Source organism: Brevundimonas sp. ZS04 (genome assembly GCF_001956865.1).
GTDB lineage: Bacteria > Pseudomonadota > Alphaproteobacteria > Caulobacterales > Caulobacteraceae > Brevundimonas > Brevundimonas diminuta.
Genome location: NZ_MTHE01000004.1, coordinates 53,050 through 107,830, shown reverse-complemented (window position 1 = coordinate 107,830; position 54,781 = coordinate 53,050). Strand labels below are relative to the sequence as shown.

Below are 54,781 nucleotides of genomic sequence, written 5' to 3'. Positions count from 1 at the left end.
ACACTATCCCCATGTCGGAAACGCCCTGCTGGGCGCCATCGCCCATGTGCTGGGCGAGGCCGCGACCGAAGAGATCATGACCGCCTGGGGCGAGGCCTACTGGTTCCTGGCCGACATCCTGATCACCCGCGAGGCGGCCATCTATGAAGACCTGGCGGCGGCTCACGGCGGCTGGAACGGCTGGCGCGCCTTCGAGGTGGTCGAGGTGCGTCCCGAAAGCTCGGTCATCACCTCCTTCGTGCTGAAGCCCAAGGACGGCGGCCCGGTGCTGCGTCACCGACCGGGCCAGTATCTGACCTTCTGGTTCGATGTTCCCGGCCATGCGCCGATCAAGCGCAACTACTCCATCTCCTGCGCGCCGAACGACGAGACCTATCGCATCTCGGTCAAGCGCGAGGACAAGGGTCTGGCCTCGGGCTGGCTGCACGACAACGCCCGCGTCGGCATGGTGCTGAAGGTCGGGGCTCCGGCGGGCGACTTCTTCCTGCCCGAAACGCCGCAGCGCCCGGTCGTCCTGCTGTCCGGCGGCGTCGGCCTGACGCCCATGGTGTCGATGCTGGAGACCCTGGTGGCGGAGAAGACGGACACCGAGGTCCACTATGTCCACGGCGCCTATGACGCAGGAGTCCACGCCATGGGGCCGCACATCCGCGCCCTGACGGCGGCCCATCCGCGCGCGCGCAGCACCGTCTTCTATGAGGCCCCCGCCAATGACGGCGACGGCCATGATCACGCGGGACGCATCACCGGCGCCTGGCTGAGCCAGCAAACGCCGATCCAGGAAGCCGACTACTATCTGTGCGGCCCGCGCCCCTTCCTGCGCGCCCTGGTGTCGGACCTGCGCGACGCCGGCGTCCCGGCTGACCGCATCCACTATGAGTTCTTCGGCCCGGCGGACGAAATCCTCGCCGCCTGAGAACTCACGTCGAATCTGGGCCGTCCACGAGGCGGCCCAGGCTTCGCTCACTCCTGCTCGGGCGTCGGCAGTCGGGCGGGGTCGACGCGGTGCGTCACCATGCGGCGATGCAGGTCGGTGATCACCCCGCTGCCCGTCTTGACGCACAGGCCCGGAAACACGGCGTGGACGAAGCAGGCCAGCGAGCCGACGAACATGGCCGCGCCGAACGAGGCGGCGACGCCCATGTGCTCCGTATAGCTCTCTCCGACCGAAGCCGGGTGATCGACGAACAGACGCTTGAGCATGAACCCTCCGCTACAGGCGACGGAGGATATTCCGATCCTCAGGGAGGATCATTTCTGCCCACACTCCAAAATCAATGAAAAGGGAGAATATTGTTCTCCCTTCAGGCCGATCAGAGCGGCAAGGCTGTCGTAAACTTGATCTGCTCCATGGCGAAGCTGGAGGAGACGTCATCGAGCGGGGCGATGGCGATCAACCGGCGATAGAAGCGGTCATAGGCGGCGATGTCCTTGACCAGCACCTTGAGCAGATAGTCGACCTCGCCGCTCATCCGATAGAATTCGACCACCTCGGGCAGGGCGGCGGCCTGTTTGAAGGTCTCCAGCCATTCGGCGTCGTGCCGCCGCGTCTTCACCGAGACGAAGACCACCAGCGGCAGGTCCAGCGCCTCGCGGTCCAGCAAGGCCACGCGCGCGGCAATGATCCCCGTATCCTGAAGCCGCTTCACCCGCTTCCAGCACGGCGTCTGCGTCAGGCCCACCCGCTCGGCCAGCTCGGCGATGGGCACGGTGGCGTCGTCCTGCAGTATGGCCAGCAGGCGACGGTCGATGGCGTCCAGTCCGCTCATGTCGCGGCCCTCCCCGGCCGTTCCAGGCGCCGCCTCAGGTCGTCAAGGCGCGGGGCAGTTTGAAGGTCACGGTCTCACGGGCGCCGTCGTCCTCGGTCACGGTCACGTCGAAGCGGGCGCGCAGGGCGTCGATCACCCCCTGCACCAACGGCTCGGGCGCCGAGGCCCCGGCGGTCAGGCCGACCGTCTCAACCCCGTCGAACCAGCTCCAGTCCAGATCGCCCGCGTCATCGACCAGGCGCGCGTCCCCGGCCCCGGCCTTCAGCGCCACATCCACCAGCCGTGCCGAGTTGGACGAGTTCTTGGACCCCACCACCAGCACCAGGCCGCAGCCCTCGCCCAGCCGCTTGACTGCCTCCTGACGGTTGGTGGTGGCGTAGCAGATGTCTTCCTTGTGCGGGTCGGGCAGCTCGGGGAAGCGCCGCTTCAGCGCCGCCAGAATCTCGGCCGTATCGTCCACCGATAGCGTCGTCTGGGTGGCGTAGGCCAGCGGCTGATCGCCGGGGCGCTGAAAGGCCTCCGCGTCCTCGACCGTCTCGACCAGGCTGATGGCCCCGGCGGGCAGCTGCCCCATGGTGCCGACGACCTCGGGGTGGCCCGCATGGCCGATCAGGATGACGTGGCGGCCCGCCGCGAAATTGCGCTCGGCCTCGACATGGACCTTGGACACCAGCGGGCAGGTGGCGTCCAGAAACAGCATCTCGCGCGACCGGGCCGTCGCGGGCACCGACTTGGGCACGCCGTGGGCCGAGAAAACGACCGGCCGGTCGTCCGGACACTCGTCCAGCTCCTTGACGAAGACGGCGCCCAGCCCCTTCAGCCGGTCGACGACGTGGCGGTTGTGAACGATCTCATGGCGCACATAGACGGGGGCGCCGTATTTCTCGATCGCGCGCTCGACGATCTGGATGGCCCGGTCCACCCCCGCGCAGAACCCCCGTGGCGTCGCCATGCGGACGGACAGGGGGCGGCGTTGAAACTGTGAGGACGAGACAGGCGCGTTCATGGTCCGGAACCTAGTCCTTCGCGCGCGCTCTCGCCACCTTCATCGCCGGGTGATGCGCGCGCCGTTTGCCGCGCCTCGCTTTAGCCGCTATCACCACCCAGCGTGGCCCGTTCGGGCGTCTGATCGGCCCCGCCTTCATCGACTGCCGGAAAGCTCCTGATGCGTCGCGTCCTGACCGCCCTCGCCGCCCTCTCCCTCACGGCCGCGCTGATCCCTCACGCCGCCGCGGCCCAGAGCGGTCGCCCCCAAGGCGGCCAGCAGGGCGGCCAGAAGGCCGAGCAGGCGCCGTCGCGTCCCATGCGCATCGCGCCGCTGAGCCGTCGCGCCAACGCCGGCCCGTGCCCCTATGTGAAGATTCTCTACGACGCGGCCCGCTTCGTCGAACTGTCCAACTATGAGCAGCCCACGACCAACGGCGTCGGCTTCACCGGCGAGATCGAAGGCGTCAGCTCCGACTGCGTCTATCGCGAGTCCGACCCGATCCGTCTGGACGTCAACCTGCTGTTCAGCCTGGGCAAGGGCCCGCAGGCCGAGGGCGACGCCCGCACCTATCGCTACTGGATCGCCGTGACCGAGCGGAACTCCGCCGTCCTGGCCAAGGAATATTTCGACCTGCCGGTGACCTTCGGCGGTGCCGACCGCACCCAGGCCGAGGCCAGCCAGACCATCGTCATCCCGCGCGCCGACGCCACCACCAGCGGCGGCAATTTCGAAGTCCTGATCGGCTTCGACGTCACGCCGCAGATGGCCGAGTTCAACCGATCCGGCAGCCGATTCCGTCCGACTGCGGGCCAACAGACCAACTAAGACATGACCGACCTCAAGACTTCTCTCAGCGAAGCGGTCGGGTCCGCCTTCGCCGCCGAAGGCGTGGACAAGGCCCTGGCCCGCGTCACCGCGTCCGACCGTCCCGACCTGGCCGACTTCCAGTCGAACGGCGCCCTGGCCGCCGCCAAGGCGCTGAAGGCCAATCCGCGCGAACTGGCCGCCAAGGTGGCCGAGCGTCTGGCCGCCGATCCGCGTCTCAGCTCGGTCGAGGTCGCGGGCCCCGGCTTCATCAACATGAAGCTGTCGAACGCGGCCCTGGCCCAGCGCGCGGCCGAGGTCGCGGCGGACAAGGAACTGGCCGGCGCCTCGCGCGTCGAACCGCGCAAGGTGGTCATCGACTACGGCGGTCCGAACGTGGCCAAGCCCATGCACGTCGGCCACCTGCGCAGCGCCATCATCGGCGAGAGCCTGAAGCGGCTGTTCCGCCTGCGCGGCGATGACGTCACCGGCGACGCCCACTTCGGCGACTGGGGCTTCCAGATGGGCCTGCTGATCACCGCCTGCGGCGACGAAGGGCTCGCGGACGCCTTCATGGTCGAGGGCGACGGTCCCTTCCCGGCCGAGACGCCCGTCACCTTGGCGGACCTCGACCGCCTCTATCCGCTGGCGGCGGGCAAGGCCAAGGAAGACCCCGCATTCCGCGACCGCGCCCGCAAGGCGACCGCCGAACTGCAGGGCGGCCGCCCCGGCTATCGCGCCCTGTGGTCGCACTTCGTCGCCGTCAGCCGCGAGGCGCTCAAGCGCGAGTATGACGACCTGTCGGTCGACTTCGACCTGTGGAACGGCGAAAGCGACGCCGATCCCCTGATGGATGAGATGATCGCCGACCTGAAAGCCAAGGGCCTGTTGGTCGAGGACGACGGCGCCCAGGTGGTCCACGTCGCCCGCGACGGCGAGACGCGCAAGAAGAAGCTGGCCGACGGCTCGGTGATCGAGGCGCCGTCGCCCCCGCCCCTGCTGGTCATCAGCTCGGAAGGGTCGGCCATGTACGGCACGACCGATCTGGCGACGATCCTGGACCGCAAGAAGTCGATCGACCCGGACCTGATCCTCTACGTCGTCGACGAGCGTCAGGCCGAGCATTTTGAACAGGTCTTCCGCGCCGCCTATCTGGCCGGATACGCGCCCGAGAAGTCGCTGGAGCACCTCGGCTTCGGCACCATGAACGGCGCCGACGGCAAGCCGTTCAAGACGCGCGCCGGCGGCGTGCTGAAGCTGCGCGACCTGATCGACATGGCGACCGAAAAGGCGCGCGAGCGTCTGCACGAGGCCAAGCTGGGCGACGATCTGCCCGCCGAGGAGTTCGAGGACATCGCCCACAAGGTGGCGGTGGCCGCGCTGAAATTCTCGGACCTGTCGAACAACCGCACGACCTCTTACGTCTTCGACCTCGACCGCTTCATGAGCTTCGAGGGCAAGACCGGCCCCTATCTGCTGTATCAGGCCGTGCGGGTGAAATCCCTGCTGCGCAAGGCGTCGGAACAGGGCGTGGCCCTGGCCCCCATCGTCATCGAGGAAGCCGCCGAGCGCGATCTGGCCCTGACGCTGGACGCCTTCGACGCGGCCACGGCCGACGCCTATGACAAGCGCTCGCCCAACCTGATCGCCGAGCACGCCTATCGGCTGGCGCAGAGCTTCTCGAAATTCTACGCCGCCTGCCCGATCCTGGTCGCGCCGGACGCCGCGACCAAGGGTTCGCGCCTGGCCCTGGCCGCCGCGACCCTGCACCAGCTGGAGACGGCGCTGCGCCTGCTGGGCATCGAGACGCCCGAGCGGATGTAATGTGTTAAGGGGTAGGCGACCGCCAAGGAGCCTCCCCCATGTCCCTCGACGCCTTCATCGCCGGCCTGCCCAAGGCCGAACTGCACCTGCACATCGAGGGCTCGCTCGAGCCCGAACTGATGTTCGAACTGGCGCAGCGCAACGGCGTCGCCATCCCCTACGACAGCGTCGAGGCCGTGCGCGCGGCCTATGACTTCTCGAACCTGCAGGACTTCCTCGACATCTATTACGCGGGCGCGGCCGTGCTGCTGACCCGTCAGGATTTCGAGGATCTGGCCTTCGCCTATTTCCAGCGCGCCGCCGCCGACAACGTCCGCCACGCCGAGATCTTCTTCGATCCCCAGACCCACACCGATCGGGGCGTGCCCTTCGCCGTCGTGGTCGAGGGCCTGATCGCGGGCATGGACCGCGCGAAGAGCGAGCTGGGCGTCACCAGCGGCCTGATCCTCAGCTTCCTGCGCCACCTCAGCGAGGACGAGGCTTTCGCCACCTTGGAAATGGCCAAGCCGTATCTGCATCACTTCATCGGCGTCGGACTGGATTCCTCCGAGGTCGGCCACCCGCCGTCGAAGTTCCAGCGCGTCTTCGCCGCCGCCCGCGAACTGGGCCTGAAGCTGTGCGCCCACGCCGGCGAGGAAGGTCCGCCCGAATACGTGCGCGAGGCGCTGGACCTGCTGCACATCGACCGCATGGACCACGGCAACCGCTCGATGGAGGACGAGGCCCTGATCGAACGGCTGGCGGCGTCGCAGATGACGCTGACGGTCTGCCCCCTGTCGAACCTGAAGCTGTGCGTGGTCAAGGATCTGAAGGACCACCCCGTGCCGGAGATGCTGCGCCGAGGCCTGCACGTCACCCTGAACTCGGACGACCCGTCCTATTTCGGCGGCTATGTGAACGCCAACTACAGCCAGTTGACTGAGGCGGTCGGCCTGACGCGTCAGCAGGTGGTGCAACTGGCGAAGAACAGCTTCGAGGGCAGCTTCCTCAACGACGCCGACAAGGCCGCGCGGATCGCCGAGGTGGACGCCTACGCGGCGGCGAACTGAAGCGCCCCACTTTCCCGCGCCGTCATCCGACATCCGACTCCCACGCGCACTATGTTCCTGATATGTTCACATCATGGAGCACCCCGGCCGACAGCCTGATGAAGACCCCGCCGGGCTGCGCTGGCTGTTCGTCGACCTGAACGCCTTCTTCGCCAGCGTCGAACAGCAGCAGAACCCCGACTGGCGCGGCAAGCCCGTCATCGTCCGCCCCGCGATCAGCGAATACTCCGGCGCCATCGCCGCCAGCTATGAGAGCAAGGCTTTCGGCGTCCGCACCGGCATGCAGGTGGCCGAGGCCCGCCGCCTGTGCCCCGACCTGATCGTCGCCGAGGCGCGGCCCGACCTTTACGTTCAGGTCCACAAGCAGATCATGCACGAGATCGACCAGCACGTGCCGGTGTGGAAGGTCGGCTCCATCGACGAATGTTCGTGCCAGTTGATCGGGCCGGAGCGGCAGGAAGCCAACGCCGTCGCCCTGGCCCGGCGCATTCAGGCGGGCATCCTGAAGAATGTCGGAGCGTGCCTGCGGTCCTCCATCGGACTGGCGCCCTCGCGGTTTCTGGCCAAGACGGCCTGCGGCATGAAGAAGCCCGCCGGGCTGACCATATTGCGCGCCCATGAACTGCCCGGCGCCATCCTGCACCTGCCGCTGTCGCAGTATCCGGGCGTCGGCTCGCGGATGCGCGAGCGGCTGGCGGCGGCGGGCGTCACGGACACGGCAGGCCTGTGGAACATGACCGCGAAGGAGGCGCGGGCGGTCTGGAACAGCATCGAGGGCGAACGCATCTGGCGCGGTCTGCACGGTCTCGACAGCGAGCCGACGCCGGAAAAGCCGCCCGCCTCCATCAGCCACAGCCATGTGCTGGCGCAAGCCATGCGCAACCCGGACAAGGCGCGGGCGGTGGCGCGGCGCCTGATGGTCAAATGCGGGGCGCGGCTGCGGCGGATGGGGCTGACCGGCGCAGGGATCAGCCTGCATCTCGACATGGGGCCGAAGGGCGCCAAGCGCGGCTGGGACACGACGGGCCTGACCCGCGCCGTCGCCCCGACGCAGGACACCTTCGCCCTGCTGGCCGCGCTGGACGCGCTGTGGCGCCGGGTCGAGCCGGAGCTGGAGGCCGGGCGGTTGAGCTATGTCGGCGTCGGCGTCCACGGCCTGAAGGCGCGCGAGGCCTTTGAGGCCGACCTGTTCGACATCGGCCCGGATCAGGGCGGCGACGCGCCGTCCTTACGCCTGTCGCAGGCGCTGGATGCGCTGAACAAACGCTATGGCAAGGACACGGTCAGCATCGGCCCCAAGGCGGGCCTGCCCGACTATATCGGCGCCAAGATCGCCTTCACCCGCATCCCCGACGAGGCGGACTTCTATGAGTGAGAAATCAGGTCTGCAGCCGCGATCTCGGCGATCGTCAGCGCGCTGAAGCTGGCCTTGGCGGCGGCGGCCGTGTCCGAGGCGATGGCCCGGCAGGCGTCCTCGATGACCACGGCCTCAAAGCCCTCGCGCACCGCATCCTCGGCGGTGAAGCGGACGCAGTAGTCATAGGCCAGACCGCACAGGAAGACGCGCTTCACGCCCAGATCGCGCAGCAGGCCCGCCAGACCGGTCGCCGTCCTGTGGTCGTTCTCATAAAAGCCGGAGTAGCTGTCGACCGCCGGATTATAGCCCTTGCGAACCACGGCCAGCGCCTTAGTCACGGCAGGCGCGGCGTCGGGGTGGAAGTCCGCCCCCGGCGTCCCCTGCACGCAGTGATCCGGCCACAGCATCTGGGGGCCGTAGGCGACCTCGATCTGCGTGAAAGGCGCCGCGCCTGCGTGGTTGGAGGCGAAGCTGATCTGGTCCGGCGTGTGCCAGTCCTGCGTGGCGATGACGGTCGTGAACCGTTCGGCCAGCCGGTTGATCAGGGGCATGATCGCCGCCCCGCCCTGAACCGCCAGGGCGCCGCCCTCGCAGAAATCGTTCTGGGCGTCGATGACCAGAAGGGCGTCAGAAGCGGCGATCTGCATGGCGTCAGGCCGCCGCGATCTGGTCGACTTCGTTGGCCGAGCCGAGAACGACCGGCACCCGCTGGTGCAGTTCGGTCGGGATCACGTCCATGATGGCCTGCTTGCCGTCCGTGGTGGACTTGCCGCCCGCCTGCTCGACCAGGAAGGACATGGGGTTGCCCTCATACATCAGGCGCAGCTTGCCCGGCTTGTTCGGTTCGCGCTTGTCCCACGGATAGAGGAAGACGCCGCCGCGCATCAGGATGCGGTGCACGTCGGCCACCATGGCGGCGACCCAGCGCATGTTGAAATTCTTGCCGCGCGGGCCGTCAGCGCCCTTCAGGCAGCCGTCGACGTAACGCTGGACGCTCTCGGCCCAGTGGCGCTGGTTCGACATGTTGATGGCGAACTCCTTGGTGTCCGCCGGAATGCGCACGTCCTCGTGCGTCATCAGCCAGCGGCCGTCGGGCGCCAGGGTGAAGCCCGCCACCCCCTTGCCCGTCGTCAGCACCAGCATGGCCTGACCGGCGTAGACGGCGTAGAGCGCCGCGACTTGCTGACGGCCGGGTTGCAGGAAGTCGGCCTCGGTCGGCGTGGCCGACGGCGCCTTCAGCACCGAGACGATGGTGCCGACCGGCGCATTGATGTCGATGTTGGACGAGCCGTCCAACGGATCGAACAGCACCAGATACTCGCCTGCCGGATTGGTCGCCGGCTGCACCGTGTCCATTTCCTCGGACGCCACGCCCGCCACGGCCGGATTGGCCAGCAGGGTCTCGGTCAGGATGTCGTTGGCGATGACGTCGAGCTTCTTCTGTTCCTCGTCCTGCACATTGACGGCGCCCGACGCGCCCAGCGCCCCGACCAGGGCGCCGCCCGCCACCACCTGACGGATCTCGACGCAGGCGGCGGCCGCCGTCGTCAGCGTCTCGACCAGTCCCTGCGGCAGATCGAGAGAGGCGAGGTGGGCGGCGAGATCGGTGCGGGCGGTCATGACGTCCTTGAAATCCTGTGGGCGAAGCGCGGTTCCACACCCTCATGGCCGTTCGGATCGATCGCGGCAAGTCCGGCGCCGCTTGACTTCGCGCCGGAGTCGGGGCCTTAGGTCGAACGCTCTCGCGGGAGAGATCGGGTCCGTTCGCGGCGCCCGGAGCCGAAGGCGCAACCGCCCCGGAAACGCTCAGGCAAAAGGACCGCGAAAGCGCACGGACGCTGGAAAGTCGCCGAAGGATCGTCAAGAATCCGAGGGCGCGCCGACGGAGCAAGGCCGCCCCTTGGGAGGGAACGGTCGGAATCTCTCAGGCTTCAGGACAGCGGGGGCGCGACGACGGCGGAGCTATCGCCGCAACCCGCGACCCGGAGGCGACGCCATGAGCGATCAGGCCCTTAAGACTACCCCTCTCAACGCCGCGCATCGCGCGCTTGGCGCCCGCATGGTCGGCTTCGGCGGCTATGACATGCCGGTCCAGTATGAAGGCGTGCTGGCCGAGCACCGCTGGACCCGCGAGCACGCCGGCCTGTTCGACGTCTCCCACATGGGCCAGGCGCGCATCACCGGCGCCGACGCCATTGCCCAGTTCGAGCGCTTCGTGCCCGGCGACTATGCGATCGTGAAGCCCGGCAAGCAGAAATACTCCCTGCTGCTGAACGGCCAGGGCGGGATCATGGACGACCTGATGGCGGGCAAGCCGTTCGAGGACGGCCTCTACGTCGTCGTCAACGCGGGCAACAAGGACGCCGACTTCGCCTTCCTGAACGCCAATCTGTCGGGCGACGCCAAGCTGGAGGTGCTGGACCGCGCCCTGCTGGCCATCCAGGGGCCGGAAGCCGCCGAAGTCATGGCCAAGCACGAACCGGCGCTGGGCGACATGGGCTTCATGGACTGCCGCACCATCCGTCTGTTCGACGAAGACTGCATCGTCTCGCGCTCGGGCTACACCGGCGAGGACGGCTATGAGATTTCGGTTCCGGCCGCCGCCGCAGAGCGCGTGTGGAACCTGCTGCTGACCGACGCCCGCGTGAAGCCGGTCGGCCTGGGCGCACGCGACAGCTTGCGTCTGGAAGCCGGCCTGCCGCTGCACGGCCACGATATCGACGCCGAGACCACCCCGGTCGAGGCCGCCCTGACCTTCGCCCTGTCCAGGTCGCGCAAGGAACGCGCCGACTTCGCCGGGGCTGACGTCATCCTGAAACAACTGGCCGACAGCCCGGCTCGCGTCCGCGTCGGCCTGCACGTCAAGGAAGGCGCCCCCGCCCGCGAAGGCGCCGAGATCGCCGACGCCGACGGCGTCGTGATCGGCAAGATCACCTCGGGCGGCCCCTCGCCGACGCTGGGTCACAACATCGCCATGGGCTATGTGCCGCCGGCCTTCGCCGAGCTGGGCACGGTCCTGAAAGTCCTGGTGCGCGGCCGTCCCGCCGCCGCCGAAGTCATCGCCACGCCTTTCGTGGCGACCCGCTATTATCGCAAACCCAAGGCCTGAAGAGGGGTCAGTACATGAAGTTCACCAAGGATCACGAGTGGGTTCGCCTGGACGGCGACGTCGCCACGGTCGGCATCTCCAAGCACGCTGCTGACGCCCTGGGCGACGTGGTGTTCGTCGAGACGCCGGAAGCCGGCAAGACCGTCTCGGTCGGCGACAGCTTCGCCGTCGTGGAATCGGTCAAGGCCGCCTCGGACGTCTACGCCCCCATCGCGGGCGAAGTGATCGAGGGCAACGCCGCCCTGGCCGACGCCCCCGAAACCGTCAACGCCGATCCCGAAGGCGACGGCTGGTTCGCCAAGATCAAGGTGTCCGACGCCTCGGTGCTGGACGGCCTGATGGATCAGGCCGCCTACGACGCCTATCTGACCACCCTCTAAGACCCGCCGTCGTCCCCGGACGGCGCGGCGCGCCGATCCGGGATCGCCGGATTCCCCGCCGCTTGAAGCGCTCCCGGAGCGTCGCCCCGCGCGACCTCCGGGATGCCGCCGAGGACTTGTAATGCGCTACCTCCCCCTGACGCCCGACGACCGTGAGGCCATGCTGGCCGCCATCGGCGCCAAATCCATCGACGACCTGTTCATCGACGTGCCCCAGGCCGCGCGCCGCGACGGCTTCGTCGACCTGCCCCGCGTGGCGGGCGAGCTGGAGGTCGAACGCGCCCTCTCGGCCATGGCGAGCAAGAACGCCACGGCGGGAACCGCGCCCTTCTTCTGCGGCGCCGGCGCCTATAAGCACCACATCCCGGCCACGGTGGACCACGTGATCCAGCGGTCGGAGTTCCTGACCAGCTACACCCCCTACCAGCCGGAAATCGCTCAGGGCACGCTGCAGTACCTGTATGAGTTCCAGACCCAGGTCGCGAACCTGACCGGCATGGAAGTCGCCAACGCCTCCCTCTATGACGGCTCGACCGCCATGGCCGAGGGCGTGCTGATGGCCACCCGCGTGACCCGCCGCAACAAGGCCGTCATCTCGGGCGGGGTGCACCCCCACTACGTCAAGGCCACCGAGACCGTGGTCCACGCCGTCGGCGTCGAGACCGAAGCCCTGACCGCCGCCGTCGACGCCGAAGACGCCGTCATCGCCGCCATCGACAAGGACACGGCCTGCGTCGTGGTCCAGACCCCCAACGTCTTCGGCACGGCCACCGACGTGACCAAGATCGCCGAAGCCGCCCACGCCGCGGGCGCCCTGCTGATCGTCGTGGTGACGGAAGCCGTGTCGATGGGCTTGCTGAAGTCGCCCGGCGAAATGGGCGCCGACATCGTCGCGGCCGAAGGCCAGTCGATCGGCAACGCCCTGAACTTCGGCGGTCCCTACATCGGCCTGTTCGCCACCCGCGAAAAGCTGCTGCGCCAGACGCCCGGCCGCTACTGCGGCGAGACGGTGGACGCCGAGGGCAAGCGCGGCTTCGTCCTGACCCTGTCGACGCGCGAACAGCACATCCGCCGCGACAAGGCCACGTCGAACATCTGCACCAACTCTGGCCTGTGCTGCCTGGCGTTCAGCATCCACATGAGCCTGCTGGGCGAGACGGGCCTGCGCCAACTGGCCCTGCTGAACCACGAAAAGGCTGTGGCCACGCGCGACGCGCTCGCCGCCATTCCGGGCGTCGAGGTGCTGACCCCGCGCTTCTTCAACGAGTTCGCGGTCAAGCTGCCGAAGAACGCCGCTAAGGTGGTGCAGACCATGGCCGACAACGGCATCCTGTGCGGCGTGCCCTACAGCCGTCTGGCGCCCGATGCGGGCCTCGACGACGTCCTGCTGGTCGCCGCCACCGAGACGACGCTGGACGCCGACATCAAGATCCTGGCGGGTGCGCTCGCCAAGGTTCTGGCCGCCTAAGGGGAGATTGGAACCATGAGCACGATGAACACTGTCGGCCGCCCGACCGCCCCGAACGCCGCCTCGGACGCGTCCTACAAGCCCGCCACCCTGACCGGCGGGCGCGGCCTGCTGCAGGACGAGCCGCTGATCTTCGAAGGCGAAGGCTGGGGCAAGACCGGCGTCGACCTGCCGAAACCCGCCGGCAACGGCTCGGACCTGGGCGACCTGGTCCGCAAGGATTCGATCGGCTTGCCCGGCCTCAGCGAGCCCGAGGCCATGCGCCACTATGTGCGCCTGAGCCAGAAGAACCACGCCATCGATCTGGCCCTGTATCCGCTGGGCTCGTGCACGATGAAGCACAACCCGCGCCTGAACGAAAAGATGGCGCGCCTGCCTGGCTTCTCGGACATCCACCCGCTGCAGCCGCAGTCGACGGTGCAGGGCGCGCTGGAGCTGATGGACCAACTGGCCCACTGGCTGACGACGCTGACGGGCATGCCCGCCGTCGCCCTGTCGCCCAAGGCGGGCGCCCACGGCGAGCTGTGCGGCCTGATGGCCATCCGCGCCGCTCACGAAGCCAAGGGCGAGCATGAGCAGCGCCGCAAGGTGCTGGTCCCGACCTCGGCCCACGGCACCAACCCGGCCACGGCCGCCTTCGTCGGCTATTCGGTGGTCGAAGTGGCCCAGACCGACGACGGCCGCGTCGACGTGGCCGATCTGGCGTCCAAGCTGGGCCCGGACGTGGCGGCCATCATGGTGACGAACCCGAACACCTGCGGCCTGTTCGAGCGCGACATCCTGGAGATCAGCCGTCTGACCCACGAAGCCGGCGCCTACTTCTATTGCGACGGCGCCAACTTCAACGCCATCGTCGGCCGGGTGCGCCCGGGCGACCTGGGCGTCGACGCCATGCACATCAACCTGCACAAGACCTTCTCGACGCCGCACGGCGGCGGCGGTCCGGGCGCCGGTCCGGTCGTGCTGTCGGAGGCCCTGGCCCCCTTCGCCCCCGCCCCGTGGGTCGTGAACACCGGCGACGGCTACAAGCTGGTCGAGCGCGAGGAAGACGAGGCCGAGCAGGCCTTCGGCCGCCTGTGCGCCTTCCAGGGCCAGATGGGCATGTATGTGCGCGCCCTCAGCTACATGATGTCCCACGGCTCTGACGGCCTGCGTCAGGTCGCCGAGGACGCCGTGCTGAACGCCAACTACATCAAGGCCCGTCTGGAAGACCTGATGAGCCCGGCCTTCCCCGACGGCCCCTGCATGCACGAAGCCCTGTTCGACGACGAATGGCTGAAGGGCACGGATGTCACCACGCTCGACTTCGCCAAGGCGATGATCGACGAGGGCTTCCACCCGATGACCATGTACTTCCCCCTGGTCGTCCACGGCGCCATGCTGATCGAGCCGACCGAGACGGAGTCCAAGGCCGAACTGGACCGCTTCATTGAGGCCATGCGCCTGCTGGCGGGCGCCGCCAAGGCGGGCGACGTGGAGCGCTTCAAGGGCGCCCCCTTCCATGCGCCCCTGCGGCGTCTGGACGAGACCCGCGCCGCACGCTCGCCGCGCCTGCGCTGGGCCGCGCCGGAAGGCTCCAACCGCGCCGGCTGATCCGGTCGGAACAGGCCTGAACACCGGGAACGCCGTGTCTTTCGGGACACGGCGTTCTGCATTTCTGGACCGACTTACGAAAGCGTCATGGCGACGCCGCCTTTCGGCCTTGTCTCGTGCGTTTACTGATCGTCGGCCCTCCCTGGCCGAACCCTTGTTCGAGACGCCGCCTCCGTGACCCTGGTCCTGCCCTCGCTGCGCCCGCCTCCGCCGCCCCGTCCGGGGCTGGCGCGGCGTCTGCGTCGCCTGGCGCTGATGGCGGTCGGTTTCCTCATCATCGTGCTGGGCATATTGATCGCCCCCCTGCCCGGCCCCGGCGGCGTGCCGGTCATCGCCCTGGGCCTCGTCATCGTCCTGCGCAACTCCTGGTGGGCCAAGCGGCAGTTCATCCGCGCCCAGCGCGCCCGGCCGAAATGGGTCTATCCCTTCCGCCGTCTGATGCGCAAAAAGCCCGAAATCGCCCCTGTCTTCTGGCAGCAGACCCTGCGCGCCGAAAAGATGGTGCTGCGTCGCCGCCGCCGCCCCCTGGCGCGGTTCCGTCGTCGCCTGCGCCGGGCCTGGCGCGCGTTCCGGCGATAAAGGCCAAGCTAAGGCAAACACGGTAATGTGAACGAGGTTCACGCCGCATCCGCGCGGATCGGCGTATGCTCCGCCTTGCGTAGTCTCGAAGTTGAATGCGTTGGGAGGCGCTGTTCACATGATGTCACGCGTAAAAAAGGGAATCATCGCCGGCTTCGTCGCTACGGTTGCGGTTTCCGTGCTTGAAATAGCCAACCTGTTCCTCAATCACATGTTCGATCCCTTTCCGGGGATCATCGCCCAGATGTTCGGCATGCCGGGCAATATGGCGGCCGGTTGGGTGATCCACCTGCTGATGGGCACCTTCGTGCTTGGTTCGCTGTTCGGCGTCGTCTATCCGCGACTGCCCACCGCCACGCCGATCACCAAGGGCATCGTCTTCGCCGTCGGCGCCTGGGTGGCGATGATGCTGTTCCTCACCATGGTGGGCGACTATCGGACCTTCACCGGCTCGTCCGGCTTCGGCACCATCGGCTGGCTGCTGGCGCTGCACATGGTCTTCGGCGCCGTCCTGGGCAACGTCTACTATCGCCTGGTCGAGCGCGAGAAACGCGGCGCAGCTCCGATTGGAGCCGCCCCCGCCCACTGACCGTCCTCCGTCCCGACAACAGGATTTCGGACAAGCAAAAAGGCCCCGTCGTCGCCGGCGGGGCCTGATGCTTTTCGGGGCTAAGCCTGTTCGCCGAAGCGATCAGTTCAGCTTGCCGCCGATCTGGGCGATGGCCTGATCGATCAGCGCGTCCGTCTTGGCGCCGGCGATGCGGGCGGTCAGGATCTGGTGCGCGGCCTTGGCGGCCAGGTCGGCGGCCGCAGCCTTGACCTCTTGGGTGGCCTCGGCCTCCGCCTGGGCGATGCGGCGCTCGGCCAGGGCCTGACGGCGGGCGGTCGATTCCTCGATGCGCGCCTTGGCGTCGGCTTCCAGGCGCTTGGCGTCGGCTTCGGCGGTGGCCAGCAGGTCGGCGGCCTGAGCTTCAGCCTCGGCCTTCTCCTGACGGATCTGGGCCAGCATCGCTTCGGCTTCGGCGCGCAGGCGGGCGGCCTCGTCCAGTTCGGATTGGATCTTGGCGGCCTTGCCGTCCAGGGCGCCCGCGACCATGCGCGGAACCTTGGCCAGGACCAGGATGCCGAAGAAGATCAGCAGGCCGACGCCGACCCAGAGTTCGGCGTTGGACAGGTCGTAGAAACTACCGTGCAGGAAGGCGGGCATGGTCAGGCGGCTCCCTTGACGGCGGCGGCGGCTTCATCGGCGCTGGGGGCCTGGCCCGTCAGACGCTCGACGATGGCGCGAGTGGTGTCGGCGGCGATGGCGCCGGCGTGGGCGAGCGCTGCGTCGCGGGTTGCGGCGATGCCGGCTTCGGCCGTGGCGATGCGGGCGGCGACGGCGGCCTCGTCCTCGGCCTGACGGGCCTGGATCTCGGCGGTCACGCGCGCCTTGGCGGCGATCGAAGCGGCGCGGGCGTCGGCGCGGGCCTTTTCGACCTCGGCGCGGGCGGCGTCGGCCTGAGCGGCGGCCTCGGTCTGCACCGAGCGCGCCGTGGCGACGGCCGTGGAAATGGTATCGGCCCGCTCGTCGATCACGCGGCGCAGACGCGGCGCGAAGACCTTGGCGATAAGCAGGTACAGGACGACGAACAGGATCAGCAGGTAAACGACCTGCCCGGCCCAGTGCTGGAACTCGAACTGCGGCAGTCCGCCAGCGTCATGCTCGGCGGCGGCGGCAGCCGCGTTGGCGGGCACGTGCCCGGTTTCGGCCGCGTATTCAACGGCCTGTTCCACCGGCAAGACCGGCGGCGGAGCTGAGGGAGTGGCTGCCATAATGATCCGTCGTGAAAGCAAATGCGGCGGCGCAGCCGCTGATGGGCGCGCCGCCGCAGATCAGGGGTTCGGTATTAGCCGAGCCAGATCAGGATGCCGAGCACGAAGGCCAGGATGCCCAGGGCTTCGGCGAGGGCGGCGCCCACGAACAGGTTGCCGACTTGCGAAGCGGCGGCAGCCGGGTTGCGCAGAGCGCCGGCCAGGAACTGGCCGAAGATGTTGCCGACGGCCAGAGCCGAACCGACCATACCGATGGTGGCGATACCGGCGCCGATGAACTTGGCGGCTTCAGCTTCCATGATGATATTCCTAATTCTTGGAGCGTTTGGAGGGTGGGCTTACTTACTGGTCCGCAGCCTTAGTGGCCATGGCCCAGGTTGACCACATCATTGAGGTAGATGCAGGTCAGAACGGCGAAGACGAACGCCTGGAGGAAAGCCACCAGGAACTCGAAAGCGGTCAGGGCGATCACCATGCCCAGCGACAGGGCGGCGACCGGAAGAGCGAACAGGCCCACGCCGCCGGCGACGGCCAGGGCGCCCAGGGACACCACGAAGCCGGCGAAGATCTTCAGCGCCAGGTGGCCGCCCAGCAGGTTGCCGAACAGACGCAGGGCCAGGGTGAAGGGGCGCAGCAGGAAGGAGAAGAACTCGATCAGGCCGACGACCGGGCGCAGCACCAGCGGCGCGCTGGTCGGCCAGAACAGGCCGAAGAAGCCCAGGCCGTTCTTGGCGATGCCGACGCCGACGACGACCAGGAAGGTCAGCACGCCCAGGGTGGCCGTCACGGCCAGCTGCGAGGTGGCGGTGAAGGTCAGGAACATGCCCAGCAGGTTCATCATCAGGATGAACATGAACAGGGTGAAGACGAAGGGGAAATACTTGCGCGACTCATGGCCGATCGTGGACGCGGCCAGGTTGTCGATCATGCCGAACAGGGTCTCGCCCGCCGCCTGCATCCGGCCCGGCACCACCTTGGCGCCCGAGGTGGCCACGGTCAGGAACAGCACGGCCATGCCGAAGGCGATGGTCATCGCCAGGTGCGAATTGGTGAAGGCCAGGCTGACCTCGCCGACCAACGGAAGCGTGACGCTGCCGAAATCCGCCAGAGGCGTAACCTGAAACTGGTGAATCGGATCGGCCACGGGCCTCTCGCTCCTTAGTCTTCTTTTTCGCCGGCCTCGACGTAGGGAACGGCTTCACCCGTCACACCCGCCGCCTTGGCCTGCGCCATCAGCCGGTTGGCTGTGCGGCGCGCCATGTAGATCGCCAGGGCGAAGCCCAGAAGGACTCCCACCAGCAAGCCCCAGGGCGTCGTTCCGAAGAACCGATCCACCCCGAAACCGATAGCCAAACCAACGAAAACACCGCCGAGAAGCTCGGCGATGATCTTATAGGCCTGGCCCGTGACCGCATGCGCGGCGAAATCGGCCGATTGCCCGGCCTGGACCTTCGCCTCCAGTGCGGATGCGCTTTCGTGGAGGCGTTTGATCGCCTCTTCGCGCGATTCCTTCGTCGGGGACATGGGCCTGTTCGCTCAGCGCCCGGCGCAGGGCCGGAACGGGTCTGAATTTCGGCGCGGAACCTATAGGCGAGACGGCCTCAGGTCAAGGCGGCGCGCCTTGGACTTAAGTCCATGACTTTCCGACGCTTCTTGGGGGCGCGACGATCCGTCCCCATCAAGGTTGCGACTCTTCGTCCTCGCTGACGAAATCCTGGGCGAACTCGGGCGCCGCGTCGTCCAGCCCGGTCAGCAGATCCTCGCCTTCGTCGTCGCCTGCACGCGAGGGGTCGGGCACCTCGAAACCGACCGGCATGGACAGATCCAGCAGGCCCGCCGCCTTCATCTCCTGCACGCCCGGCAGGTCATAGAGACTCGCGAGACTGAAATGCTCGAGGAAGCGGTCGGTCGTGGCGTAGGTCACCGGCCGTCCCGGCGTGCGGCGACGCCCACGCAGGCGCACGAAGTCCATCTCCAGCAGCAGGTCCAGCGTGCCCTTGGACAGGGAGACGCCGCGCACGCTCTCGACTTCGGCGCGGGTGCAGGGCTGGTGGTAGGCGATGATGGCCAGGGTCTCGAGCGCGGCCTTGGACAGGCGGCGCGGCTCCTCGCGCTCCTCGGTCATCAGGAAGCCGAGGTCGGGCGCCGTGCGGAACCGCCAACGCTCGGCCACGCAGTCCAGCTCGACCCCGCGGCCCTGATAGCGTTCCTGAAGCGCGGTCAGCGCCCCGCCGACGTCGGCGCCCTCGGGCAGACGACGCGCGATCTCGGCCAGCGACAGCGGCGCGGCGGCGGCGAACAGCAGGGCCTCGACCCGGCGTTCGATCTCGAGGTGATCCGGGGTGAAGTCGAGGGTCACGGCGTCAGCTCCAACGGCTGCCCCAGCCCTCTGCGCTTCAGCCAGACCGCGTCGAATGGCCGCTCCTGCCGGATGTCCATGCCGCCCTCCTTCACCAGCTCCAGACTGGCCGACAGGGTGGAGGCGGTATAGCTGGCCTGGCTGGGGCCTTCCTGCCCCTCCGGCTTCTGGGGCGCCACGCGCTCCAGCGGCGTCCATTCAGCCAGACGCGGCATGATCTCGCGCAGCCAGTCGCGCGCGGCCTCCAGCTGGAAGGCCTCGACCCGCTGGCCGGGGGCGTATTTGCGGCGCTCCTCGCGACGGCGCTGGGCGACATAGGCGCTCATCAGCTCATAGAGGCTGGCGTCCACCCGGTCAGACGGGATGATGACCGTCGCCTGAGGGTCTCCGCGCGTAAAGACGTCGCGCTTCAGCTGCGGGCGGCCGGTGATGGCCTCGACCGCCGTGCGCATGGCCTCCAGCTTCTGCAGGCGGAAGGCCAGAGCGGCGGCGATCTCTTCGGCGGGCGGCTCCTCCGGCTTGTCCTTCTCGTTTCGCGGGATCAGCAGGCGTGACTTCAGATAGGCCAGCCACGACGCCATCACGAGGTAGTCGGCCGCCAGCGCGAAATTCCTCCGCCGCGCCTCATGCACGAAGGCCAGATACTGTTCCGCCAGACGGGTGATGGACAGCTTCAGCAGGTCCACCTTCTGCGTCCGCGCCAGGGCCAGAAGGACGTGAAGCGGGCCTTCATAGCCCTCCAGATCGACGACGAAGGCCTCCTGCGCCTCGACCTGTTCGACGGCGGTGAAGTCGAGATTCGGCTGGAAGGCCTCGCTCATGCGCCCTCCCCGGCCCTAGGCCTGCGCCTCGCCGACGTCAGGCCCCTTGGCGGCGTCGAAGCGGCCGGTCAGGGCCGCCTCCAGCCGGGCGCGGCCCTCGGCGACGTCCAGCGGCTCGGACGCGCGGACGATGCGGTTCAGCGCAGCCTCGGCGCGGCGCTTGGCCTCGCCCTTCAGCTTCTTCGTTCCGTCGGCGACGGCGGCCATTTCCTTCAGGTCGCCGTTGCAGTGAAGCACGACGTCGCAGCCCGCCTTCAACGACTGTTCGGCGCGCTCTGTCAGCGTGCCCGACAGGGCCTGCATCGACAGGTCGTCCGACAGGATCAGGCCGGAAAAGCCCAGCCGCTCGCGCATCAGGCGGATCGCCTTCTTGGAGGTCGTAGCCGGGCGTTTGGCGTCGACGGCGGTGAAGACGACGTGGGCCGTCATCGCCATCGGCATGTCCGACAAGGCCTTGAACGGCGCGAAGTCCCAGGCGTCCAGTTCCTCGATCGCCGTGTCGACCACCGGCAGGTCGTGGTGGCTGTCCGAGAAGGCGCGGCCGTGGCCGGGAATGTGCTTGATGATCGGCAAGACGCCGCCGGCCAGCAGCCCCTCGGCGGCGGCGCGGCCCAGCTGGGTCACGGTCGCCGGATCCTGGGCGTAGGCGCGGTCGCCGATGATGTCGTGGGCGCCCGGCACCGGCACGTCCAGCACCGGCGCGCAGTCGACGGTAATTCCCAGTTCACGGAGGTCATGGGCGATCAGCCGCGCGCCCAGACGCACCAGCTCGCGCGCCGACGCCGGGTCGTTGGTCGCCCTCAGATAGGCGGCGCCCGGCGGATATTTCGGCCAGTGCGGCGGGCCGAGGCGCTGGACCCGGCCGCCCTCCTGATCGATCAAAACGGGCGCGTCGTCGCGGCCCACGCTGTCGCGCAGTTCGGAGACCAGCGCCTTCACCTGTTCGGGGCTGTCCACATTGCGGCGGAACAGGATGAAGCCCCAGGGCTTGGCCTCGGCGTAGAAGGCGCGTTCCTCCGCCGTCAGCCGGTGGCCGGAACAACCGTAGATGGCGGCGGAGGTCATGCTTGCGCGATCCTTAGCGGACGATGCAGTCGCGGCCCGCAGCCTTCAGCGCATTGCAGAAGGCGACGGCGCGATCACGGCTCATGCCGGTGAAGGTGGTGCGGTAGACGGTCGAGCCGTTGGCGGCGGTGACTTCCTGCACGCGCTTCTCGGCGCCCGAGGCGTACTGGCCGAAGCGGGCGGCGACGGCGGCGTACTCGCGGTCGGCGATGGCGGTCGAGGAGAAGGCGCCGATCTGCACGCCCGACGATCCGCCCGTCGCGGCCGGAGCGGGCGCCGGAGCCTTGGTCGCCGGAGCGGGGGTTGCGGGCGCAGGCGCGGCCGGAGCCTTGGTAGCCGGCGCAGGCGCGGGGGGCGGCAGGGACGAGGATTCGACCGGCACGGCCGGGGTCGTCGGCGCGGGACGCGGCAGCACCTCTTCCGGGCCGGGGGTGAAGGTCGGCGCGGCGTCGGTCGGGGCGCCGCCGTCGCGATAGACGCGGATGTCCGCTTCCGGGTCAACCGGCTGGGCGTCCAGCGGAGCCTCGACCTTCATGCTCTCGACCGGCGTGCCGACGGCGGGCGGCGCGTCCGTCGAGGAACGCACGCCCGAGCGATAGAAGACCACCACCGCCACGATCAGCAGCAGCAGCACGACCGCGCTGATGATCAGGGTGATCGGCGGCGACTTGGCGGCCGGGGCCCGGCGCGGGTCATAGCCGCCGCGCGTGAAGGGCAGGTCGTCGTCGGTCGGCGGCGTATAGGCGCCCCGGTCGCGGCCGGCGTTAGGGTTGCCTCGGTGATCGTCGTCGTAGGACATTGGGTCGCGCCTTGATGGTCGTGGGACACGCGCGCGAATCGGCGCGCGTCGGCGCTCAGTCTAACGCGCCGTGAAGCCCTTCTCGAATCACAGATCGAGGGCGAGGTCGAGGCTGAACAGCTTCCTGTGGACCTCGATAGCGTAACGATCTGTCATACCGGCGATGTAGTCGCACACCGCCCGCGCCCGCGCGTCCCGGTCGTCGGTCAGGGCCGAGGCCTGCCATTCCGGCGGCATCACCTCCGGCTCGGCCATGAACAGCTGGAACAGCTGGGCCAGCACCCGGCGCGCCTGGCTGCGGGTGCGGTTGACGCGGTAATGGCGATACATCCGCTCGAACAGGAAGCGGCGCAACACCGCCAGTTCCGCCATCATGCCGCTTGAGAACTGCACCAGGGTCTCGGGCGCGTTGCGGACGTCCTCGACCGTCTCGATGCGGTGCTTGGCCAGACGGGCCTCCGTCTCGGCCAGAACGTCGTCGACCATGACGCCGATCATGCGGCGCACGGCTTCAAGCCGCAGCATCCGCTCGTCGATGGCGGGCCAGTCGGCGCGCGCGCTGGCGATACAGCGTCCGATCAGCGGCACGTCGGCCAGATCGGACAGGCTGAACAGCCCCGCCTGCACCCCGTCGTCCACGTCGTGGTTGTTGTAGGCGATGTCGTCGGCGATGGCCGCGCACTGGGCCTCAAGCGAAGCGAAGGTGCCCAGACGCAAGTCCCAGTCGGCCGCCCCGCCCGGCGCATAGGCGGCGACCGCCTTCCATGCCGGGTCCGTCAGCAGGTGCGCCACCGGGCCGTTGTGCTTGACCACGCCCTCGACCGTCTCCCAGCTGAGGTTCAGGCCGGGGAAGCCGGGATAGCGGGTCTCCAGCTCGGTCACGACGCGGAAGCTCTGGACGTTGTGATCAAAGCCGCCGAACGCCTTCATCTGTTCGTGCAGTTCGTCCTCGCCCGCATGGCTGAACGGCGGGTGACCCAGGTCGTGGGCCAGGGCCACCGTCTCGGCCAGATCGTCGTCCAGCCGCAGGGCGTGGGCCAGCGAGCGGGCGATCTGCGCCACCTCCAGGCTGTGCGTCAGCCGGGTTCTATAGTGGTCGCCCTCATGCGCCACGAAGACCTGGGTCTTCTCCTTCAGGCGGCGGAAGGCGGTGGCGTGGATGATGCGATCGCGGTCGCGGGCGAAGGCGGTGCGGGTGCGGCTGGCGGGCTCGAAAACATGGCGGCCGCGGCTTTCCGCGGGGTTTTCGGCGTAGGGGGCGCGGGTCTGGCTCAAGGCGGCAGGACTTCGTGATGGCGACAGGCCTTTGCGAACGCCTGTCGGCCCCTCATATAGAGGGCCGTGAGCACCGTCCAATCTACAGAATCAGTTCGCGACCTGTCGCTGTCGGTCGCAACCCGGTCGCCCGAGGGCATTGTCCTGGCCGAAAGCGGCGCGCGCCGTCTGGCCCGACTGTCCGAGGCGGAAGGCAAGCCGGTCCTGCTGCGCGTCGCCGTCGACGGCGGCGGCTGTTCGGGCTTCCAGTATCGCTTCGAACTGGTCGATGGTCCCGAGGCGGACGATCTGGTGGTGCGTCGCGACGGGCAGGCCGTGGTGATCGACCCCGTCTCCATCCCCTTCCTGAAGGATTCCGAGATCGCCTTCGTGGACGAACTGGCGGGCGCCCAGTTCGTGATCCGCAATCCCAACGCCGCCTCCAGCTGCGGCTGCGGCGTCAGCTTCGCGATCTGAGCCGCGATAAAGCCTCGCTTGGCGGCGAGGCGTAACGCACCCATCTGTATGGGCATGACGCGCCTGTTCGTCCTGACCCTGTTGCTCTGCGCCGCCCCCTTGTCGGCGCAGGCCCAGACCTGGCCCGGCTGGCCCGGCCCTCCCCCTGCGGGTTACGATCCCCACATCGCCCGCGCCGAACAGCACGCTCAGGCCATGGAGCGTCTGCGCCTTCAGGCCGACCAGCGTGAGGCCGAGGCCGCCCGCATGAGGCTTCAGACCAGTCAGACATTGCAGCGGCTTGAAGCCGCGCGATCGCCGGCCCCAGCGACGCCGCCTGCGACGGCCTATGCGCCGCGCCCGACAACCCTGCCCGCGCCGGCGACCCTGACGCCGCCGCTCGACCAGACCGCGCCCGGCGTGACGGAGATCGACGCCTGGCTGAGCCGTCCGCCGCACTGAACCACAGCGTTACATTTGCATCTCTTCACCTGCGCCTGCGTTTCAGCCTAGCTTCGGAGCAGACGACGAAAGCGGAGAGCGACAGATGCGTTGGCAAGGCGGACGGCGCGGCGGCGGGATCGAAGACCGGCGCGGCATGGGCGGCGGCGCGGTCGCGGGCGGCGGCATCGGCGTGCTGGTGCTGGCGGCCATCGGCTATTTCGTCTTCGGCATCGACCCGAACACCACCCAGCAGTTGGCCAGCCAGTTCGGCGGCGCCGGTCAGGCCGAGCAGCAGGGCCAGATGGGCTCGCCAGGGGATCAGGACGGCCAATTCGTCGAAGTCATCGGCTCCAACATCAACGACGTGTGGAAGACCAAGCTGCGCGGCTACACCCCGCCGACCACCGTCCTGTATGAGCAAGGCACCCAGACCGGCTGCGGCTACGGCCAGGCGGCGATGGGGCCCTTCTACTGCCCGGCTGATCAGAAGGTCTATCTGGACCTCAGCTTCTGGCGCGAGATGGAAAGCAAGCTGGGCGCGTCCGGCGCGGATTTCGCCAAGGCCTATGTCATCGCCCATGAATTCGGCCACCACGTCCAGACCCTGACCGGCGCCAGCCAGCAGGTGCAGCGCGCCCAGCAATCGGCGCGGTCGCAGGCCGAGGGCAACCACTATTCCGTCGCTCTGGAGCTTCAAGCCGACTGCTACGCCGGGGTCTGGGCCAGCAACGCCGCCGCCGTGTCGAACGGTCAGGTGGCGCTGGAGCCGGGCGATCTGGAGGAAGGCATGAAGACGGCCCAGGCCATCGGCGACGACGCCCTGCAACGCCGCGGCGGCGGCCGCGTCTCGCCGGAAAGCTTCACCCACGGCTCTTCGGCCCAGCGGGTCGAGTGGCTGCAGCGCGGCTATCAGACGGGCGACCCCGCCGCCTGCGACACCTTCGCCCAGCTCTAAACCCGAAACGTCAGACGGCCTTCGCGCGCCTCAGGGGCGAGGGCCGTCCATAGGCGAACCAGCGCAGCGCCCATTCCAGCGGCCCCATGCTGAAAACCCGCAGCCACAGGGCGCTGAAAACCATCTGGAACACCCAGATACCCGCCGCCACGCCCCACAGGCCCCACCAGTCCAGCCTGCCCCACAGGTCCAGGCCATAGAACAGCAGGCCCGCGATCGCCGACTGGGCCAGATAGTTGGTCAGGGCCATGCGCCCCAAATTCCTTAGGGCGCGCCCCACGAAGCCCAGCGCGTTCATCTTCCACAGCGACAGAAGCAGGCCCACGTGTCCCAGGGTCATGGCGCAGCGACCCAGTTCATAGCTGGTCTGCGCCGTCCAGGACTCGGACGAGAACTGGCTGGTCCACAACATCACGGCCTGAGCGCCGTTCACCGCCAGACCCAGGGCGTAACCGCCCCCGGCCAGCGCCAGATAGAAGCCGAGCGACCGCGCCCCGCCCAACACCCCCAGCTTGAACAGCGCCATGCCCAGCAGCATGAAGGCGACCGATTCAATGACCAGGGTGATGGTGTAGCTGGACGCCGCATAATCCAACCAGGTGCGTACGCTCCATTTCAACAGACCGACGACGCTTCCCGTGCGTGCGGCCGTTTCCTCGACGATGGTCTCGGGCGTCAGGGTCTGCGCCTCTTGCGCGCGGACATGGAGCTTCAGCGCCTCGGCGTCCTCGACCGACAGGGCGGCCCCGGTCTCGACCTGACTGGCCAGCTCAGCGCCGCGTCGCGCCTCCATGGCCTGATAGGCGCCGACCACGGCCGACTCGAGCGTCAACAGCAGAAGCAGAGCGGCCGACAGGGCGATCAGCGTGCGCGGCCGAACCGCGCGAAAGACGAACAGCAAGAATCCCGACAGGCCGTAGACATAGAGAATGTCCCCCGGAAACAGCAGGACGGTGGCGTTGAACACGCCCAGCGCCAACAAGGCCATGCAGCGCCGGAAGTAGACGTCGGCCGCCTGGATCGTCCCGCGCCCGTCTTCGCCGCGCAGGGTGATCAGCAGCATCCCCGCCCCGAACAGCAGGGTGAACAGGCCTCGCATCGAGCCCTGCACGAACAGGTGCTGGATGATCCACGCCGACCAGTCGGGATTGGCCAGGGTCGGCGGCAACTCCGGATGATACTGCCCCCAGAGTCCGCCCATCATCATGATGTTGACCAACAGGATGCCGCACAGGGCGAACCCGCGCAGGAGATCCAGGCTCTCCAGACGTTGATTGGGCGACACTGATGTCATGCGAGGCGGCAGGGCGGTCATACGGGCCGCTTATCCCCCTTCAGGCCGCGGATGAAACGGATTTTTCAGATGGAAACCTATCAAAACTAAACAATGGTCACATCCATCAACGGCGCGAGGTGCAGCCGTCCGTCGCCCAAGTTCAAAATAACGTTCCGCCCGGCGAAAGCCTCCATGCCCAGCAGGGCCTCGGGGTAGTTGGGCAGCGCCCGGCCGACGTAGACGGCGGTCGCCACATTGCGCCACGCCTCGCCGCCCAGCGCCACGCTTTGCGCCCGGACCATCCGCGTCCTGGCAACCCCGCCTAGGACGATGCTGGACCCCGACTGCTCGGGCCGTCCGTCCAGCAGGCCCGCGGTCCGCGCCGCCTCGTCGCTGAGCGCCAGAAGCGAAGACGAGCCGGTGTCCACCACCGCCCTGACCGGCGCGCCCTCGACCACGACCTCGGCGATCAGAGCCGTGCCCGAGCGCCGAACAGGCAAGGGCCGGTAGGCGGGCGCCAGCGCCGTCCGGGCCTCGTCAAGCAGCCGCAACCGCCGTCGACGCAGGTCCATCTCCAGCGCCGCCTCCATCAGCAAATCCTGGCCCAGGATCAGCGGCGCGCCCAATCCCTCGTCGCCCCCCAACGGTCCCAGGTCCAGTATGCCCGCGCGTAGACGCCCCACGCGCGCCGTCCCAACCGCCAGATCCAGCGTCACGCCTCGCCCCATCTGGGGGCGCCCATCCACGCCATAGGCGATCAGCGGCATGTCGAAGAGGTCGTCCAGCCCCAGCTCCGCCACCAGCCGTCGATCGATCACCGAATACTGCGCCCCGCTGTCGATCAGGGCGGTCAACTCCCGCCCCGCCAGCCGCACCCGCACCGTCGGCAACAGGGTCCGTGGCGCGACGAAACCCAACCAGCCGCTCGTCCCGTCGGCGCCGAAGGTCACGCTGGGTCGCCGCCACAGCACATGATCTTTCAGCCACAGCCCGCCGCCGACGGCGGCGGCGGCGGCCCCGGCGCGAATGAGAAGGGTACGGCGGTTCATTCGTCTGACATGAACCGGGCGGCCGCGCGACGCCAGCCCCTTTTCCGGCGCCGCGTGATCAAGGCGCACGCCCGTCGTCGACTGAGCCAGGTTGTTGCGTCATCGCGCGAAAATTCCTTTCGCATTCGCAAAATAATCATGACGAAGCGCTGGATCGCGGATAGAAACGACCCCGATATGACGACCTCCCCTGATCGCTACATCTCGACGCGCGGCGACGCCGCTCCCCCCCGCTTCAGCGACGCCCTGTTGCGCGGCATCGCGCCGGACGGCGGCCTCTACATGCCGCAGGCCTGGCCCTCCCTGCCCGCCGACGCGACACGTCCCGGCCGCGGCTACGCCGAGATCGCCAAGGCGGCGACGGCGCCCTTCATCGGCGACGCCCTGCCTGCGGGCGCGCTGGACCGCGCACTGGAACGCCTGACCAAGGGCTTCGACCATCCGCTGGTGACGCCCCTGGTCGAGCTGGAGCCGGGCCTGTTCGTACTGGAGCTGTTCCACGGCCCCACGGCGGCGTTCAAGGATCTGGCCATGCAGTTGGTCGCCGCCTTATCGGACGAGGCCCTGGCCGCGACGGGCGAGACCCTGACCCTGCTGACCGCCACCAGCGGCGACACCGGCGCCGCCGCCGTGCGCGCCTTTGCGGGCGCCGAACGCATCAAGCTGATCGTCCTGCACCCGCTGGACCGCGTCTCGCCGGTGCAGCGCAAGCAGATGACGACGGTCCAGGCCGACAACGTCCTGAACCTAGCCGTGCGCGGCGACTTCGACGACTGCCAGCGTCTGGTGAAGGGGCTGCTGGCCGAGGAATCCTTGCGCGAACAGGGCCGCCTGTCCTCGGTCAACTCGATCAACTGGGGCCGTCTGGCGGGTCAGATTCCCTATTACGTCTCGGCCACCGCCCAGCTGGGTCAGGCCGCGACCTTCGTGGTGCCGACCGGCAATTTCGGCGACGCCTTCGCCGGGATCGCCGCCAGGAAGATGGGCCTGCCCGCCGCCGGTTTCGTCGCCGCCGTCAACCAGAACGACGCCCTGGCCCGCGCCATCAACGACGGCGTCTACGCCCGCCGCCCGGCGGTCGAGAGCGGCAGCGTCTCGATGGACGTTCAGGCGCCGTCCAATTTTGAACGGCTGGTCTATGAAGCCTCCGGCCGCGACGCCGAGACGACCCGCGCCGTATTCGAGACCTTCGCCCGCGAGGGGTCTGTCGCCCTGTCCTCCGACCTGCTGGCCGCCCTGCGCGCCGAGGTGTCGGCCGTCTCGGTCGACGAGGCCACGACCAAGGTCGAAATCGCCCACGCCCACGCCGCCTGGGGCCGCGTCGTCTGCCCGCACACGGCGGTCGCCCTGGCCGCCGCGCGCCGCCTAGACCGCAACGGCGCGCCGATCGTCGCCCTGTCCACCGCCCACCCGTCCAAGTTCGGCGCCTTCGTCTCTGACGTCATCGGCGCCGAGCCGGAACCGGCCCCCGTCATCCGCGCCCTCGGCGACCGGCCGGAGCGCCTGACGGTGATCGAGAACACGCCCGAAGCGGCCCTGGCGGCGGTGAAGGGGTTCGCCGGGTAAGAAACAGTCCAGTTTCAGCCTTGGCCGGGTAGCGTCGAACAGGTCGGTTCGACAAGCCCCTCTTCGGCAACGCGGTATCCGGCCAAGCTGTCGCCGACAACTCGAAGCGCCGACTGGGTCGCGTATGATCCGCCATTCAGGGCGCGATCCTGAAAACAAGCGATGACGCCGTCTGGCGTTATTCGGATGATGCGCAAACTCAATGCCCAATCATTCGGCCGCTCCAGCGTTGCGACACCATCTGCAACGTTCATCTGCGTGAAGGACCAATCGCGTGGGCGTCTACGGCCAGCTTCTCGCGACGGCCCCGTCGAGTTCTGGAACGAAGTAAGATCAAGAAGTTGCAGGATATGGGCCGCCGACACGTCCTGTAAGGATATTGAAGACGCCAAGGAGGCCGTCGAAGCGAGATTCGCTCCGACAAACAAAACCACTAGAGGCAGGCGAAAGCAGACCATCGTGATACCCTTGGCTGGAAACCACGAATACGCCAACATCAGCTCGCGCCTGTCTAGCCGATACTCTCTCCGATGCGCCTAAGCCGGCTCCGCCGCCTTCCAGTAGTCCAGCCGCCGGAAGAAGGGCGCCGGATCCTTGGGCGTGACCAGGTTGGAAGGGTCGTGGAACAGGCGGTCGTGCAGACGCGTCAGGGTGAAGCGCACCGCCGCCGCCGCGCCGAGTTCCGGCAGGGCCTGGCGCTCGGCGTCCGACAGGGGCCGCACCGACTCATAGCCCTTCTGGAAGGCGCGCAGGGCCGAGGGCATGGGCCGCCCCTCGGCGTCGAACCCCCAGGCGCTCAGCGCGATGGCCAGGTCATAGGCCAGCACGTCGACGCAGGCGAAATAGAAGTCGATCACCCCGCCGACATCCGTCGCCCCATGCTCATTCGTCGCGAACAGGACATTGTCGGGGAAGTAGTCGGCGTGGATCGGCCCGCGCGGCAAGGCCGGATCGCTCCACGGCCGGGCCAGATCGGGCAGCAGGCGCTGCATCTGCTCCAGCATCCGGCGGTCCTCGCCTCTGGCCACCGTATCGCAACGTGCGGCCAGGTCCGCCCAGGCGCGCGGCCCGACCGGGTTCTCGCGCACGCCGCCATAGTCGGCCGCGTCCAGATGCAGCAGGGCCAGAACCTGACCGGCGCGGTACTGATCCTTGTCCGTCGGCTGGCGCTTCCAGGCGCCGGGCGTCCATTCGACGATGGCGGCGGCGCGATCGTTCAGACGGCCGATCACCTGGCCTCGATTATCCGCGACGGGCGCGGGCGTCGGGAAGCCCTGCGCCGCCAACCGCCCGGTCAGGCCCAGGCAGAACGGCAGGGCCGAGGCCTCGGTCCGCCCCTCGAACAGGGTCAGGACATAGGCGCCCTTCTCCGTCACCAGACGATAGTTGGTGTTCTCGACCCCCTCGGCGATCGGGGTCAGTTCGACCAGCCCGCCGAGAGGGTAGCGCATGAGATAGTCGTCGGCCTGTTGCGGCGTGACGGGCGTGAAGACGGCCATGACTAGACAAGCTCCGCAGCGGCGCGGCGGGCGCGCATGACATCGGCCACATCGGCCAGGACGCTCTCGGTCGTGGCCCAGCGCCCGGCGCCGCGCCCCTTGCACGTCCACACCCGGCCGTCCTGACCATAGACCTTCAAGGCGTTGCGCTCTCCGTTCAGCGACAGGAAGAGCGCGTCTTCCAGTTCGCCGTCAAGACGGACATAGGGGGCCAGTTCGCCGTCGCGCTCGAAACAGGCGCCGATCTGGCGTACCGGTCGATCGCCCAGCACCGTTTCCGCCGCCAGCACATCGCGCGGCAGGTCGTCGGGCGAACGGCCGAACGCTTCAAACGACAGCAGCTTGACCTTGGCGGCGGCGTCAAAGCCCTCCAGGTCCGAAGACGGGTCTTCCTCAGCGAATCCGGCGGCGCGGGCGTCGGCCAGGGCGTCCGAGAAGGTCGCCCCCTCGCCCAGACGTTGCAGCATGAAGTTGACCGTGCCGTTCAGCACCGCCTCGAAACCGGCGACCGGACCGGCGGCGCGAGCCGCGCGCAGCGTCTCGATCATCGGCGAGCCGCCGCCGACCGAGGCCGACCAGGCGACGCGACAGCCGTTGGCGTCGGCCAGGGCCTGAAGCCCCTTGGGATCACGGGCCACGGCCTGTTTGTTGGCGCTGACCACGTCGCAGCCCGCCTCCAGCGCACGGCGGATCAGGGCGTGACCCGCCTCGCCCTCGGACAAGGCCTCCAGCACCAGATCCGGCTTCTTGGCCAGCAGGGCTTCGACGTCATTGGTGAACAGTTCGGCGGGTGCCGATACGTCACGCTTTTTCAAAGGGTTGCGGACCAGGACGCCGACCACTTCAAAGCGACTGTCCGGCAGCAGGCGGCTGAGCAGGCCGCCGCCGACGACCCCGCAGCCGGCCACGGCGACCTTCAACGGCGCCGCCGCCTGCACCGGGCCGGGAGGGGCGCCGCGTTCGCCGACGATCGTGCCCTCGGCGCGGCCCAGGGCGGCGACCTCGATATCGACGCCGCGCGCCTCGGCCAGGTCGATCGCATCGTGCTGGACCAGGGCGCCGCCGACCTGACGCGCCGTGTCCCAGCTGGCCCGGCGATAGCGCAGCGGCGTGCCCGTTTCCGAGGCCGGATCGCGGTCGTAGAGGCCGTCGACGTCCTTCACCAACCGCACCCGCTTCAGGCCCAGTTCGGCGGCCAGCACCACCGCCGTCAGGTCCGATCCGCCGCGGCCCAGCAGGGCCACCCGGCCGTTCGAACGCACCGCGCCGAAGCCCGGAACCACCACCACCTCATGCTCGGCCAGGGCCTGATGCAGACGCTCGCCCTTCAGCGACACGGGACGGGCGTGCTGGGCCGGGCCTTCGGCGACGATGCCCAGTTCGCGCACCGACAGGCCGACGGCGTCCAGTCCCACCCGATCGCAGGCGACGGCGACCAGGGCGGCGGCTTTTTCCTCGCCCAGCACGACATAGGCGGGCAACAACTCGTTCTCGTGATCCAGACCCAAGCTGCGGGCGTCGGCCAGCAGCTGATCCGTCTGTCCGGCCAGGGCCGAGACCACCGCCACAACCTTACGGCCGGCGCGGACGTGGCCGTAGATTTCGCTGGCGACCGCAGGGGCCTGGGACGCGTCGCGCAGGACCGAGGAGCCGAACTTCAGCACCACCACTTCGGCGGCGGAAGCGAGGGCTTCGACCGGTTTCGACTGATCGGCGACGAGGGCGAGAGAGGCGGGCATGGGCGGTTTCCTGAAGGCTGGGTCTGGGAGGATTTCGGGAGGGGTGGGGGGTGATCGAGGTGGGTTCGGCCAATAAAAAACCCGCCCGGAGGTCCGGGCGGGTGATCGGTTTTTGCGTTTTCTCGCCTAGACGGCGCGCATCATCCGGTCCCCGCCCGCAAGGGCATGGTGGTGGTACCGGTGGTCGTAATCATGGACGCGAAGAGGCCCGTCGCCGAGGCGGCGATCGCGGTCGTCTTCATGTTGGCGAGGCGGTAAGGCACAGGCGGCGTCCGGTTGAAAATCGTGCCTTAGAGTGAGCCAGGGCGCCGCGCCGCGTCAACCCCGTCTCGAAAGAATTTTTCACAACACCGCCACCAGGCGCCGTTTTCGCCACCGACATGTGCCACCAGCGACGAAATGGGGTGAAATTTTTCGCTTGACCGGCGCTCTTCGCAACCGCACCGTAAGCCCACTCATCAAGACCGGCTGAGGGATTAGGCCCTTTGACGCCGGGGCAACCATCGGGTTCCGCCCGAAACGGTGCCAACTCCTGCGGGGTTCTTCGGGCTTGCCTGAAAGGACCGCGAGAGATGGGTGGAGCGTCGATAAGGCGACGCGCCACAGGTCTGTCACGCATGGGTTTCGCCGGTGAGCCGAACCTTTGAGTGATGCGATGACCCTGGCCCTGATTTCCACCGAAACCACCGAAGAGCCTTCCTGTAAGGCCTCCGTCGCTGCGCCTGCGCCCAAGGGCGGCGCCCAGATCGGCGCCCGGGCCGCGCGCCGTCCGTCGGAGCTGCTTCAGCGCGACGGCGCCCATGACGTCGCGGTTGCGATCCCCGACGACTTCGAACTGGATTTCGGCGGAACCCTGACCCAGAAGCGGGTCATCGGCCGCCTGCACGGCAAGGCCAACGCTCCCCTGATCGTGGTCGCAGGCGGCATTTCCGCCGACCGCTACGTCCACCGCACCGAGACCAAGGGGCTGGGCTGGTGGTCCGGCGCCGTGGGCGTGCGCGCGCCGATCGACCTGACCCGTTTCCGCGTTCTGGCCTTTGATTTCGCGCCGGAATTCGGCGAAGGCGTCAAGGACGCCAAGACCCCTCTGACCATCACTACCCAGGATCAGGCGCGGCTGCTGGCCCTGCTGCTGGACCATCTGGGCGTCGAGAAGGTCGCCGCCTTCATCGGCTGTTCCTACGGCGGCATGATCGCCCTGGCCTTCGGCGAGCTGTTCCCCGACTGGGCCGAGCAGCTGGTGGTGGTGTCCGCCGCCCACCGCCCGCACCCGCTGGCCACGGCCTGGCGCGGCATCCAGCGCCGCATCCTGCAACTGGGTCTTGAGACCGGCCGCATCGATCAGGCCGTCGGCCTGGCGCGCGAACTGGCCATGACCACCTACCGCACCCAGGAAGAATTCGGCGACCGCTTCGATTCCGAAGCCCCCAGCCATGCGGGCCAGGCCTATCCGGTGTGCGACTATCTGCAGGCGCGCGGCCGGGCCTATCGCGACCGCACCACCCCCTCGCGCTGGCTCAGCCTGTCGGACTCCATCGACCGCCACCGCGTCGAGCCCGAGGCCATCACCGCCCCCGTCACCCTGATCGGCTTCACCACCGACCGCCTGTGCCCGATCGAGGACATGAGGGAGTTGGCCGACCGCCTGCCCAACCTCTGGCGCTTTGAACAACACGCCTCCGTCTACGGCCACGACGCCTTCCTGAAGGAAGACAAGCTGGTCGCCGACATCCTGACCTCCGTACTGAAGGACATCGACCAATGAGCCGCGCCCGCCCCGCCGATCCCCGCACCATCGCCGCCCGCTCGGGCGTCGATACGGACACGGCTCACGGCGCGGTCATGCCGGCGCTGTATCTGTCGTCCAACTATTCCTTCGCCGCCTTCGGCCAGCCGCGCAAATACGACTATTCGCGCTCGGGCAATCCGACCCGCGACGTGCTGGCCGAGACCCTGGCCGAGCTGGAAGGCGGCGCCGGCGCCGTCATCACCGCCACCGGCATGGCGGCGGTCGACCTGCCGCTCAGCCTGCTGGAGCCGGACGACCTGCTGATCGCCCCGCATGACTGTTACGGCGGCACCCACCGCCTGCTGACCGCCCGCGCGAAAAAGGGCCACTTCCGCGTCGCCTTCGTCGATCAGAACGACGGCGCCGCCCTGGACGCCGCCCTGGCCGACGGGTGCAAGCTGGTGCTGGTCGAGACCCCGTCCAACCCCCTGCTGCGCGTCACCGACATCGCCGATGTCTGTCGCCGCGCCCATGCCGTGGGGGCCAAGGTGGCGTGCGACAACACCTTCCTGTCGCCCGCCCTGCAACGGCCGTTGGAGCTGGGCGCCGACATCGTGGTTCACTCGACCACCAAATACATCAACGGCCATTCCGACGTGGTCGGCGGCGCCGTGGTCGCGGCCGATCCGGCCGATCATGAAAAGCTGGCCTGGTGGGCCAACTGCCTGGGCGTCACCGGCTCGCCGTTCGACGCCTATCAGACCCTGCGCGGCCTGCGGACCCTGTTCACCCGCATCGAGCGCCAGCAGGCGACGGCCGGCCTGGTCGCGGCGGTGCTGGAGCTGCACCCGGCGGTCAAGGCCGTCCACTATCCGGGCCTGACCAGCCATCCTGGCCACGACCTGGCGGCGCGGCAACAGTCGGGGCCGGGCGCCATGCTCAGCTTCGAACTGAACGGCGGGACCGAGGCGGTGCGCCAGGTGATCGAACGGCTGGAGGTCTTCACCCTGGCCGAATCCCTGGGCGGGGTCGAAAGCCTGGTCGCCCACCCGGCCACCATGACCCACGCCGCCATGACGCCCGAAGCGCGCGTGACGGCCGGCATCACCGACGGCCTGCTGCGCCTATCGGTCGGGCTGGAGCATCAGGACGACATCCTGGCCGACCTGACCCAGGCTCTGGACGCGGTCACGCTGAAGGCGGCCGCGTAAGCGCGGAAAGCGCGCGCCTCCCCCTCCCATGATCGGGAGGGAGAATTCCGCGCTTAAGCCACGGCTCGCGCCAGGGCTTCCATCCGTCCGCGCGCATCCAGGTCGCGCGCATCGTCCAGAGCGAACTGACCCATCATGCGGTCCAACTCGACCGCGTCGGAGGCCAGGGCGTGGCTGGCGGCGGTCGATTCCTCGACCATGGCCGCATTCTGCTGCGTCACCTGATCCATCTGGTTCACGGCGATGTTGACCTGCTGCAGGCCGCTGGACTGCTCGTGCGAGGAGGCGGCGATCTCTTCGGCGATGACGGTCAGGCGCTGGATCTGACCGGCTATCCGCTCCAGCGCATGGCCGGTGTCGCCGACCAGGGCCACGCCCGCGCCGACCTGACGACCCGACTCGGTGATCAGGGTCTTGATCTCCTTGGCGGCCGAGGCCGAACGCTGAGCCAGGGCGCGAACCTCCGACGCCACAACGGCGAAGCCGCGCCCCGCGTCGCCCGCCCGCGCCGCCTCGACGCCCGCGTTCAGCGCCAGCAGGTTGGTCTGGAAGGCGATCTCGTCGATCACGCCGATGATGGCGCCGATCTCGGAGGAAGAGCGTTCGATCTCGCCCATGGCGGCGATGGCGCGACCCACCACGGCCTGTCCTTCGACGGCTTCAGACTGGGCGCCGCGAACCACGCCGCCCGCCTCAATCGCCCCTTCGGCCGAACGGGCTACGGTGGCGGTGATCTGCTCCAGGGCGGCGGCGGTTTCTTCCAGGCTGGCGGCCTGCTGTTCGGTGCGGCGCGACAGGTCGTCGGACGCCTGTGAGATCTCACGGGCGCTGGCGCCGATGGCGGCGGCGCGCTCGACGATCACCCGCATCACGCCCTGCAGCTTGTCCATCGCCGCGTTGAAGTCGGTGCGCAGCCCCTCATACTCAGGCGCGAACGGATCATTGAGGCGGAAGGCCAGTTGGCCGTGCGACAACCGGTCCAGCCCCTTGGCCACGCCCTCGACCACGCGGGCCTGCTGGCGGGCGGCTTCGGCGTCGCGTTCGGCCTGGGCCTGGCGTTCGGCTTCGGCGGCGGCGCGCGCGGCCTCGGCCTCGGCTTCCAGGCGCACCTTCTCCTCGGCGTTCTGTTTGAAGGTCAGGACGGCGTCGGCCATGCGGCCGATCTCGTCGCGACGGCCGATCGCCGGAATGGCGACGTTCAGATCGCCGCCGGCCAGACGGGTCATGGCGCGCGTCATGGCCTCGACAGGGCGGCTCAACGCCCCGATCAGCCACAGGGCCGCGCCCACGGCGATGCCCAGGGCCAGCACCCCGCCCACAGCAAAGGCGACATAGGCCTCAGTGAAGGCGAAGGCCTTGGCCTCGGCGCGGGCCTGAGCGTGAACGGCCTCCTTGTCGCGGATCGAACCGACCGCCTGGCGAATGTCCGACAGGCGCGCCGCCGTGGCCAATTGAGCCAGGGCCTCCTGATGCGTCGCCGGGTCGCGCGCCAGGGCCATGACGCCTTCCGCGCTCTTCTCGAAGTCAGCCGTGGCGGCGATCAGCGCCGTCTGTTCGGCGGCGTAGGCGCCCTCGACATCGGACGCAGCCAGGTCCGCCATCCGCGACTTCACGTCGGCGCCGCCCTGGTTGAAGGACTCGATGAAGCCGGGATCGCGGCTGGCGACATAGCCGCGCATGGCGTTCTGCTGCTCTACGGCGGCGGCCATCAGGCGGTCCGACGCCTTCATCACCTCGCGCGAGGCCGTGTCCGCCGCATCGGCGCGCTGCAGGGACGCCACGCACCACAGGACGATCAGGGTCGCCGCCCCGCACGCCGCGATCACCGCCATGAAGGACAGGATCAGCTTCTTGGGGACCGACAGGTTCTGCAACATGACTCTAAGGCTCGGGGAGAGAGAGGTTCAGCCTCGCTCCTAGCCCGCGCTTGTTCGACAAAGTGTTAGCGCCCGCCTGCGGGCATCTACTTAATCGTGGTCACAGCGCCTTCAGCACCACCGACAAGGCCGTCAGCAGCAGATAGACCGCAAAGGCCCGGCGCAGCATCTTCCGATCCAGCCGATGCGCCAGCCGCGCGCCATAGGGCGCCGTCAACGCCGTCAACAGCCCCATGATCACCGCCGCCGGCACATTGACGTAGCCCAGCGACAGCGGCGGCCGCCCCGGCGCGTCCCAGCCGAAGACGGCGAATCCCAGAGCCGCCGCCGCGCCGATGGCTAGGCCGAAGCCCGAGGCCGTCGCCACCGCCTGATGGATCGGCCGCCCGCACAGGGTCATGGTCATGCCGCCCAGACTGCCCCCGCCGACGCCCATCATGGCCGACAGCAGGCCGATGCCCGTGCCCACGCCGCGCCGCCCCCAGCCCGTGGGCAGGTCCTTTCGCAGGGTGAACCGCTCGGGCGTCAATCCCATCTGCGTCGCGACCAGCAGCAGGCAGGCGCCGTAGACGACGGCCAGCCCCTCCATCGAGGTGAAGCCGGCGATCGCCGCCCCGACCAGGCCCCCGAACGCCACCCAGGGCGTCCAGGTCTTCAGCACCTGCTCGTCCACCGCCCCATGCGCGCGGTGCGTGGCCAGCGACCGAAGCGAGGTGGCCACGATGGTCAGCAGCGAGGTGCCGATGGCGACGTGCAGATTGCTTTCGCCCCCCACGCCCAGCACCGAGAAGGCGTAGAACAGCGCCGGCACCAGCACCGTGCCGCCGCCGACGCCGAACAGGCCGCCGATCACGCCCGCGATTGCGCCGGCTCCAGCCAGGGCGGCGAGCATCAGGGCGATTTCGGACAGGGGGAGGGCCATGAGCCATGGCTTAGCCGTCCGCCATCGCGCCGTCAGCCTTTTCCTTCCCATGTAATGGGGAGGGGGACCACGAAGTGGTGGAGGGGCATATGACGGCGGAACCAAGCAGCCCCTCCGTCACGTCGCCTTCGGCGGCGCGCCACCTCCCCACTGGGTGGGGAGGAGAACGCAAATCAGGCCGCCTTGCGCGCCTCGGCCTCGCGCACGGCCTCGACCGCGCGATCCACGACCTCCAGCCCCGCGCCGGGCTTCACGCCCTCGACGGTCAGGATGCGACGGAAGGCGCGCGCGCCGGCCCGGCCGTGCATCAGGCCCAGCATGTGCCGTGTCATGCTCGCCAGATTGGCGCCCTCGTCGAGCCGCGCAGCCATATAGGGGCGGTAACGCTCCAGCGCCTCGAACACGTCCACGTCGGGCGTCGACTCGCCGAAGATGCGGCGATCCACCTGTCCCATCAGCGCCGGCTCGTGATAGGCGGCGCGGCCCAGCATGACGCCGTCCAGCTGCACCCCGTCGTCGGCCTTCAGATGCGCCTCGGCCTGATCCAGATCGCCGATCCCGCCGTTGATGCAGATGGTCAGGTGCGGCCGCTCGCGCTTCAACCGTCGCACCAGCGCATAGTCCAGCGGCGGCACGTCGCGGTTCTCCTTGGGCGACAGCCCCTTCAGCCACGCCTTGCGCGCGTGGACGACAAAGCTGTCGATCCCCACCGCCGCCGAGGCGTCGACGGTGGCGAACAGGCTGACCTCCGGGTCCTGATCATCGACGCCGATGCGGCATTTGACGGTGGCCGGGACGCTGACGGCTTCCCTGATCGCCGCCATGCAGTCGGCCACCAGTTCCGGCTCGCGCATCAGACAGGCGCCGAACCGGCCCGACTGCACCCGGTCCGACGGACAGCCGACGTTCAGATTGATCTCGTCATAGCCATAGGCCTCGCCGATCTTCGCCGCCTCGGCCAGCTGCGCCGGATCCGACCCGCCCAGTTGCAGCGCCACCGGATGCTCGACCGCGTCGAAGCCCAGCAGGCGATCGCGGTCGCCGTGGATCACCGCCGGCGCCGTGACCATCTCCGTATAGAGCAGGGCGCGCGCGCTCAGCGCACGATGAAACGCCCGACAATTGCGGTCGGTCCAGTCCATCATCGGGGCCACGGACAACCTACGATCTTGATTTGTCAGCATTTTCATTAAGATCAAAATGTTGGAAGGCGACGTGTGCACTCGAACTTGCGACGTGTTGCGACATTTGCCCGAGTCTCGACACCTCACGCACCCAGAGCGTGCACGAAATGGCGACCTACTCGAAACTCCCGTCAGGAACGTGGCGGGCCCAGGTGAGACGGAAGGGGCGCTATATAAGCCAGACCTTCCTCAAACGCGATGAGGGGCGGGCTGAGGGGCTCGCAGACCTCAAGCCGCAGGGGCGTCAGGCCTGAATCCGCCCGTCAAGCATATGGAGACGCCTATGGGCCGCGCTGGCGACGGAGGGATCGTGCGTGACGCAGATGATGGCGCGATCATTGGCCGTGGCCAGCCGTTGGAACTCGTTCACGACGATCTGGGTGTTGGCGCTGTCGAGGTTGCCGGTCGGTTCATCGCAAAGCAGCAGAGGCGGATCATTGGCCAGGGCCCGCGCGATCGCCACCCGCTGGCGCTCTCCGCCAGACAGGCGGTCTGGGCGCCGTCCGCCTGCTCGATCCAGCCCTACCAGGGAAAGAAGCTCGTCAGTGCGTCTGCGCACCGCCATCGGCGACAGCCGCCCCAGCCGACGCATGGGCAGGGCTACGTTTTCGGCCGCGGTGAATTCCGGAATCAGGAAGTGAAACTGGAACACGAGGCCGATCTGCTCCAGGCGAAGCAGACTCCTTTCCCGCTCGCTCAGACCGGCGGTTTCGCGGCCCTGGATCAGAACCTCCCCCCGGCTCGGCCGGTCGATCAAACCCAGAAGATAAAGCAGCGAGGACTTGCCGCATCCGGACGGGCCGACGATGGCCAGGAACTCGCCCGGCTGAACCGACATCGTCACCGCATCGACAAGCGTCACGGGGTCGGGATCCGGCAGACGCCGGCTCACGCCCTTCGTCTCCAGCACACAGGTCATGCCGCGCCTCGCAGGATGACCGCAGGATCGACCATGGCGGCTCGACGCGCCGGCAGCCAGGCCGCCAGGAGGGAGCTCAGAAGGCAAACGCTTCCGGCGAGAACATACTGCAGAAGACTTCGGTCCAACGGCAGGGTCAGAGGCTGACCGCCGAGCCTCAAGGGGATGCGGCCCAGACCTTCGAGCAGACCCGTGCCTAGGACGAAGCCGGCCGCCACGCCGATGACCGCCACCGCCAGGCCCTCGATGAGAAAGACGATCTGAAGGTCTGCGGCCGTGAAGCCGATGGCCCTCAGGATCGCGATATCCTTGCGCTTGTCGGCCACGCTGTTCGAGACGCCCGTATAGACCCCGAACACCGCGACAATGAGTATGGCGGCGCTGACGGCGTACATGATGATGTTGCGCACCGTGATGAGATCGAGAACCTCCCTCGACCTTTCCTGCCAGGACTCCCAGCGATAGTCCCATCTCTGTTCGAACAGGTCGGCCTGACGTTCCGCCAGAGCGGGATCGGCAAGCCGGACATGGATCTGATTGACGATATTGGGTCTCGCGAAAAGAACCTGGGCCGTTCGCAGGAGGCAGTAGGCCGCCGTGTCGCCGGCATAGAGGCCTGCCCGCGCGTCGGGATTGACCAGGGCCAGGATCCTCATGCGCTGGAGCCGGCCTCCGGGCGCGGTCACGACCAGGGTGTCGCCGATCTCTGCTCCGATGCGGGCCGCCAGGGGACGCGAGATGATGATGCCGTCCGGCCGTTGCTGCAGCTCCTCCAGCCGGGCGCCGACAAGGGTTTCGGTCAGACGGCTGACCTGGACCTCCGTCGTGGGGTCCACGCCGGTCAGCACCACGCCGGCGGTTCGCCCGGCAAAGGTCAGGGATACGGCGCCGCCCAGAGCGGGCGCAGCCGCCGCGCCGGGAAGCGAGCGCACGTCCTCGAGCATGGCCGCCCAGTTCCGCAGGCCGCGCACCTCGTCCCTGGGAGTGGCGTGACGAACGGCGACCGCGCCGTCGGGGAAGGCCGTCGCGGCCGGTTGCCGGGCCGGACGCCTGCGCTCGTCCGTCACGATGATATGAGGCGCGGAATCGACCAGCGTCTTGATGAAGTCCTTCTGGGATCCGCTCATCATGCCCGACACGGCCAGGAAAAAGCCCACGCCGATGGCGACGCCGCCGACCGCCACGACCGTCTGGCGCAGCCGGATGCGCAGATGGGCCGCCGCGATGGCGACCAGGACCGAGAGCGCCGACCTCATGGCGCCTCGCTCGCCTTGACGGCTCGTCCCGCCCGCAGTCGGGGCGGCGGATTGATAATGACGTTCTCGCCAGGCCGGACGCCCGAGATCACCTCGACCGAATCGGCGGCGCGCGCTCCGGTTCGGAGTTTGCGCGGTTCAGCCTGTCGCCCGATCACCACCCAGGCCCGCCCTGCATCCACCGCGGCCTCGGGGATCAGGGTGGCTCGAGGTCTCAGTCCAGTGACGATGTTGACGTCGACCGTCATGCCCGGCCTCAGAAGCGTCTCGCGCGGCAGGGCTATGCGCACCCGAAAGACGCGGGCCTCCGGATCGCCCGCCGGCGTCACCGTCTCCACCCGGCCGCGCACGACCTGCCCCGGCAGGCCGTCGGCGCTGACGAAGGCGAGCGCGCCGGTCCGCAGGCCCTCTATGTCTCTTTCGTCGACTTCGGCGGTGACCCGCAGGGTGTCGGGCGAGGCGATGGTGAAAAGAATGGTCGAGGGCGTAGCCAGATTGCCGGGCTCCGCATCGCGACGGATGACGGCCCCGGCGAACGGCGCCGTGACGCGGTAGAACCGCAAGGCCGCCGCGCCGCCGCGGGCCGCGGCTTCGGCCGCGCGCAGCTCCGATCGCGCGTCCTGCGCCGCCGCCTGCGGACCGAAGCCGGCCTGGGCGAGACGTTCCGCTCTCAAGGCGCCGGCGCGGCTGAGGGAGGCCTGGGCCTCCAGCTGAGCGGCGGCGGCGGCCTGCGGCCCGTCCTCCAGCCTCGCCAACAGCTGGCCCTGGCGCACCCGCTCGCCTTCGGTCACGGCCACCGCGACGATGGGCGCGGAAACCACTGCGGCGATATTGGCCTGGCGGGCGTAGTCGACAACGCCCGATGCATAGACCGCATCCATGGCAACGCCTGTGCGCGCGGGCGCGACAACGACGCGCAAAGGACGCACGTTCCAGACGTAGACGCCTGTTCCGACGAGCAGCACGCACAGAACCGTCGCCAAGACGGCCGCCAGACGGCGCGGTCTGCGAACGCCCGGGCCTTGCAGCTCCTCATCTGTCCGGCGCTCGTCCATCTCTCACCCGCAGGGCTGAAATCGCTCGCGCCCGAAACGGCTCTCTTATTCGGGACGCCGGCTGCGGGGCCGCGCCCCCGCACGGCCTCCACTCAAGCATCCCTTCCGCTCGCGCAGCATGATCAAGGTCAATTTCCGGTCGCCGGTTCCAGCTGGCCGACAGTCCCTTGGGTCTGCTCATGGCTCGCTGAAACGTGTTCACATCACAAGGTGATATTAAATATAATCGCGCTCCCTGCACTCCCGAGTTTCGACATGACGGCTCGACTCGACAACGCGCGCGAAACGATCTCCGCCTCCTTCTTTCCGATCAGGGGGCGTCCACAGACGTTGGGCGTCGTCCACCCTTACGCCTGCGGGGATCAGATCTATGCAGAAGGGGATCCGGCCCATTCCTTCTATACGGTGATCTCCGGCGCTGTGCGGACCGTCAGACACTCCCCTGACGGCCGACGGCAGATCGGCGACTTCTACTACGCCGGCGACCTTTTCGGTTTCGAGGCCGACGAAGAACGTCTCTTCACGGCCGAGGCCATGCGCCCCACTCGAGTCAGGGCGATCCGCCTGGAAGCCGCTACGACTAGGGCGATCATCGCGACCGCCCGCCAAGAATTGAGCCGGGCGCATGAGCACCTGGCCATGCTGGGCCGTCGCTCCGCCGAAGAGAAGGTCGCCAGCTTCCTGCTAGAGCTGGCCCGAGAGGGCCCTATAGATCGGGTGGCCCTGCCCATGAGCCGTCAGGACATGGCGGACTATCTGGGTCTGGCGTTGGAAACCGTCTCCCGCGTTCTCAGCCGCTTTCATGAGGAGGACGTCATAGGCTTCGTCTCCTGTCGTGAATTCCGGATTTTGAAACACTCCCGTCTGCTGCGTCTCGCCTCGGCCTGAGACGACAGAGCTTCCGGCGTTTCCAGAACGCATCCCGCCCTTTCGTCCGGGGGCGGCGACGCCGAAAAGCGTCAGGACGCTCGTTGCGCGGACCTCAGCCGCGCTCAATGCATCAGAAGAAGGCTGGGCCCGTCTTTCTCCTGCAGGAAGGTTCTGGTCGCCCCGCCGAAAATGGTCTCCTGAACCCTGGAGCGGCCCCAAGCGCCGGCCACGAACAATCCGGCCTGTCGGCTTTGCGCCGCCGCAAGCAGGGCGACGCCTTCGTCGGCTCCTTCGGCCTGGATGACGTCGCCCGCCTTCACGCCGTGAAGCTTGAGATAGGTCTGCAGCCGACCGGGGTCGGGGTCGCAGCCTTGGACGTCCAGCCCCGAGACGCACTGAGCGATATGCACCGCGCTCGCCTTCGCCAGCAGCGGCAAGGCCGCGCGGACCGCTCGGCCCGCCTGGGGGCTGCCGTCCCAGGCGATGACGGCCGCGCCTGTGAGACCGTCGGGATCGCCTCGTCCGACCAGCACCGGCGCGCCGTAACCCAACAGCAACTCCCCGAGGTGTCGACGCATGGGACTGGCGCCGGCGTTGTCATGGGCGACAACCACCAGATCGGCCAATGCCGTCTGACGGCAAAGACTCAGCACCGGGCCAGGGCTTCGGCCGAGAACCGCCACACGCGACACGCCCTCCCCCGTCCCAAAAGCCGCTCCCGCCTCGTCGGCGGCCGCCCGCGCGTCCCTCTCGATATAACGCAGCACCTCGCTTTCAGCCGCGAGAAGTTCATCGATCGATGTCTGGGAAAGCGAGACGCCCAACGCCGCGCCCAGCCCAATCATGTCGGCGGCGGCGTTGGCGTAGGTCGGCAGGATTTCAGCCCTGGCCTCATGCTGCACGGCAAGCCGGGCCGCGAACGCCGCCGCGCGCTCGTCCCCGCCGGATCCTGACGCCAGCGCCATGATTAATTTGAGCCCCATCGACACCTCCCGTCGCTCTGTCGCGGATCAACGTCCGCCGTGGGCGATACGCCTGGCCGTCGCGGCCGCCGCTTGCGCGTGTCGCTCCACGACGTCCTCCCGCATGCCGGACGTCACTCCGCCGATGTTGTGGTGACCGATGAGCTCCAGCCCCGTGACGGCCGCCAGATGATCGTCGAAATGCTTGCGCATGGCGTCCCACGCACCGCTGCTTTCCACCCAATGTTGCGGCGCGCCCGAACTCGTGAAGCTGACCAGTCTTCGACCTGAAAGGAGCGGCTCATTGCCCTGGAGCCCGAACCGCGAATAGCCGAAGCCCATGCCGAACACGCGCTCGATGTAGCCCTTGAGCATGGCCGGCGGCGCATTGAACCAAAGCGGATAGAACAGGGCGAAGACATCAGCGTCGCCGATGACCGCGCGTTCGGCCACCACGTCCGGACGCGCCTGAGCGCCTTCATCGCTCGGCAGTTCTTCGGCGTGCAGCAGGGGATCGAAACCCTGGCGGTAGAGATCGCGCACGATCACCTCGCCGCCTTCATTCTGCGCCGCGGCGGCGTAGGCCTCCGCCATGGCCATGGTGAAGCTGCGGGCCCTGGGGTGGCATACGATCAGAACCTGCTTCATCGGAGCCTCCTTTTCAGCCGCCGGGGACGAGAGTCGTCGCCGGTGCGCGAGGGCCGTCAAGATGGGACGGCGCCTCCAGGGCGTCGCGCAATCGCGCCAACAGGGCTTCACGAGCCTCGTCGTCAGGCGCGCCTTGCAGGGCCTCATTGATGTCGCCGAGCAGCGCGGCGCGCCCGTTGCGCCAGTCAGGCCGGCTCGCCGCCCCAGGCCTCAACCGCCCAACGGCCCCCAGAGGCTGCGCCTCTGTCGCCGTGAGGGCGAACGCCGAATCCAGCATCGGCGTGACGATGGCTTCGGCCTCCAAGCCCGCCCGCATGAGACGGGACGCCAGGCCGGAACGCGCGTCAGGCTCGCCGTGGGTCAGGAAGACCTTTCCCGTCACCGGCATGCGGCCCTTGAGCCACTGCACCAGGCCGTCGGCGTCGGCATGAGCCGAGTAGGCGTCTATTTCGCGTATGCGCGCATTGACCCGTACGTCATCCCCCTGGATGCGGACCAGTCGGCGCCCTTCCAACAACACCCGCCCCAAGGTTCCCACGGCTTGAAAACCGGTGATCAGGACCGTCGTTTCACGGCGCCAGAGCAATCGCTTCAGATGCCGTCTGATGCGGCCCGCGTCGCACATGCCGCTGCCCGCCAGGATGATGTGCCAGTCGCGCAACCGCTCCAGCCCATCGCTTTCCTGAGGCCGCATCAGATAGTGAAGGCGCGTCGCGCCGCGAAGCTCCAGGTAGGGGTTCTCCTCCGCCTCGGCATTCCATCCGCGCCTCAGAAAGACATCGGTCGCTTCGATCGCCAGCGGCGAGTCGAGGAAGATCTCGGTCGCCAGCTCCGGCTCATCGCGCATCACCGCCAGAAGATCCAAGATCAGTTCCTGGGCCCGGCCGACGGCGAAACTCGGCATCAGCAACGGCCCCCCAGCCGCCTTGGCGTCGTGCATCTCCTTGGCCAGCAGAGCCCGACGCCTTTCGGGCGTGACGGCCTCGCGAACGCGGTCGCCATAGGTGGATTCCAGGATCACATGATCGACCCCGACTGGGCCGTCAGGCGTGGGCAGCAAGGGCTGATGGCCGGATCCCAGATCGCCCGAGAACAACAGCCGCACCGGCCCTTTGTCCTCATGGAGCACAACCTCAATGGAGGCGGCGCCCAGCAGGTGCCCGGCAGGCCACCACCGAGCCTGGATTCCCGGTAGCGGGTCGATCATTTCGCCGAACTTGACGGTCTGAAACAGTCGCAACGTCGGCGCGACGTCCGCCGTCGTATAGATGGGCTCTACCCCGCGGATGCCCCGCCTCTGGTTGCGGCGGTTCAGATGGGCGACGTCGCCTTCCTGGATCTCGGCCGCGTCGGCCAGCATGACCTCGCAAAGATCGCGCGTGGCCCGTGTGGCGTAGATAGGCCCCCGATAGCCTGCCCTCACCAGCTTGGGCAGCAGGCCGGAATGATCGATATGCGCATGGGTCAGCAGGACGGCGTCGATCGAATCCGCCTCGAACGGCAAGGGCTCGTAGTTCAGCGCCTTGAGCGACTTGGAGCCCTGGAACATCCCGCAATCCACCAGGAAGCGCGCGCCGCCGCTCTCCACCAGCATGCACGACCCCGTGACGCATTCCGCCGCGCCGTGAAAGGCGAGGTTGACGCTCATGACGCTCGCTCCCTGTCTTCGTCAGTCGTCGGGACGCCGCGTCGCCGGGATACGCCTCTTGCGGCGGACGCCAACCACCATCTCACCGAAGTCGAAAGGAGATTTGACCATGGTCAATTCTTATGCGGATCAAGAGCAAGAATGGGCCTGAGACGTCCCCTGCTGTCCTGGCGACGCTGAGTGCGCCGCGAGCCGTCGTGCGAAGGCGGAAGAATGTGATCCCGAAACCAGACGACCTCCTGTCTCTGGGCGTCAAGAAATACGAAGAGCGTCAGATCGCGCGATCCCTAGTGTCGGACTTCCCGCACAAGAGAGAGATCGTAGCCGAGCGCCTTCGCGCGCTCCATGATGGCGGCGCGCGTCGGGGCGGACGGCTGGGCGGTGCGGCTCAGCAGCCAGAGATAGCGCCCCGACGGTTCGCCGACGATCGACCACGAATAGTCGTCAGCCCGGTCCAGCACCCAATAATCGCCGAGGCAGAAGGGACCGAAGAAGGAGACCTTGAGCTTGGCGTTGTCGCCGCCCGGCACGACCTTGGCCCTGCCCTGCGCCGTCTTCACAGGACCGTCGACCGCACCCTGGCGGCAGGTGTTCAGCACACTGACCAGACCGTCATCCCGCAGGGCGTATTCCGCCGTCACGGCTTCGCAGCCTTGTTCGAAACCGTTCTCATAGCGCCCGATCTCGTACCAAAGCCCCGCGTAGCGCGTCAGGTCCACGGCCTTGGCGGGCTGGGGAACGGCCGGATTGCCGACAGGGCCGCGCTGCAACGTGGCGCAGGCGGAAAGAGCCGCGGCAGAGGTCGCCGCGACCAGAAGGATAAGGAAATGGCGTCTGAGGTTCATCGTCAGCTCCACAATCCATGAGTGATCAGAAAGTCCGATCCAGGGCGATCTGGATCACGTCCGTGCGCCCCGAACGAAAACCCGCCTCGCAATAGGCCAGGTAGAAGCGCCAGAGACGGCGAAACCGGTCATCGAACGCTTGGCCGTCCTGGCGGATCTCCGTCCATGCGGCGTCGAACCGGCGCATCCATTCGGCCAGGGTGTCGGCGTAGTCCCCGCCGAAGCGTTCCACGGCCGTCCGGTTTAGTCCGGCGCTCTCGACCACGGGGGCCATCCGGGCCTCCGACGGCAGCGAACCGCCGGGGAACACGTACTTCTGGATGAAGTCGGTGCGGGCCTCGTACTCGTCGAACAGATCGTCCTGAATGGTGATGATCTGCAGCCCGGCGCGTCCGCCGGGCTTCAGGACATCATGAACTTTCTGGAAGTAGGTCGGCCAGTATTCACGCCCCACGGCCTCGAACATCTCGATGGAGGCGACGCGATCGAAGCGTCCCTGAACGTCGCGATAGTCGATCAGGCGAATGTCCGCGCGCTCGGCCAGACCCGCCTCGAACATCCGACGGCGGGCGTAGTCGTGCTGCTCGCGCGAGATGGTCACGCCGGTGACGACGGCGCCGACCTCGCGCGCCGCGAACTCGGCGAAACCGCCCCAGCCGCAGCCGATCTCCAGCACGCGGTGACCCGGCTGCAGATCCATGAGGCGCGCCAGGGCGGCGTATTTGGCCCGCTGGGCCTCCTGCAGCGACTGACCCGGCCGCTCGAACCGCGCCGCGGAATAGGTCATGGAGGGGTCCAGCCACGCCGAATAGAAGGCGTTGCCCAGATCATAGTGGGCGTGGATGTTGCGGCGCGATCCGCGACGACTGTTGCGGTTCAGCCTATGGCCCAGCCAGTTGACCGCGTTCATCAGGGGATTGCCGTCGAACAGGCGCCTGATGTGGTCATAGTTGTTGACCAGGGTCTCCAGCAGAACCGCCAGGTGCGGCGTATCCCACTCCCCCGCCATATAGCCCTCGGCGAAACCGATGTCGCCGCTCTTCAGCACCCGGGCGGCGAAGCGCGGATCGCGTATTACCAGAACGGCCGAATGCCCCGGCGATCGGCCGGTCAGCTGTCGGCTCGCACCGTCGGGCAGCACCAGGGTCAGCCGCCCCCAAGTCCAGTTCGAGGACAACAGCCGCAGCAGCAGGTCGAACACAGGGGCCGATGTCTTTTCCCGCCGGTCGCCGTAGAAGGTCGTGGTCATGGCGTCACAAGCCTCTTGCGTAACGGCGTCATAGCGCCTCGTCCTCCACGCGTCGTCCCGAGACCGCCTTCAGCGCCTCCAGGGCCCGCGCCCGCGCGTCGCCATGATCCACGATCGGACGTGGATAGTCGCGCCCCAGACTGATGCTCGCCTCGGCCAGAACAGCGCCCGGCGCCGTCCATGGCGCGTGCAGCCAGCGGTCCGGCAAGGCGCGAAGTTCAGGAACCCAGCGACGGACATAACGGCCGACAGGATCGAACTTCTCGCCCTGGGCCACAGGGTTGAAGATGCGAAAATAGGGGGCGGCGTCGGCGCCGGAACCGGCGACCCACTGCCAATTCTGCACATTGCTGGCCAGGTCCGCGTCCACCAGCGTGTCCCAGAACCAGGCCTCGCCCTCGCGCCAGTCGATCAGCAGATGCTTGATCAGGAAGGAGGCGACCACCATCCGCACGCGGTTGTGCATCCAGCCGGTCGCCCACAGCTCCCGCATCCCCGCATCGACCAGGGGATAGCCGGTCCGCCCTCTCTTCCACGCCTGCAGCCGCTCGGGATCGGTGCGCCAGGGCATGGCGTCGAACTCGGGCCGGAAGGCCCGCTCGGTCACGTAGGGGAAGTGATGCAGCAAATGGGCCGAGAACTCTCGCCAGCCGATCTCGGCGACGAACTTTTCGGCCTGGACGGAGGCGACACGCCCTTGGGCGGCGGCGGCGCGGACGGCCCGCACCACGCCGCGCGGGCTGATCTCGCCCCAGTGCAGGTGCGGCGACAGGCGCGACGTTCCGTGACGCCCCGGCACGTCCCGCCCCGCGGCATAGTCCGCCAGGCCGCCGTCGATGAAGTCGGACAGGGCTGCCGCGGCCCCCGCCTCGCCTGGCGTCCAGTCGAAGCCGCCTGACCAGTCGGGCGCCGAGGGGTGCAGCCCCCATGCGTCGAGATCGTCGCCGGCCGGTCCCTCGGGCGTGGTCAAACTCTCGGGCGCGGGCGTCGCCGGCTTTTCAGGTACGACTTGCAACAGCGCCTTCAGGAAGGGGGTGAAAACCCGATAGGGCTTCCCTTCACCCGTCAGCACGGCGCCGGGACGCACCAGCAGACCGCCGTTGAAGCCGTGGCTGTCGACGCCTTCGGCCTTCAGGGCATGGGCGATGTCGGCGTCCCGGGCGAAGGCGTCCGGTTCGAAGCGCCGGTTCATGAAGACCTGGTCCGCGCCCGTCTCGTCGATCAGACGGCGCAGTTCGGCCTCGCTGTCGCCGCGCCGCAGAATGAGCCGCCCCCCGCGTCCGCTCAGCGCCGCATCGAGCGCCCGCAGCGACTTGTCCAGCCACCACAGGGAGGCGGCGCCGAGACGTCGCCCCTCTCCGCTCTCGTCCAGGATGTAGACCGGCAAAATCGGCCGTCCGGTCGCGATCGCGGCCGTCAGCGCCGGATTGTCCGTCAGCCGGAGATCGCGCCGAAACCACAGGATGACGGGACGCGAGAACTCACCGGCCAAGACGGCTCTCCCGTGCTTGTTTTTGAATCGTCGCAGGCTCCCAGGCGGGCGACGGCTGACGGGTCAGAGGAACCCGCTTCAGCCAGAGTTTCAGCGCCTCCCAATGAATCGCAGCCACGACCTTGAGCGTCAGGAACGGCAGGGCGACCGCCGCCGACAGCAGATCGGCGTCGGTCAGGTCATGACGCTCGCCCGACATGGCGGCCGTGATCAGCACGCCGCCCGAGTCGACGCCGTCGATGGTCAGGTCCAGACGCCCGCCCGGCGCATGGCCGCGAAACTCATAGTCCATCTCCATCCCCATGAAGGGCGAGACATACAGGGCCTTGGCCGCGCCCTGCCGGATCAGGCCCTCCGCCTGGTCCTCGACCGGGACGGGGATGACATAGGCGTGGCGCACGCCGAAGGTGCTGGTCACTTCATAGACCACCGCCGCCAAACGGCCGTCGGCCCGATGGCAATAATAGAGGCTGATGGGATTGAAGACATAGCCCAGCACGCGCGGCATGGTCAGCAGGCGTATCGGCCCGCCCTCCAGCGCGACGCCGGCTCGCTCCAGCCAGGCCTCGACCTGGGGCCGCAAGGCCGCGCCCGAACCGTCGCCGTGGTCCCGATCGTGAAAGGACAGCAGGTTGAAGCGATTGCGCGAGAACAGGCGCAGCCGCCGATCCAGGCCGTCGATCTCAGCCAGGTCCAGCAGCAGCCAGAAGACGCGATAGTTCAGGCGGTGATCGCGCGGCCGCAGCCGCCTGTGCGTGACGCCGCCGCGATACAGGGCCGAGGCCTGGGTCACGCCGCCGCCTCCAATAGGTTGGGCACGGGCGGCAGATGGATGCGCCCGCTCTCGTTCCGGACCGTCCAGGGCCGCCGCACCCCGCCCAGCTGTTCGGCCACGGCGAGGCCGGACTGCAGGCCGTCCTCATGAAAGCCCGCGCCGAAATGGGCGCCGCAGAACCAGACGCCGCCCTGCCCCTGCAGGCTCCACAACTGCTTCTGGGCCTGAATGGCGGCGGGGTTGAAGATGGGGTGCTCGTACAGTTCGCTGCGCAGCAGGGTGTCCGGACGCGGCGGACGCGGCGGATTCAGGGTGACGAACAGGTCTTGGCCTCCAAGCCCCTGGAGGCGGTTCATCCAATAGGTGACGCACAGGCCGTCGTCGGCCCCGATGTAGTTCCAACTGGCCCAGGCGCGACGACGACGCGGCATCAGGCTCTGGTCCGTATGCAGCACGGTCAAGTTGCGGCTGTAGCGGAAAACCCCCAGCACCTCTCGTTCGCGCGGCGTCGGCTCGGCCAGCATGGCCAGGGCCTGGTCCGCATGGGCGCCGATGACCACATGGTCGAACCGTTCGACGCCGCCCTGGCTGTCATGGACGACGACGCCCTCGCCGGAGCGCCGCACCGCCGTCACGCCGCGATCCAGACGAATGTCAGGGATCGCCCGCGCCAGCCTCTCGACATAGACCCGGCTGCCGCCCTCCACCGTACGCCAAAGGGGGCGACCGACCAGCTTCAGCAGACCGTGGTTGCCGCAGAAGCGGATGAAGGCCTCGGCCGGATAGTCCATCAAGGCGTGCGCGGGCGAGGACCAGATGGCCGCCGCCATCGGCAGCAGGTGATCGTCGCGGAAGGCTTCGCTGAACCCCTGTCGCTTTAGATAGTCGCCCAGCGTCAGTTGGGGATCGGTCAGCTCGGACAGATCCTCCGGCGCCTGCCGATAGAACCGCAGGATTTCGCTCAGCATGGACCAGAAGCGCGGCCGCAGCAGATTGCGCCGTTGAGCGAACAGGCCCGGCGCGGCGTATTCGAACCGCCCCTGATCCAAGGACACGGCGAAGGACATGTCGGTCGCCCGTGTCGCAATCCCGAGATGCTCGAACAGGGCGATCAGATTGGGATAGGTGGCGTCGTTGAAGCAGATGAAGCCCGTATCGACCGGAACCTCGCCCTGCGGCGTTCCGGCCGTCACCGTATTGGAATGACCGCCCAGCCGTTCGGCCTTTTCATAGAGCGTGACCCTGTGCCTCTGGGACAGCAGCCAGGCCGAGGACAGGGCGGCCACGCCCGACCCCACGACGGCGACCTTCAGGGGCGCTTTGGACGGGGCGGCGAAGGATGACGACATGGGAGCTCCGGCGAAACCCGCGATCGAAGGCGATGCAGGTCCGGCTGATACGACCGGAGCGGTCGAATGGATGACGATTGATCCAGACTTTTGCGCGAAGCGTATTAGGCTCCATGCATGTCGAGGCTCCGTCTTTCGCATCCCCTGAACAGCGCGTCGGCGTAATGAGCGACGAGGCTGAAGGCGCGCTTGAGCATGATCGGCTGATCGAGGCGGTGGCCCTTCGCCGCGATCGCGAAGCCTTCGCCCGCTTGTTCGAACATTTCGCCCCGCGCCTGAAGGCCTGGCTGATGAAGTCGGGCGCGACGGCCGCCGCAGCCGAGGACTTCGCCCAGGACGCCATGCTGACCGTCTGGCGCAAGGCGGACCTGTTCGACGCCCGCAAGGCGCGGGCCGCGACCTGGATATTCACCATCGCTCGCAATCGCCGCCTGGACATGCTGCGACGCGACGCCCGCGCCCTGCCCACGCCCGAGATCGAACCGACCGAGGACGAGGCGATGCAGCCCGACGCTATCCTGGCCATGGCGGACGACGCCCGGCGCGTGCGCGAAGCCCTGTCCCGGCTGAAGCCCGACCAGGTCGAAGTCCTGCGCCTGGCCTTCTTCATGGACAGCCCCCATTCCGAAATCGCCCAGCGGCTCGACCTGCCGCTGGGCACGGTCAAATCCCGTATCCGCAACGCCATGATCAAGCTGCGCACGATCCTTGAACCGTCAGAGGAGGCGTCGCGATGACCGTCGCCGCCCGCAATCCTTCCGAAGAACGCCTGCTCGCCTACGCCGCAGGGACGCTGAGCCCGCCCGAAGCCGTGGTCGTCGCCGCCCACCTGGCGCTGCGGCCCGCCAACGACGCCTGGGTCCGTCGGTTGCAGTCCGTCGGCGGCGAGTTTCTGGAGACCACCCATCCCGCAGACCTGTCAGACGGCGCTCTGGCCCGAGCCATGGCGCGGATCGAGACCGACGCCGGCGAGGCGCGCGTTCCGCCGCCGCTGAACGACATGGCGGAACTGCCCGAGCCCTTGCGCCGCTACGCCCTCGGCCCCTGGCGCTGGATCGGGCCGGGGATGCGGGTGCGCGACGTGCACGCCCCGCGCGACGGTGACTGCCGGGTCATCCTGCTGAAGATCGACCCCGGCCGGGAGACCCCTCGCCACACCCATGGCGGCGTGGAACTGACCTGCGTCCTGTCCGGCGCCTACGCCACCGAGAGCGAGCGGTTCGGGGTCGGCGATCTGGAAGAAGCCGACGAGGATGTGCTGCACCGACCGCGCGTCGTCTCCGACGAGCCGTGCCTGTGCGTCGTCGCCCTGGACGGCCAGATTCAGCTCGACGGCTGGCTGGGCCGGCTGATGCAGCCTTTCGTGCGGCTGTGATCGGCCCCGTCCTGGCGCTGTGGGCCGGGGCGGCGCTGTTCCTCGTCCTCGTCATGACCGCCGCTTGGCTGGTGCAGCGTCGCACGGGACAGGGCGGCTGGGCGGACGCCTTCTGGTCGCTGGGCCTGGGCGCCGCGGGCGTCTTCGTCGCCCTCTTCCCGCTCGACGACGGCGCGCCGTCGGCTCGCCAGACGCTGGCGGCCTGCCTGATCGGCACCTGGGGGCTGCGCCTTGGGCTGCACATCGCCGCGCGCGCCCGCTCATCAGAAGAAGACCCGCGCTACGCCCGCCTGCGACAGGAGTGGGGGCCGCGTTTCCAGTCGCGGATGTTCGGCTTTCTGATGCTGCAGGCGGGCGCCGCCGCCTTCCTGGCGCTCAGCATCCTCGTCGCCGCGCGCAATCCCGCGCCGGGCCTGACGTTTCAGGACGCCCTTGCGACTCTGGTGTTCGGGGTCGCCTTGATCGGCGAAGGACTGGCCGACCATCAGCTGAAACGCTTCAAGACCGACCCCGCCAACCGGGGCAAGGTCTGCGACGCGGGCCTCTGGGCCTGGTCGCGCCATCCCAACTACTTCTTCGAATGGCTGGGCTGGTGCGCCTGGCCGATCTTCGCCGTCGACCTGAGCGGCGGCTGGCCCTGGGGCTGGCTGGCGCTGAGCGGGCCCGCCTACATCTACTGGCTGCTCACCCGCGTATCGGGCGTGCCCCTGCTGGAGGCCCATATGCGTCGCTCACGGCCCCATGCCTTCGCCGCCTACGCCGCCCGCACCAGCGTCTTCTTCCCTCGTCCGCCGCGCGACTAGAGAAGACGCAACGCCTTGGCGGCTAGGGCGCAGGCGATCGCGGACGAACCGCCGCTGACGATCACGCCCCACGTCATGTCGATGAGCGAGAGCTTCAGGCTCCAGGTCTTCAGCGTGGCCAGATTGGTCAGGTCGTAGGTTCCGTAGGCGAACAGGCCGAACAACCCGCCCCACAACAAGGCCTTTTTCCACCCGCCCTCGGCCAGCCCCGGCAAGACGGCGAAGATCGTCAGCCCGGCCGCGTACAGGGCGTAGAAGGCGATTGCGGGCGCCAGCCTGAAATTATCAGCCAGCATAGAGCCGATGAAAGGTCGATAGAGCCGATCCCCCATGCTCCCCAACCAGGCCGTGTCGATCACCGCGAAGACGATCAGCGTGAGCAGGTAGGCGATCGCAATGTTCATAGAGAAAGCTCCGGATGCATCGATACCCATACGCTCGCCAACTCCGGTTGGATCAGAACGCGAGCTTAGGAGCGGCTGAGCGGAGTTTGGACGTCTAACCAGTATCCTGAGCTCCCCTAGCGGCCGCACACCGCCATCGGGGCGCTTATCCGCAGAACAGGAGAGGGTCTGGTCTCGGCTTGCGCGCTACG

56 protein-coding genes and 2 riboswitches (1 of these 58 cut by a window edge) are annotated in these 54,781 nt (G+C 68.3%); of the genes, 21 read left to right on the top strand and 35 right to left on the bottom strand.

The genetic code is table 11. The features are described 5' to 3' along the window. Window positions 1-916: the 3' portion of an NO-inducible flavohemoprotein gene (gene hmpA / locus BJP32_RS06930; protein ID WP_046651741.1), read on the top strand. The gene continues 287 nt to the left of window position 1, outside the view; 916 of the gene's 1,203 nt are visible here — the last part of the coding sequence; the start codon falls outside the window, past its left edge; the stop codon is at window positions 914-916. Window positions 917-963: 47 nt separating this feature from the next. Here hmpA and BJP32_RS06925 read toward each other — a convergent pair whose 3' ends face one another. The 3 genes from BJP32_RS06925 to ispH form a co-directional block, all read right to left on the bottom strand. Beyond that, window positions 964-1,203 (bottom strand): DUF6356 family protein, encoded by a 240-nt coding sequence (locus tag BJP32_RS06925; protein WP_046651742.1) that lies wholly within the window; start codon window positions 1,201-1,203, stop codon window positions 964-966. 110 nt (window positions 1,204-1,313) lie between these two features. Continuing rightward, entirely contained in the window at window positions 1,314-1,769 is a 456-nt protein-coding gene (locus BJP32_RS06920; protein ID WP_003163725.1) for an Lrp/AsnC family transcriptional regulator, read from the bottom strand. Window positions 1,770-1,803: 34 nt separating this feature from the next. Continuing rightward, window positions 1,804-2,775 (bottom strand): 4-hydroxy-3-methylbut-2-enyl diphosphate reductase, encoded by a 972-nt coding sequence (ispH, locus tag BJP32_RS06915; protein ID WP_040344492.1) that lies wholly within the window; start codon window positions 2,773-2,775, stop codon window positions 1,804-1,806. Between the two features lie 159 nt (window positions 2,776-2,934). Here ispH and BJP32_RS06910 point away from each other — a divergent pair, with 159 nt between their 5' ends. The 4 genes from BJP32_RS06910 (at window position 2,935) to BJP32_RS06895 (ending at window position 7,809) form a co-directional block, all read left to right on the top strand. After that, window positions 2,935-3,582, top strand: coding sequence for a hypothetical protein (locus tag BJP32_RS06910; RefSeq protein WP_003163727.1), 648 nt, complete (start codon window positions 2,935-2,937; stop codon window positions 3,580-3,582). A 3-nt stretch (window positions 3,583-3,585) separates the two neighbouring features. Next, window positions 3,586-5,385 carry an arginine--tRNA ligase gene (gene argS / locus BJP32_RS06905; protein ID WP_046651744.1) on the top strand — a complete coding sequence of 600 codons (1,800 nt, stop codon included), beginning with the start codon at window positions 3,586-3,588 and terminating at the stop codon, window positions 5,383-5,385. A 38-nt stretch (window positions 5,386-5,423) separates the two neighbouring features. After that, the gene (locus tag BJP32_RS06900) at window positions 5,424-6,434 is read left to right on the top strand and encodes an adenosine deaminase (RefSeq protein ID WP_046651745.1); all 1,011 of its coding nucleotides are present in this window, start codon (window positions 5,424-5,426) and stop codon (window positions 6,432-6,434) included. A gap of 73 nt (window positions 6,435-6,507) precedes the next feature. After that, the gene (locus BJP32_RS06895) at window positions 6,508-7,809 is read left to right on the top strand and encodes a type VI secretion protein ImpB (protein ID WP_046651747.1); all 1,302 of its coding nucleotides are present in this window, start codon (window positions 6,508-6,510) and stop codon (window positions 7,807-7,809) included. Here the strand turns inward: BJP32_RS06895 and pncA are convergent. Next, window positions 7,800-8,438, bottom strand: a complete 639-nt coding sequence (pncA, locus tag BJP32_RS06890) for a bifunctional nicotinamidase/pyrazinamidase (RefSeq protein ID WP_076223446.1) — start codon at window positions 8,436-8,438, stop codon at window positions 7,800-7,802. The genes BJP32_RS06895 and pncA overlap by 10 nt on opposite strands. Window positions 8,439-8,442: 4 nt before the next feature. After that, complete coding sequence (locus tag BJP32_RS06885) at window positions 8,443-9,411, bottom strand: class 1 fructose-bisphosphatase (protein ID WP_076223444.1); 969 nt, start codon at window positions 9,409-9,411, stop codon at window positions 8,443-8,445. A 115-nt stretch (window positions 9,412-9,526) separates the two neighbouring features. Then, window positions 9,527-9,623: riboswitch (glycine riboswitch) on the top strand. A gap of 164 nt (window positions 9,624-9,787) precedes the next feature. Between BJP32_RS06885 and gcvT the strand changes: the two genes are divergently transcribed. From gcvT to BJP32_RS06855, 6 genes are all read left to right on the top strand, one after another. Further along, window positions 9,788-10,900 carry a glycine cleavage system aminomethyltransferase GcvT gene (gene gcvT, locus BJP32_RS06880; RefSeq protein ID WP_046651751.1) on the top strand — a complete coding sequence of 371 codons (1,113 nt, stop codon included), beginning with the start codon at window positions 9,788-9,790 and terminating at the stop codon, window positions 10,898-10,900. A gap of 14 nt (window positions 10,901-10,914) precedes the next feature. Then, on the top strand, window positions 10,915-11,280 hold the full coding sequence (gene gcvH / locus BJP32_RS06875) for a glycine cleavage system protein GcvH (protein WP_003163734.1): 366 nt from the start codon (window positions 10,915-10,917) through the stop codon (window positions 11,278-11,280). Between the two features lie 121 nt (window positions 11,281-11,401). Continuing rightward, a complete protein-coding gene (gene gcvPA / locus BJP32_RS06870) occupies window positions 11,402-12,748 on the top strand; it encodes an aminomethyl-transferring glycine dehydrogenase subunit GcvPA (protein WP_046651752.1) in 1,347 nt (448 codons plus the stop codon). Window positions 12,749-12,763: 15 nt separating this feature from the next. Then, complete coding sequence (gcvPB, locus tag BJP32_RS06865) at window positions 12,764-14,341, top strand: aminomethyl-transferring glycine dehydrogenase subunit GcvPB (RefSeq protein WP_076223442.1); 1,578 nt, start codon at window positions 12,764-12,766, stop codon at window positions 14,339-14,341. A gap of 174 nt (window positions 14,342-14,515) precedes the next feature. Beyond that, complete coding sequence (locus BJP32_RS06860; protein WP_052747942.1) at window positions 14,516-14,920, top strand: PGPGW domain-containing protein; 405 nt, start codon at window positions 14,516-14,518, stop codon at window positions 14,918-14,920. Between the two features lie 118 nt (window positions 14,921-15,038). Then, window positions 15,039-15,509 carry a DUF6789 family protein gene (locus BJP32_RS06855; protein ID WP_003163738.1) on the top strand — a complete coding sequence of 157 codons (471 nt, stop codon included), beginning with the start codon at window positions 15,039-15,041 and terminating at the stop codon, window positions 15,507-15,509. Window positions 15,510-15,611: 102 nt separating this feature from the next. On the opposite strand, the gene BJP32_RS06850 is transcribed toward BJP32_RS06855, so the two are convergent. The 10 genes from BJP32_RS06850 to BJP32_RS06805 form a co-directional block, all read right to left on the bottom strand. Continuing rightward, window positions 15,612-16,127 (bottom strand): F0F1 ATP synthase subunit B, encoded by a 516-nt coding sequence (locus BJP32_RS06850; protein ID WP_046651754.1) that lies wholly within the window; start codon window positions 16,125-16,127, stop codon window positions 15,612-15,614. Between the two features lie 2 nt (window positions 16,128-16,129). Then, complete coding sequence (locus BJP32_RS06845; RefSeq protein WP_046651876.1) at window positions 16,130-16,657, bottom strand: ATP synthase F0 subunit B'; 528 nt, start codon at window positions 16,655-16,657, stop codon at window positions 16,130-16,132. Window positions 16,658-16,809: 152 nt separating this feature from the next. Then, window positions 16,810-17,034 (bottom strand): F0F1 ATP synthase subunit C, encoded by a 225-nt coding sequence (locus BJP32_RS06840; protein WP_046651755.1) that lies wholly within the window; start codon window positions 17,032-17,034, stop codon window positions 16,810-16,812. A 59-nt stretch (window positions 17,035-17,093) separates the two neighbouring features. Continuing rightward, on the bottom strand, window positions 17,094-17,879 hold the full coding sequence (locus tag BJP32_RS06835) for a F0F1 ATP synthase subunit A (RefSeq protein ID WP_046651757.1): 786 nt from the start codon (window positions 17,877-17,879) through the stop codon (window positions 17,094-17,096). A 14-nt stretch (window positions 17,880-17,893) separates the two neighbouring features. Beyond that, a complete protein-coding gene (locus tag BJP32_RS06830; RefSeq protein ID WP_046651759.1) occupies window positions 17,894-18,259 on the bottom strand; it encodes an AtpZ/AtpI family protein in 366 nt (121 codons plus the stop codon). 154 nt (window positions 18,260-18,413) lie between these two features. Further along, complete coding sequence (scpB, locus tag BJP32_RS06825; RefSeq protein ID WP_003163744.1) at window positions 18,414-19,094, bottom strand: SMC-Scp complex subunit ScpB; 681 nt, start codon at window positions 19,092-19,094, stop codon at window positions 18,414-18,416. Further along, the gene (locus BJP32_RS06820; RefSeq protein ID WP_003163745.1) at window positions 19,091-19,915 is read right to left on the bottom strand and encodes a ScpA family protein; all 825 of its coding nucleotides are present in this window, start codon (window positions 19,913-19,915) and stop codon (window positions 19,091-19,093) included. The genes scpB and BJP32_RS06820 overlap by 4 nt, the downstream gene beginning before the upstream one ends. Window positions 19,916-19,930: 15 nt before the next feature. Next, window positions 19,931-20,980, bottom strand: coding sequence for a beta-N-acetylhexosaminidase (nagZ, locus tag BJP32_RS06815; RefSeq protein ID WP_076223440.1), 1,050 nt, complete (start codon window positions 20,978-20,980; stop codon window positions 19,931-19,933). 13 nt (window positions 20,981-20,993) lie between these two features. Continuing rightward, on the bottom strand, window positions 20,994-21,779 hold the full coding sequence (locus tag BJP32_RS06810) for an SPOR domain-containing protein (protein ID WP_046651761.1): 786 nt from the start codon (window positions 21,777-21,779) through the stop codon (window positions 20,994-20,996). A gap of 87 nt (window positions 21,780-21,866) precedes the next feature. Next, the gene (locus BJP32_RS06805; protein WP_046651762.1) at window positions 21,867-23,054 is read right to left on the bottom strand and encodes a deoxyguanosinetriphosphate triphosphohydrolase; all 1,188 of its coding nucleotides are present in this window, start codon (window positions 23,052-23,054) and stop codon (window positions 21,867-21,869) included. 108 nt (window positions 23,055-23,162) lie between these two features. Between BJP32_RS06805 and BJP32_RS06800 the strand changes: the two genes are divergently transcribed. The 3 genes from BJP32_RS06800 (at window position 23,163) to BJP32_RS06790 (ending at window position 24,888) form a co-directional block, all read left to right on the top strand. Continuing rightward, window positions 23,163-23,510: an iron-sulfur cluster assembly accessory protein gene (locus BJP32_RS06800; protein WP_198935268.1), complete on the top strand. Its 348-nt coding sequence runs from the start codon at window positions 23,163-23,165 to the stop codon at window positions 23,508-23,510. Window positions 23,511-23,564: 54 nt separating this feature from the next. Continuing rightward, window positions 23,565-23,951: a hypothetical protein gene (locus BJP32_RS06795; protein ID WP_233126758.1), complete on the top strand. Its 387-nt coding sequence runs from the start codon at window positions 23,565-23,567 to the stop codon at window positions 23,949-23,951. Between the two features lie 85 nt (window positions 23,952-24,036). Beyond that, window positions 24,037-24,888 carry a neutral zinc metallopeptidase gene (locus tag BJP32_RS06790; protein WP_076223437.1) on the top strand — a complete coding sequence of 284 codons (852 nt, stop codon included), beginning with the start codon at window positions 24,037-24,039 and terminating at the stop codon, window positions 24,886-24,888. Between the two features lie 10 nt (window positions 24,889-24,898). On the opposite strand, the gene BJP32_RS06785 is transcribed toward BJP32_RS06790, so the two are convergent. Then, window positions 24,899-26,203, bottom strand: coding sequence for a DUF418 domain-containing protein (locus BJP32_RS06785; protein ID WP_076223435.1), 1,305 nt, complete (start codon window positions 26,201-26,203; stop codon window positions 24,899-24,901). 65 nt (window positions 26,204-26,268) lie between these two features. Continuing rightward, entirely contained in the window at window positions 26,269-27,213 is a 945-nt protein-coding gene (locus tag BJP32_RS06780; RefSeq protein WP_076223433.1) for an aspartyl protease family protein, read from the bottom strand. Window positions 27,214-27,390: 177 nt separating this feature from the next. Here BJP32_RS06780 and thrC point away from each other — a divergent pair, with 177 nt between their 5' ends. Next, a complete protein-coding gene (thrC, locus tag BJP32_RS06775) occupies window positions 27,391-28,779 on the top strand; it encodes a threonine synthase (RefSeq protein WP_076223553.1) in 1,389 nt (462 codons plus the stop codon). A 14-nt stretch (window positions 28,780-28,793) separates the two neighbouring features. Here the strand turns inward: thrC and BJP32_RS17110 are convergent, their stop codons facing one another. From BJP32_RS17110 to BJP32_RS06765, 3 genes are read right to left on the bottom strand one after another with little or no spacing between them, the layout of a single operon-like run. After that, the gene (locus tag BJP32_RS17110; protein WP_143255435.1) at window positions 28,794-29,276 is read right to left on the bottom strand and encodes a hypothetical protein; all 483 of its coding nucleotides are present in this window, start codon (window positions 29,274-29,276) and stop codon (window positions 28,794-28,796) included. Between the two features lie 39 nt (window positions 29,277-29,315). Beyond that, on the bottom strand, window positions 29,316-30,278 hold the full coding sequence (locus tag BJP32_RS06770) for a homoserine kinase (RefSeq protein WP_076223432.1): 963 nt from the start codon (window positions 30,276-30,278) through the stop codon (window positions 29,316-29,318). 2 nt (window positions 30,279-30,280) lie between these two features. Further along, window positions 30,281-32,017 (bottom strand): homoserine dehydrogenase, encoded by a 1,737-nt coding sequence (locus tag BJP32_RS06765; RefSeq protein WP_076223430.1) that lies wholly within the window; start codon window positions 32,015-32,017, stop codon window positions 30,281-30,283. Between the two features lie 452 nt (window positions 32,018-32,469). After that, window positions 32,470-32,596: riboswitch (SAM riboswitch) on the top strand. A gap of 76 nt (window positions 32,597-32,672) precedes the next feature. Between BJP32_RS06765 and BJP32_RS06760 the strand changes: the two genes are divergently transcribed. Both BJP32_RS06760 and metB read left to right on the top strand, forming a co-directional pair. Continuing rightward, window positions 32,673-33,782 carry a homoserine O-succinyltransferase gene (locus BJP32_RS06760; protein WP_076223428.1) on the top strand — a complete coding sequence of 370 codons (1,110 nt, stop codon included), beginning with the start codon at window positions 32,673-32,675 and terminating at the stop codon, window positions 33,780-33,782. Beyond that, the gene (gene metB / locus BJP32_RS06755) at window positions 33,779-34,957 is read left to right on the top strand and encodes a cystathionine gamma-synthase (RefSeq protein ID WP_076223427.1); all 1,179 of its coding nucleotides are present in this window, start codon (window positions 33,779-33,781) and stop codon (window positions 34,955-34,957) included. Before BJP32_RS06760 ends, metB begins: the two co-directional genes overlap by 4 nt. Window positions 34,958-35,010: 53 nt before the next feature. On the opposite strand, the gene BJP32_RS06750 is transcribed toward metB, so the two are convergent. From BJP32_RS06750 to BJP32_RS06725, 6 genes are all read right to left on the bottom strand, one after another. After that, a complete protein-coding gene (locus BJP32_RS06750; protein WP_076223425.1) occupies window positions 35,011-36,834 on the bottom strand; it encodes a methyl-accepting chemotaxis protein in 1,824 nt (607 codons plus the stop codon). A gap of 100 nt (window positions 36,835-36,934) precedes the next feature. After that, complete coding sequence (locus BJP32_RS06745) at window positions 36,935-37,756, bottom strand: sulfite exporter TauE/SafE family protein (RefSeq protein ID WP_076223423.1); 822 nt, start codon at window positions 37,754-37,756, stop codon at window positions 36,935-36,937. 173 nt (window positions 37,757-37,929) lie between these two features. Beyond that, complete coding sequence (dusA, locus tag BJP32_RS06740) at window positions 37,930-38,940, bottom strand: tRNA dihydrouridine(20/20a) synthase DusA (protein WP_076223422.1); 1,011 nt, start codon at window positions 38,938-38,940, stop codon at window positions 37,930-37,932. Window positions 38,941-39,184: 244 nt separating this feature from the next. Further along, window positions 39,185-39,832, bottom strand: a complete 648-nt coding sequence (locus BJP32_RS06735; protein ID WP_233126756.1) for an ABC transporter ATP-binding protein — start codon at window positions 39,830-39,832, stop codon at window positions 39,185-39,187. Window positions 39,833-39,855: 23 nt separating this feature from the next. Further along, a complete protein-coding gene (locus BJP32_RS06730; protein WP_076223418.1) occupies window positions 39,856-41,115 on the bottom strand; it encodes an FtsX-like permease family protein in 1,260 nt (419 codons plus the stop codon). Continuing rightward, on the bottom strand, window positions 41,112-42,098 hold the full coding sequence (locus BJP32_RS06725; RefSeq protein ID WP_158043300.1) for an efflux RND transporter periplasmic adaptor subunit: 987 nt from the start codon (window positions 42,096-42,098) through the stop codon (window positions 41,112-41,114). The genes BJP32_RS06730 and BJP32_RS06725 overlap by 4 nt, the downstream gene beginning before the upstream one ends. Before the next feature lie 39 nt (window positions 42,099-42,137). Here BJP32_RS06725 and BJP32_RS06720 point away from each other — a divergent pair, with 39 nt between their 5' ends. Beyond that, complete coding sequence (locus tag BJP32_RS06720; protein WP_158043299.1) at window positions 42,138-43,058, top strand: helix-turn-helix domain-containing protein; 921 nt, start codon at window positions 42,138-42,140, stop codon at window positions 43,056-43,058. A 104-nt stretch (window positions 43,059-43,162) separates the two neighbouring features. Here the strand turns inward: BJP32_RS06720 and BJP32_RS06715 are convergent, their stop codons facing one another. From BJP32_RS06715 to BJP32_RS06680, 8 genes are all read right to left on the bottom strand, one after another. Further along, window positions 43,163-44,023: a universal stress protein gene (locus BJP32_RS06715; RefSeq protein ID WP_052747944.1), complete on the bottom strand. Its 861-nt coding sequence runs from the start codon at window positions 44,021-44,023 to the stop codon at window positions 43,163-43,165. Window positions 44,024-44,050: 27 nt separating this feature from the next. Continuing rightward, complete coding sequence (locus tag BJP32_RS06710; protein ID WP_076223416.1) at window positions 44,051-44,650, bottom strand: NAD(P)H-dependent oxidoreductase; 600 nt, start codon at window positions 44,648-44,650, stop codon at window positions 44,051-44,053. Between the two features lie 13 nt (window positions 44,651-44,663). After that, window positions 44,664-46,298, bottom strand: coding sequence for an MBL fold metallo-hydrolase (locus BJP32_RS06705; protein ID WP_076223414.1), 1,635 nt, complete (start codon window positions 46,296-46,298; stop codon window positions 44,664-44,666). A 287-nt stretch (window positions 46,299-46,585) separates the two neighbouring features. Continuing rightward, window positions 46,586-47,143, bottom strand: a complete 558-nt coding sequence (locus BJP32_RS06700) for a lipocalin family protein (protein WP_076223548.1) — start codon at window positions 47,141-47,143, stop codon at window positions 46,586-46,588. 25 nt (window positions 47,144-47,168) lie between these two features. After that, window positions 47,169-48,392 (bottom strand): cyclopropane-fatty-acyl-phospholipid synthase family protein, encoded by a 1,224-nt coding sequence (locus BJP32_RS06695; protein ID WP_046651778.1) that lies wholly within the window; start codon window positions 48,390-48,392, stop codon window positions 47,169-47,171. Window positions 48,393-48,420: 28 nt separating this feature from the next. Then, a complete protein-coding gene (locus tag BJP32_RS06690; protein ID WP_046651780.1) occupies window positions 48,421-49,884 on the bottom strand; it encodes a deoxyribodipyrimidine photo-lyase in 1,464 nt (487 codons plus the stop codon). Further along, window positions 49,874-50,677: a DUF1365 domain-containing protein gene (locus BJP32_RS06685; RefSeq protein WP_046651781.1), complete on the bottom strand. Its 804-nt coding sequence runs from the start codon at window positions 50,675-50,677 to the stop codon at window positions 49,874-49,876. Before BJP32_RS06685 ends, BJP32_RS06690 begins: the two co-directional genes overlap by 11 nt. Then, window positions 50,674-52,008, bottom strand: a complete 1,335-nt coding sequence (locus BJP32_RS06680) for an NAD(P)/FAD-dependent oxidoreductase (RefSeq protein ID WP_003163823.1) — start codon at window positions 52,006-52,008, stop codon at window positions 50,674-50,676. Before BJP32_RS06680 ends, BJP32_RS06685 begins: the two co-directional genes overlap by 4 nt. Window positions 52,009-52,172: 164 nt before the next feature. Between BJP32_RS06680 and BJP32_RS06675 the strand changes: the two genes are divergently transcribed. The 3 genes from BJP32_RS06675 to BJP32_RS06665 are packed head-to-tail and all read left to right on the top strand — an operon-like array spanning window position 52,173 to window position 54,186. Next, window positions 52,173-52,745, top strand: a complete 573-nt coding sequence (locus tag BJP32_RS06675; RefSeq protein ID WP_046651782.1) for a sigma-70 family RNA polymerase sigma factor — start codon at window positions 52,173-52,175, stop codon at window positions 52,743-52,745. Next, entirely contained in the window at window positions 52,742-53,383 is a 642-nt protein-coding gene (locus tag BJP32_RS06670; protein WP_076223410.1) for a ChrR family anti-sigma-E factor, read from the top strand. The genes BJP32_RS06675 and BJP32_RS06670 overlap by 4 nt, the downstream gene beginning before the upstream one ends. Continuing rightward, a complete protein-coding gene (locus BJP32_RS06665) occupies window positions 53,380-54,186 on the top strand; it encodes a DUF1295 domain-containing protein (RefSeq protein ID WP_198935263.1) in 807 nt (268 codons plus the stop codon). The genes BJP32_RS06670 and BJP32_RS06665 overlap by 4 nt, the downstream gene beginning before the upstream one ends. Here BJP32_RS06665 and BJP32_RS06660 read toward each other — a convergent pair. Then, window positions 54,183-54,590, bottom strand: a complete 408-nt coding sequence (locus tag BJP32_RS06660; RefSeq protein ID WP_003163827.1) for a DUF2177 family protein — start codon at window positions 54,588-54,590, stop codon at window positions 54,183-54,185. The genes BJP32_RS06665 and BJP32_RS06660 overlap by 4 nt on opposite strands. Window positions 54,591-54,781 lie beyond the last annotated feature (191 nt).

Bases quoted from the DNA above. Each gene is read 5' to 3' on its own strand.
- BJP32_RS06925 (WP_046651742.1), bottom strand. From the start codon at position 1,203: ATGCTCAAGCGTCTGTTCGTCGATCACCCGGCTTCGGTCGGAGAGAGC.
- BJP32_RS06920 (WP_003163725.1), bottom strand. From the start codon at position 1,769: ATGAGCGGACTGGACGCCATCGACCGTCGCCTGCTGGCCATACTGCAG.
- ispH (WP_040344492.1), bottom strand. From the start codon at position 2,775: ATGAACGCGCCTGTCTCGTCCTCACAGTTTCAACGCCGCCCCCTGTCC.
- BJP32_RS06910 (WP_003163727.1), top strand. From the start codon at position 2,935: ATGCGTCGCGTCCTGACCGCCCTCGCCGCCCTCTCCCTCACGGCCGCG.
- argS (WP_046651744.1), top strand. From the start codon at position 3,586: ATGACCGACCTCAAGACTTCTCTCAGCGAAGCGGTCGGGTCCGCCTTC.
- BJP32_RS06900 (WP_046651745.1), top strand. From the start codon at position 5,424: ATGTCCCTCGACGCCTTCATCGCCGGCCTGCCCAAGGCCGAACTGCAC.
- BJP32_RS06895 (WP_046651747.1), top strand. From the start codon at position 6,508: ATGGAGCACCCCGGCCGACAGCCTGATGAAGACCCCGCCGGGCTGCGC.
- pncA (WP_076223446.1), bottom strand. From the start codon at position 8,438: ATGCAGATCGCCGCTTCTGACGCCCTTCTGGTCATCGACGCCCAGAAC.
- BJP32_RS06885 (WP_076223444.1), bottom strand. From the start codon at position 9,411: ATGACCGCCCGCACCGATCTCGCCGCCCACCTCGCCTCTCTCGATCTG.
- gcvT (WP_046651751.1), top strand. From the start codon at position 9,788: ATGAGCGATCAGGCCCTTAAGACTACCCCTCTCAACGCCGCGCATCGC.
- gcvH (WP_003163734.1), top strand. From the start codon at position 10,915: ATGAAGTTCACCAAGGATCACGAGTGGGTTCGCCTGGACGGCGACGTC.
- gcvPA (WP_046651752.1), top strand. From the start codon at position 11,402: ATGCGCTACCTCCCCCTGACGCCCGACGACCGTGAGGCCATGCTGGCC.
- gcvPB (WP_076223442.1), top strand. From the start codon at position 12,764: ATGAGCACGATGAACACTGTCGGCCGCCCGACCGCCCCGAACGCCGCC.
- BJP32_RS06855 (WP_003163738.1), top strand. From the start codon at position 15,039: ATGATGTCACGCGTAAAAAAGGGAATCATCGCCGGCTTCGTCGCTACG.
- BJP32_RS06850 (WP_046651754.1), bottom strand. From the start codon at position 16,127: ATGCCCGCCTTCCTGCACGGTAGTTTCTACGACCTGTCCAACGCCGAA.
- BJP32_RS06840 (WP_046651755.1), bottom strand. From the start codon at position 17,034: ATGGAAGCTGAAGCCGCCAAGTTCATCGGCGCCGGTATCGCCACCATC.
- BJP32_RS06830 (WP_046651759.1), bottom strand. From the start codon at position 18,259: ATGTCCCCGACGAAGGAATCGCGCGAAGAGGCGATCAAACGCCTCCAC.
- BJP32_RS06820 (WP_003163745.1), bottom strand. From the start codon at position 19,915: ATGAGCGAGGCCTTCCAGCCGAATCTCGACTTCACCGCCGTCGAACAG.
- nagZ (WP_076223440.1), bottom strand. From the start codon at position 20,980: ATGACCTCCGCCGCCATCTACGGTTGTTCCGGCCACCGGCTGACGGCG.
- BJP32_RS06810 (WP_046651761.1), bottom strand. From the start codon at position 21,779: ATGTCCTACGACGACGATCACCGAGGCAACCCTAACGCCGGCCGCGAC.
- BJP32_RS06795 (WP_233126758.1), top strand. From the start codon at position 23,565: ATGACGCGCCTGTTCGTCCTGACCCTGTTGCTCTGCGCCGCCCCCTTG.
- BJP32_RS06790 (WP_076223437.1), top strand. From the start codon at position 24,037: ATGCGTTGGCAAGGCGGACGGCGCGGCGGCGGGATCGAAGACCGGCGC.
- BJP32_RS06785 (WP_076223435.1), bottom strand. From the start codon at position 26,203: ATGACCGCCCTGCCGCCTCGCATGACATCAGTGTCGCCCAATCAACGT.
- BJP32_RS06780 (WP_076223433.1), bottom strand. From the start codon at position 27,213: ATGAACCGCCGTACCCTTCTCATTCGCGCCGGGGCCGCCGCCGCCGCC.
- thrC (WP_076223553.1), top strand. From the start codon at position 27,391: ATGACGACCTCCCCTGATCGCTACATCTCGACGCGCGGCGACGCCGCT.
- BJP32_RS17110 (WP_143255435.1), bottom strand. From the start codon at position 29,276: ATGTTGGCGTATTCGTGGTTTCCAGCCAAGGGTATCACGATGGTCTGC.
- BJP32_RS06770 (WP_076223432.1), bottom strand. From the start codon at position 30,278: ATGGCCGTCTTCACGCCCGTCACGCCGCAACAGGCCGACGACTATCTC.
- BJP32_RS06765 (WP_076223430.1), bottom strand. From the start codon at position 32,017: ATGCCCGCCTCTCTCGCCCTCGTCGCCGATCAGTCGAAACCGGTCGAA.
- BJP32_RS06760 (WP_076223428.1), top strand. From the start codon at position 32,673: ATGACCCTGGCCCTGATTTCCACCGAAACCACCGAAGAGCCTTCCTGT.
- metB (WP_076223427.1), top strand. From the start codon at position 33,779: ATGAGCCGCGCCCGCCCCGCCGATCCCCGCACCATCGCCGCCCGCTCG.
- BJP32_RS06750 (WP_076223425.1), bottom strand. From the start codon at position 36,834: ATGTTGCAGAACCTGTCGGTCCCCAAGAAGCTGATCCTGTCCTTCATG.
- BJP32_RS06745 (WP_076223423.1), bottom strand. From the start codon at position 37,756: ATGGCCCTCCCCCTGTCCGAAATCGCCCTGATGCTCGCCGCCCTGGCT.
- dusA (WP_076223422.1), bottom strand. From the start codon at position 38,940: ATGCTGACAAATCAAGATCGTAGGTTGTCCGTGGCCCCGATGATGGAC.
- BJP32_RS06730 (WP_076223418.1), bottom strand. From the start codon at position 41,115: ATGAGGTCGGCGCTCTCGGTCCTGGTCGCCATCGCGGCGGCCCATCTG.
- BJP32_RS06715 (WP_052747944.1), bottom strand. From the start codon at position 44,023: ATGGGGCTCAAATTAATCATGGCGCTGGCGTCAGGATCCGGCGGGGAC.
- BJP32_RS06710 (WP_076223416.1), bottom strand. From the start codon at position 44,650: ATGAAGCAGGTTCTGATCGTATGCCACCCCAGGGCCCGCAGCTTCACC.
- BJP32_RS06705 (WP_076223414.1), bottom strand. From the start codon at position 46,298: ATGAGCGTCAACCTCGCCTTTCACGGCGCGGCGGAATGCGTCACGGGG.
- BJP32_RS06700 (WP_076223548.1), bottom strand. From the start codon at position 47,143: ATGAACCTCAGACGCCATTTCCTTATCCTTCTGGTCGCGGCGACCTCT.
- BJP32_RS06695 (WP_046651778.1), bottom strand. From the start codon at position 48,392: ATGACCACGACCTTCTACGGCGACCGGCGGGAAAAGACATCGGCCCCT.
- BJP32_RS06680 (WP_003163823.1), bottom strand. From the start codon at position 52,008: ATGTCGTCATCCTTCGCCGCCCCGTCCAAAGCGCCCCTGAAGGTCGCC.
- BJP32_RS06675 (WP_046651782.1), top strand. From the start codon at position 52,173: ATGAGCGACGAGGCTGAAGGCGCGCTTGAGCATGATCGGCTGATCGAG.
- BJP32_RS06670 (WP_076223410.1), top strand. From the start codon at position 52,742: ATGACCGTCGCCGCCCGCAATCCTTCCGAAGAACGCCTGCTCGCCTAC.
- BJP32_RS06660 (WP_003163827.1), bottom strand. From the start codon at position 54,590: ATGAACATTGCGATCGCCTACCTGCTCACGCTGATCGTCTTCGCGGTG.